Source organism: Falsiroseomonas sp. E2-1-a20 (assembly GCF_051433195.1).
Lineage (GTDB): Bacteria > Pseudomonadota > Alphaproteobacteria > Acetobacterales > Acetobacteraceae > Falsiroseomonas.
This window is the reverse complement of the sequence record NZ_JBHMFT010000010.1, coordinates 1-54766: the sequence shown is the minus strand read 5'-3', so window position 1 is coordinate 54766 and position 54766 is coordinate 1. Positions and strand designations below refer to the sequence as shown.

At 71.7% G+C, this 54766-nt stretch carries 54 protein-coding genes (1 of these 54 cut by a window edge); 21 read left to right on the top strand and 33 right to left on the bottom strand.

Features of this window, described 5'->3' with window-relative positions; translation table 11 throughout:
• Positions 1-994, bottom strand: the 5' portion of a protein-coding gene (locus tag ACFHPP_RS13905; protein WP_437163845.1) for a M20/M25/M40 family metallo-hydrolase. The gene continues 113 nt to the left of window position 1, outside the view; the window shows 994 of its 1107 coding nt (coding positions 1-994); it begins with the start codon at positions 992-994; the stop codon falls past the left edge of the window.
• A gap of 51 nt (positions 995-1045) precedes the next feature.
• Here ACFHPP_RS13905 and ACFHPP_RS13900 point away from each other — a divergent pair, with 51 nt between their 5' ends.
• Together ACFHPP_RS13900 and ACFHPP_RS13895 are read left to right on the top strand one after the other, a co-directional pair.
• Complete coding sequence (locus ACFHPP_RS13900; protein WP_437163844.1) at positions 1046-2164, top strand: pyridoxal-phosphate dependent enzyme; 1119 nt, start codon at positions 1046-1048, stop codon at positions 2162-2164.
• On the top strand, positions 2161-3261 hold the full coding sequence (locus tag ACFHPP_RS13895; protein WP_437163843.1) for an alanine racemase: 1101 nt from the start codon (positions 2161-2163) through the stop codon (positions 3259-3261). The genes ACFHPP_RS13900 and ACFHPP_RS13895 overlap by 4 nt, the downstream gene beginning before the upstream one ends.
• Before the next feature lie 54 nt (positions 3262-3315).
• Here ACFHPP_RS13895 and ACFHPP_RS13890 read toward each other — a convergent pair whose 3' ends face one another.
• The 9 genes from ACFHPP_RS13890 to ACFHPP_RS13850 form a co-directional block, all read right to left on the bottom strand.
• Entirely contained in the window at positions 3316-3963 is a 648-nt protein-coding gene (locus ACFHPP_RS13890) for a trimeric intracellular cation channel family protein (RefSeq protein ID WP_437163842.1), read from the bottom strand.
• Between the two features lies 1 nt (position 3964).
• Positions 3965-5206 (bottom strand): MFS transporter, encoded by a 1242-nt coding sequence (locus ACFHPP_RS13885; protein WP_437163841.1) that lies wholly within the window; start codon positions 5204-5206, stop codon positions 3965-3967.
• Between the two features lie 72 nt (positions 5207-5278).
• A complete protein-coding gene (locus tag ACFHPP_RS13880; protein ID WP_437163840.1) occupies positions 5279-6289 on the bottom strand; it encodes a calcium/sodium antiporter in 1011 nt (336 codons plus the stop codon).
• Between the two features lie 25 nt (positions 6290-6314).
• Positions 6315-7580 carry a UDP-N-acetyl-D-mannosamine dehydrogenase gene (gene wecC, locus ACFHPP_RS13875; protein WP_437163839.1) on the bottom strand — a complete coding sequence of 422 codons (1266 nt, stop codon included), beginning with the start codon at positions 7578-7580 and terminating at the stop codon, positions 6315-6317.
• Positions 7562-8683, bottom strand: coding sequence for a non-hydrolyzing UDP-N-acetylglucosamine 2-epimerase (wecB, locus tag ACFHPP_RS13870; RefSeq protein WP_437163838.1), 1122 nt, complete (start codon positions 8681-8683; stop codon positions 7562-7564). Before wecB ends, wecC begins: the two co-directional genes overlap by 19 nt.
• Complete coding sequence (locus ACFHPP_RS13865; RefSeq protein WP_437163837.1) at positions 8680-9534, bottom strand: LysR substrate-binding domain-containing protein; 855 nt, start codon at positions 9532-9534, stop codon at positions 8680-8682. Before ACFHPP_RS13865 ends, wecB begins: the two co-directional genes overlap by 4 nt.
• A 63-nt stretch (positions 9535-9597) precedes the next feature.
• Positions 9598-10326, bottom strand: coding sequence for a DUF2076 domain-containing protein (locus ACFHPP_RS13860; RefSeq protein ID WP_437163836.1), 729 nt, complete (start codon positions 10324-10326; stop codon positions 9598-9600).
• Between the two features lie 108 nt (positions 10327-10434).
• Entirely contained in the window at positions 10435-10872 is a 438-nt protein-coding gene (locus tag ACFHPP_RS13855) for a CoA-binding protein (protein WP_437163835.1), read from the bottom strand.
• On the bottom strand, positions 10873-11622 hold the full coding sequence (locus tag ACFHPP_RS13850) for a maleate cis-trans isomerase family protein (RefSeq protein ID WP_437163834.1): 750 nt from the start codon (positions 11620-11622) through the stop codon (positions 10873-10875).
• Positions 11623-11768: 146 nt separating this feature from the next.
• Between ACFHPP_RS13850 and ACFHPP_RS13845 the strand changes: the two genes are divergently transcribed.
• Positions 11769-12764 carry a Bug family tripartite tricarboxylate transporter substrate binding protein gene (locus ACFHPP_RS13845; RefSeq protein WP_437163833.1) on the top strand — a complete coding sequence of 332 codons (996 nt, stop codon included), beginning with the start codon at positions 11769-11771 and terminating at the stop codon, positions 12762-12764.
• Between the two features lie 50 nt (positions 12765-12814).
• Here the strand turns inward: ACFHPP_RS13845 and ACFHPP_RS13840 are convergent, their stop codons facing one another.
• The 6 genes from ACFHPP_RS13840 to ACFHPP_RS13815 form a co-directional block, all read right to left on the bottom strand.
• On the bottom strand, positions 12815-15892 hold the full coding sequence (locus ACFHPP_RS13840; RefSeq protein ID WP_437163832.1) for a nucleoside hydrolase-like domain-containing protein: 3078 nt from the start codon (positions 15890-15892) through the stop codon (positions 12815-12817).
• Positions 15893-16368: 476 nt separating this feature from the next.
• Positions 16369-17358, bottom strand: a complete 990-nt coding sequence (locus ACFHPP_RS13835; RefSeq protein WP_437163831.1) for a Bug family tripartite tricarboxylate transporter substrate binding protein — start codon at positions 17356-17358, stop codon at positions 16369-16371.
• Between the two features lie 47 nt (positions 17359-17405).
• Positions 17406-18794: an amidohydrolase family protein gene (locus ACFHPP_RS13830; protein ID WP_437163830.1), complete on the bottom strand. Its 1389-nt coding sequence runs from the start codon at positions 18792-18794 to the stop codon at positions 17406-17408.
• Complete coding sequence (locus tag ACFHPP_RS13825) at positions 18791-19723, bottom strand: AEC family transporter (protein WP_437163829.1); 933 nt, start codon at positions 19721-19723, stop codon at positions 18791-18793. The genes ACFHPP_RS13830 and ACFHPP_RS13825 overlap by 4 nt, the downstream gene beginning before the upstream one ends.
• A gap of 6 nt (positions 19724-19729) precedes the next feature.
• The gene (gene gmk, locus ACFHPP_RS13820; RefSeq protein ID WP_437163828.1) at positions 19730-20371 is read right to left on the bottom strand and encodes a guanylate kinase; all 642 of its coding nucleotides are present in this window, start codon (positions 20369-20371) and stop codon (positions 19730-19732) included.
• Positions 20361-21266, bottom strand: a complete 906-nt coding sequence (locus ACFHPP_RS13815) for a YicC/YloC family endoribonuclease (protein WP_437163827.1) — start codon at positions 21264-21266, stop codon at positions 20361-20363. Before ACFHPP_RS13815 ends, gmk begins: the two co-directional genes overlap by 11 nt.
• Before the next feature lie 38 nt (positions 21267-21304).
• Here ACFHPP_RS13815 and ACFHPP_RS13810 point away from each other — a divergent pair, with 38 nt between their 5' ends.
• On the top strand, positions 21305-22099 hold the full coding sequence (locus tag ACFHPP_RS13810) for an SDR family NAD(P)-dependent oxidoreductase (protein ID WP_437163826.1): 795 nt from the start codon (positions 21305-21307) through the stop codon (positions 22097-22099).
• 134 nt (positions 22100-22233) lie between these two features.
• On the opposite strand, the gene ACFHPP_RS13805 is transcribed toward ACFHPP_RS13810, so the two are convergent.
• From ACFHPP_RS13805 to fabD, 7 genes are all read right to left on the bottom strand, one after another.
• Complete coding sequence (locus tag ACFHPP_RS13805; protein WP_437163825.1) at positions 22234-23118, bottom strand: DMT family transporter; 885 nt, start codon at positions 23116-23118, stop codon at positions 22234-22236.
• Entirely contained in the window at positions 23115-24098 is a 984-nt protein-coding gene (gene mltG, locus ACFHPP_RS13800) for an endolytic transglycosylase MltG (protein ID WP_437163824.1), read from the bottom strand. Before mltG ends, ACFHPP_RS13805 begins: the two co-directional genes overlap by 4 nt.
• A gap of 40 nt (positions 24099-24138) precedes the next feature.
• Positions 24139-25428: a beta-ketoacyl-ACP synthase II gene (gene fabF / locus ACFHPP_RS13795; RefSeq protein ID WP_437163823.1), complete on the bottom strand. Its 1290-nt coding sequence runs from the start codon at positions 25426-25428 to the stop codon at positions 24139-24141.
• Between the two features lie 37 nt (positions 25429-25465).
• Positions 25466-25705, bottom strand: a complete 240-nt coding sequence (locus tag ACFHPP_RS13790) for an acyl carrier protein (RefSeq protein ID WP_092963667.1) — start codon at positions 25703-25705, stop codon at positions 25466-25468.
• A 228-nt stretch (positions 25706-25933) separates the two neighbouring features.
• Complete coding sequence (gene fabG / locus ACFHPP_RS13785; protein WP_437163822.1) at positions 25934-26671, bottom strand: 3-oxoacyl-[acyl-carrier-protein] reductase; 738 nt, start codon at positions 26669-26671, stop codon at positions 25934-25936.
• A complete protein-coding gene (locus tag ACFHPP_RS13780; protein ID WP_437163821.1) occupies positions 26671-27570 on the bottom strand; it encodes a GNAT family N-acetyltransferase in 900 nt (299 codons plus the stop codon). Before ACFHPP_RS13780 ends, fabG begins: the two co-directional genes overlap by 1 nt.
• A complete protein-coding gene (fabD, locus tag ACFHPP_RS13775) occupies positions 27567-28526 on the bottom strand; it encodes an ACP S-malonyltransferase (RefSeq protein ID WP_437163820.1) in 960 nt (319 codons plus the stop codon). Before fabD ends, ACFHPP_RS13780 begins: the two co-directional genes overlap by 4 nt.
• A gap of 221 nt (positions 28527-28747) precedes the next feature.
• On the opposite strand from fabD, the gene rpsF reads away from it, so the two are divergent.
• The 11 genes from rpsF to radA all read left to right on the top strand — a co-directional run bounded on the left by rpsF (position 28748) and on the right by radA (position 38551).
• Positions 28748-29239 carry a 30S ribosomal protein S6 gene (rpsF, locus tag ACFHPP_RS13770; RefSeq protein ID WP_437163819.1) on the top strand — a complete coding sequence of 164 codons (492 nt, stop codon included), beginning with the start codon at positions 28748-28750 and terminating at the stop codon, positions 29237-29239.
• A 6-nt stretch (positions 29240-29245) separates the two neighbouring features.
• Positions 29246-29533 carry a 30S ribosomal protein S18 gene (gene rpsR, locus ACFHPP_RS13765; RefSeq protein WP_430670408.1) on the top strand — a complete coding sequence of 96 codons (288 nt, stop codon included), beginning with the start codon at positions 29246-29248 and terminating at the stop codon, positions 29531-29533.
• A 10-nt stretch (positions 29534-29543) separates the two neighbouring features.
• Positions 29544-30479 (top strand): hypothetical protein, encoded by a 936-nt coding sequence (locus ACFHPP_RS13760; RefSeq protein WP_437163818.1) that lies wholly within the window; start codon positions 29544-29546, stop codon positions 30477-30479.
• Between the two features lie 11 nt (positions 30480-30490).
• Complete coding sequence (gene rplI / locus ACFHPP_RS13755) at positions 30491-31063, top strand: 50S ribosomal protein L9 (RefSeq protein WP_437163817.1); 573 nt, start codon at positions 30491-30493, stop codon at positions 31061-31063.
• Between the two features lie 114 nt (positions 31064-31177).
• A complete protein-coding gene (locus tag ACFHPP_RS13750; protein WP_437163816.1) occupies positions 31178-32413 on the top strand; it encodes a class I SAM-dependent methyltransferase in 1236 nt (411 codons plus the stop codon).
• Between the two features lie 77 nt (positions 32414-32490).
• A complete protein-coding gene (locus ACFHPP_RS13745) occupies positions 32491-34017 on the top strand; it encodes a replicative DNA helicase (protein ID WP_430670404.1) in 1527 nt (508 codons plus the stop codon).
• A complete protein-coding gene (gene alr / locus ACFHPP_RS13740; protein WP_437163815.1) occupies positions 34007-35077 on the top strand; it encodes an alanine racemase in 1071 nt (356 codons plus the stop codon). Before ACFHPP_RS13745 ends, alr begins: the two co-directional genes overlap by 11 nt.
• A 4-nt stretch (positions 35078-35081) precedes the next feature.
• Positions 35082-35867: an MlaE family ABC transporter permease gene (locus ACFHPP_RS13735; RefSeq protein WP_437163814.1), complete on the top strand. Its 786-nt coding sequence runs from the start codon at positions 35082-35084 to the stop codon at positions 35865-35867.
• Positions 35864-36637 carry an ABC transporter ATP-binding protein gene (locus ACFHPP_RS13730; protein WP_437163813.1) on the top strand — a complete coding sequence of 258 codons (774 nt, stop codon included), beginning with the start codon at positions 35864-35866 and terminating at the stop codon, positions 36635-36637. The genes ACFHPP_RS13735 and ACFHPP_RS13730 overlap by 4 nt, the downstream gene beginning before the upstream one ends.
• A gap of 53 nt (positions 36638-36690) precedes the next feature.
• Entirely contained in the window at positions 36691-37029 is a 339-nt protein-coding gene (locus ACFHPP_RS13725) for a four-helix bundle copper-binding protein (RefSeq protein ID WP_437163812.1), read from the top strand.
• A gap of 76 nt (positions 37030-37105) precedes the next feature.
• Entirely contained in the window at positions 37106-38551 is a 1446-nt protein-coding gene (radA, locus tag ACFHPP_RS13720) for a DNA repair protein RadA (protein ID WP_437163811.1), read from the top strand.
• On the opposite strand, the gene ACFHPP_RS13715 is transcribed toward radA, so the two are convergent.
• On the bottom strand, positions 38517-38855 hold the full coding sequence (locus ACFHPP_RS13715) for a BrnA antitoxin family protein (protein ID WP_437163810.1): 339 nt from the start codon (positions 38853-38855) through the stop codon (positions 38517-38519). The genes radA and ACFHPP_RS13715 overlap by 35 nt on opposite strands.
• 12 nt (positions 38856-38867) lie before the next feature.
• Positions 38868-39086, bottom strand: a complete 219-nt coding sequence (locus ACFHPP_RS13710) for a BrnT family toxin (RefSeq protein ID WP_437163809.1) — start codon at positions 39084-39086, stop codon at positions 38868-38870.
• Positions 39087-39258: 172 nt separating this feature from the next.
• On the opposite strand from ACFHPP_RS13710, the gene ACFHPP_RS13705 reads away from it, so the two are divergent.
• Genes ACFHPP_RS13705 through ACFHPP_RS13695 form a run of 3 tightly spaced genes read left to right on the top strand, consistent with a single transcriptional unit; the run spans position 39259 to position 42017 of the window.
• Positions 39259-39819 (top strand): CvpA family protein, encoded by a 561-nt coding sequence (locus ACFHPP_RS13705; RefSeq protein WP_437163808.1) that lies wholly within the window; start codon positions 39259-39261, stop codon positions 39817-39819.
• Between the two features lie 9 nt (positions 39820-39828).
• Complete coding sequence (gene purF, locus ACFHPP_RS13700) at positions 39829-41292, top strand: amidophosphoribosyltransferase (protein WP_437163807.1); 1464 nt, start codon at positions 39829-39831, stop codon at positions 41290-41292.
• A 2-nt stretch (positions 41293-41294) separates the two neighbouring features.
• Positions 41295-42017 carry an SDR family NAD(P)-dependent oxidoreductase gene (locus tag ACFHPP_RS13695; protein ID WP_437163973.1) on the top strand — a complete coding sequence of 241 codons (723 nt, stop codon included), beginning with the start codon at positions 41295-41297 and terminating at the stop codon, positions 42015-42017.
• On the opposite strand, the gene der is transcribed toward ACFHPP_RS13695, so the two are convergent.
• The 3 genes from der to ACFHPP_RS13680 form a co-directional block, all read right to left on the bottom strand.
• The gene (gene der, locus ACFHPP_RS13690; protein ID WP_437163806.1) at positions 41999-43333 is read right to left on the bottom strand and encodes a ribosome biogenesis GTPase Der; all 1335 of its coding nucleotides are present in this window, start codon (positions 43331-43333) and stop codon (positions 41999-42001) included. The genes ACFHPP_RS13695 and der overlap by 19 nt on opposite strands.
• 144 nt (positions 43334-43477) lie before the next feature.
• Positions 43478-44833 carry an outer membrane protein assembly factor BamB family protein gene (locus ACFHPP_RS13685; RefSeq protein WP_437163805.1) on the bottom strand — a complete coding sequence of 452 codons (1356 nt, stop codon included), beginning with the start codon at positions 44831-44833 and terminating at the stop codon, positions 43478-43480.
• Entirely contained in the window at positions 44830-45480 is a 651-nt protein-coding gene (locus ACFHPP_RS13680) for a tetratricopeptide repeat protein (protein ID WP_437163804.1), read from the bottom strand. Before ACFHPP_RS13680 ends, ACFHPP_RS13685 begins: the two co-directional genes overlap by 4 nt.
• A 164-nt stretch (positions 45481-45644) precedes the next feature.
• Here ACFHPP_RS13680 and ACFHPP_RS13675 point away from each other — a divergent pair, with 164 nt between their 5' ends.
• Positions 45645-45947, top strand: coding sequence for a hypothetical protein (locus ACFHPP_RS13675; RefSeq protein ID WP_437163803.1), 303 nt, complete (start codon positions 45645-45647; stop codon positions 45945-45947).
• Between the two features lie 31 nt (positions 45948-45978).
• Here the strand turns inward: ACFHPP_RS13675 and ACFHPP_RS13670 are convergent, their stop codons facing one another.
• From ACFHPP_RS13670 to ACFHPP_RS13650, 5 genes are all read right to left on the bottom strand, one after another.
• On the bottom strand, positions 45979-47535 hold the full coding sequence (locus ACFHPP_RS13670) for a hypothetical protein (protein ID WP_437163802.1): 1557 nt from the start codon (positions 47533-47535) through the stop codon (positions 45979-45981).
• A gap of 72 nt (positions 47536-47607) precedes the next feature.
• Positions 47608-48930: a dihydroorotase gene (locus ACFHPP_RS13665; RefSeq protein WP_437163801.1), complete on the bottom strand. Its 1323-nt coding sequence runs from the start codon at positions 48928-48930 to the stop codon at positions 47608-47610.
• A gap of 60 nt (positions 48931-48990) precedes the next feature.
• On the bottom strand, positions 48991-50754 hold the full coding sequence (gene asnB / locus ACFHPP_RS13660) for an asparagine synthase (glutamine-hydrolyzing) (RefSeq protein WP_437163800.1): 1764 nt from the start codon (positions 50752-50754) through the stop codon (positions 48991-48993).
• A complete protein-coding gene (locus ACFHPP_RS13655) occupies positions 50754-51788 on the bottom strand; it encodes a glycosyltransferase (RefSeq protein WP_437163972.1) in 1035 nt (344 codons plus the stop codon). The genes asnB and ACFHPP_RS13655 overlap by 1 nt, the downstream gene beginning before the upstream one ends.
• 14 nt (positions 51789-51802) lie before the next feature.
• The gene (locus ACFHPP_RS13650; protein ID WP_437163799.1) at positions 51803-52717 is read right to left on the bottom strand and encodes a glycosyltransferase family 9 protein; all 915 of its coding nucleotides are present in this window, start codon (positions 52715-52717) and stop codon (positions 51803-51805) included.
• 84 nt (positions 52718-52801) lie between these two features.
• Here ACFHPP_RS13650 and ygfZ point away from each other — a divergent pair, with 84 nt between their 5' ends.
• Together ygfZ and ACFHPP_RS13640 are read left to right on the top strand one after the other, a co-directional pair.
• Positions 52802-53647 (top strand): CAF17-like 4Fe-4S cluster assembly/insertion protein YgfZ, encoded by an 846-nt coding sequence (gene ygfZ, locus ACFHPP_RS13645; RefSeq protein WP_437163798.1) that lies wholly within the window; start codon positions 52802-52804, stop codon positions 53645-53647.
• 92 nt (positions 53648-53739) lie between these two features.
• Entirely contained in the window at positions 53740-54036 is a 297-nt protein-coding gene (locus tag ACFHPP_RS13640; protein WP_437163797.1) for a hypothetical protein, read from the top strand.
• The last annotated feature ends 730 nt before the right edge of the window (positions 54037-54766 follow it).

Sequence of the window (54766 nt, the reverse complement as noted above, 5' to 3'; positions counted from 1 at the left end):
GCACCACGCAGGGGGCCAGCGCCTGCAACTGGCTGGCATCCGTGCCGTAGGGCGCGGTCTTCGGCGCCCGGTTGGTCAACTGCACGGCCAGCCCGACCAAGGGGTGAGTCGCCGGCAGTTCGGGCGGAAACCCCTCCGTCTGCTCCGCCAGGTCGATGCCGGCGTCGCGGGCCGCCTGGCGCACGGCGTGCAGGATTGGCTGCGGGTCCACCTTGGCGCTGTAGCGGAACTTGATCTGGGCCGTGGCCTTGGCCACCGTGACGTTCACCGCGGTGCCGTGGTTGTCCAGGATCAGGTTGAAGTCGGAAAAGGGCGGGTCGTAATCCGCATCCTGCAGGGCGGGATTGGTCCGCAACTCGTCATGCACGGCGCGCATCGCGACCAGGAAGGGCAGCAGCTTCCAGTTCGCATTGGTGCCCTTGCCGGTCGAGGAATGCGCCTGCACCCCATGCGCCGTGGCGGTGAAGGCGATGTGGCTGCGATGCCCGCGCACCGGCACCAGCCCGGTCGGCTCGACCACGAAGATGCCTTGCAGGCCGAGCGATTTTGCCAAGGCGCTGTCGCGCGCGATGCGCAGCGCGCCCTGCTTGGTGGTCTCCTCATCCGTCGTGATCAGCAGCGTCACCGGCACATCGGCGGGGGCGTGCTGCGCGGCGACGATCGCCGCCGCGACCTGCCCCTTCATGTCGACGCTGCCCAACCCGTGCAGCATCCCCGCCGCATCGAGGCGCGGTGTCCAGGGCGCCGACTCCCACCCCGTCGCCGGCACCGTGTCCATGTGCCCGGACAGCGCGTATCCGCCCTTCGGCCCGCGATGCGCGACCAGCGCCCGCTTGGCGACGCCGTTCGCATCGACATAGTCGATCCGCTCCACCTCGAAGGCGGAAAGTTCCTGCTCGATCCGCTCCGCCACGGGCAGGTTGCTGAGCGTCGATCGGCTGTCGATCGCGATGAGGTCGGCTGCGAGGCGCAGCACGGGGTCCTGGGTGTTCATGCGCGGCAGGGTCGCTTGCCGCGATGCGTCGGGCAAGGGAGGATGCGCGCCATGCAAAGCTACCTCGACCCACGCAGCGGCCACACCTGGCCGCTCGACACGCCCCGCTGGTGCGGCGACGGCCAGGCGCCGCTGCTGCTGACGCCGCGCGACGGCCTCTCCCGCGCCGACATCGCCAGCGGCACCCGCAGCATCTGGCGCTACGCCGCCGCGCTGCCCTGGCAGCCGCGCGCGCCGATCACGATGGGGGAAGGCTGCACGCCCCTGGTGGAACGGCGGCTGCCGGGCGGCACCGCGCTGCTGAAATGCGAGTGGTTCATGCCCACCGGCAGCTTCAAGGATCGCGGTGCCTCCGTCATGCTGTCGCTGCTGGCGGACCAGGGCATTTCCGCCGTGCTGGAGGATTCATCCGGCAATGGCGGCGCCGCCGTTTCCGCTTATGCCGCCGCCGGCGGGATGGCGGCGACGATCTTCGTCCCCGACAGCACCAGCCCGGCCAAGACCGTGCAGTCGCGGGCGGCAGGCGCCAGCATCCGCCTGATCCCCGGCAGCCGCCAGGACTGCGCCGACGCGGCGCTGCGCGAATCCGCAAACCTGTTCTACGCCAGCCACAACTGGCAGCCCTTCTTCCTGGAGGGCACCAAGACCCTGGCCTATGAGCTGTGGGAGGATCTCGGCTTTCGGGCACCGGACAACGTCATCGTGCCCTGCGGCGCGGGCTCCAACGTGCTCGGCTGCTGGCTCGGATTCTCCGAGCTTCTCCGGGCCGGCCAGATTGGCAAGCTTCCGCGCATCTGGGCGGTGCAGCCGGCGAATTGCGGCCCCATCGCCCGCGCCGCGCTGGGCCTGCCGGCCGTGGAGGCGAAGCCCACCATCGCGGAGGGTACCGCCATCGCCCAGCCGATCCGGCTGCCGGAATGCCTGGCCGCGTTGCGCGAAACGCAGGGCGGCGCCGTGCTGGTGGAGGAAGCGGAGATCGCCGCCGCCGCGCTGGCCCTGGCCCGCACCGGCATCTATGTCGAGCCGACCTGCGCCCAGGCCGCCGCCGCCTACGACCTGCTGCGGACGCAGGGGCGCATCGCGGAACGCGAGACCACCGTCGTCGTCCTCACCGGCACCGGCCTGAAGGCCACGCCGCGCTATGCCGAGATGCTGGGAGTGGCGCTGTGATCGACCACCTGCCGACCCCCTGCCTGCTGCTCGACCTGCCCACGCTGAAGCGCAACATCGCGCGGATGGCCGACGCCGTGGCGCGCCACCCTGGCGTTGTGCTGCGGCCGCACATGAAGACGGCGAAATCCGCCGCCGTCGCCGAACTGGCCGCCCCCGGCGGCGGCCCGATCACCGTCAGCACCCTGGCCGAGGCGCGCTACTTCGCCGCGCACGGCTTCCGCGACCAGGTCTATGCCGTCGGCATCGTGCCCGCAAAGCTCGGCGCGGTGGCGGCGCTGAATGCCGAGGGCGGGCAGGTGAAGATCATCACCGATGGCCTGGACACGGCGAAGGCCATCGCCGCGCATCCCGGCCACCTGCCGACCCTGATCGAGGTCGATGTCGGCGAAGGCCGCGCCGGTGTTGCGCCAGACGACGACATGCTGGTCGAGATCGGCCGCGCGCTCGGCCCGAAGCTGGCCGGCGTGATGTCGCATTCCGGGCATTCCTATGCCGGGCGCTCCGACCAGGCGATGCGCGACCTGGCCGAGGTCGAGCGCGCCGGCATCGTCGCCGCCGCGACGCGGCTGCGCGACGCCGGGTGCACGGTGAAGATCGTCTCCGCCGGCGCCTCCCCCACCGCGCTGTTCGCCGCGCATCTGGAGGGCGTCACGGAGATGCGGGCCGGCGTCTACATGATGGGCGACCTGTTGCAGGCGCAGCTCGGCGTGCATCCGCTGGAGGATATTGCCGTCACCGTGCTGACCAGCGTGATTGGCCGCTACCCTGCCCGCGGCGCGGTGCTGGTCGATGCCGGGGCGCTGGCGCTGTCCAAGGATCGCAGCACGGAAGCGGCGCCGAAGGACTGGAAGTTCGGCCGCGTGCTGGACCGCGACGGCAGGGCGAGCCTGGGCGAAGCGATGGTGGTGCGGGTGCACCAGGAACATGGCGAGGTGCGCGGCGACGACCTGCCGCTGGATCGCCTGCCGGTCGGCACGCGGCTGCGCATCGCGCCCAACCATGTCTGCCTGACGGCGGCGGCGCATGCGCACTACCACGTGCTGGACGAGACGGGACGGGTGGTGGCGGTGTGGAACCGGGTCAACGGCTGGTAGCTTTTTGGCGCGTTTTCCGAGCCGTCAGGCGAAGTCGCCTGCGTTGAAAACGCGCTACCGCTGGTCCGGATAATCCCGCGCCGGTCGCGCCCGGTAGGTCGGCAGTGACCAGCCGCGCCAGATCGCGGCACCGCGCAGCCCGAAGCCCACCGCGATGCCGGCAACCAGGGAAACATCGCGCGGCAGCGGTGCCAGGCGCAGCGCGACATAAGCCAGCGCCGCCGCGGCCGCCGCGGTGATGTAGATCTCCCGCCGCAGGATCAGCGGCAACTCGTTGCAGACCACATCCCGGAGAATGCCGCCGGCGGTGGCCGTGATGGTGCCGAGCAGCACCGCCGCCCAGGGCTCCGCGCCCGCGATCAGCGCGATCTCCGCCCCGATCACCGCGAACAGGGCCAGCCCCAGCGCATCCGCCCACAGCAGCGCCTTGAACCGGCTCTCGATCAGATGCGCGAAGAAGAACACCAGCAGCGCGGCGGCGGCGGCAATGGCGGGAATTTCGGGCTGGTTCAGCCAGAAGATCGGGGTGCGCCCCAGCATCAGGTCGCGCACCGTGCCGCCGCCGATGCCGGTGATGACGCCGATCAGCACGAAGCCCACCGCGTCCAACTGCTTCCGGCTGGCCACCAGCGCGCCGGAGGCGGCGAACACCGCGATGCCCAGCAGGTCCAGGACCCGCAGCGCGCTGTCGAAGCCGCCCAAGCTACTCGGCCGGAACCGCGAGCGGCCGGGCCGCGCGCGCCGCCCCATTGGCGCCACCCATGCACAGCAGCGACCCCAGCAGCAGCGCCGCCGCGATCGGCAGCACCATCCAGGCCAGGCCCAGGTCGATCAGCCAGCCCAGCGGCACCGGGGTGATGGCGCCCCCCAGCGGCAGGCCGGAGGAGACGAAGCCGAACACCTTGCCCATCTGCCCGGGCGGGATGGCGTTCTTCAGCATCACGTCGCGGGGCGTGCGGGAGGATCCCATGGCCAGCCCCGCCGCACCCGCCAGCAGCGGCAGCAGCCATTCCGGCACCGGCACCGCGCCGATGAACACCAGGATCAGCGCGGCCAGCGTGGTCAGGATGATGACGAAGGGCATGTGCTTCTGGGAGCGATCGGCGAACCAGCCGCCCACCAGCGTGCCGCTGGTCGCGCCCACCATGTAGCCGGTGAGCGCGAAGGAGGCGACGGCCACCGGCGTGCCCCAAAGCTCCCCCAGCACGGTGATGGTGAAGGTCTGGATGACGGACCCCGCCATGGCGGACAGCAGGAAGAAGCCGAAGAACAGCAGGATGGGCCGGGACAGCAGCAATTCCCGGCCACTCGGCGCGGCCGCCTGGCCCGGCTTGGCCTTCGGCTTCGCCTGGTCCCGCAGGATGCGGCTCTGCCACAGGATCGCCAGCACCACCGGGATGCCGAGCAGCCCCAGGATCAGCAGGGTCGGCCTCCAGCCCATCACCAGCAGCATGGCGGCGACTGTCGGCGGCGCCGCCGCGAAGCCGAGGTTGCCCGTAAAAGTGTGCATGGCGAACGCGCGGCCGATGCGGCTCGGGTGGATCGACCCGCCGAGGATGGCGTAGTCCGCCGGGTGGATCACGGAATTGCCCACCCCCGACAGCACCGCCAGTAGCAGGATCGCCCAGTAGCCCGGCGCGACCGACATCGCGGCGATGGACAGCGCCATCAGCAGCACGCCGCCGACCAGGAAGGGCCGCGCGCCGTGCCGGTCCACCAGGAAGCCCACCGGCGTCTGCAACGCCGCCGTCGTCGCGCTCATCAACGCGAAGGCCAGGCCGAGCGCGGCGTAGGAGACATCGAATTCGGCGCGCCAGGCGATGAACAGCGGCGGCAGGCACAGCATGTAGAAATGGCTGAGGAAGTGGCCGGTGCCGATCAGCGCCAGGATGCGGGCGTCATGGCCGGCGGCGGGCGGCGCTTCGGCAGGGGCGGCGGCGGCCATGGCAGGCAGGCTCCGTGTCTTCGCCCTGAAATTGCGCCCGTGGCGCGGGGTGGTCAATCAGCCCGGCGTCCATCAGGTGGGCCAGGACCAGGCGATGTAGCCGACGTAGCACGTCACCAGCAGCGCCCCCTCCCGCCGCCCGATCCGCCAGCCGGTGCGCGCGAAGACCAGCAGCAGCAGCGCCACGGCGAGCATGACGTAGACGTCGAAGCCGGCGATGTCGGCCGGGATGGCGGTGGGCGCGATCAGCCCGGTGGCGCCGCCGATGCCCAGCACGTTGTAGATGTTGGACCCCAGCACGTTGCCCAGCGCCACATCCGCATGCCGCCGCAGCGCCGCGACCACGGAGGTGACCAGTTCCGGCATCGAGGTGCCGACCGCGACGATGGTCAGGCCGATGATGCTCTCCGCCACGCCCAGGCTGCGCGCCAGCGCCGTCGCACCTTCCACCAGCAGCCCGCCGCCGGCCACCACCAGCACCAGCCCCACCAGCACGAGGCCCACCGACAGCGGCGTGCCGCGCCAGCCCGGCGCGGCCGGGTCGGCCGGGTGCAGGCTGCCGGGGGGATGCACCCCCTCGAAGGCCTGCGCCTTCTCGTAGGCGGCGGTGTGGTCGGGTGCCGTGTGACCTGGGGCCGGCACGCTCTCCTGCCGCCAGGCATAGGCGATGTAGGCGACGAGGCCGGCCAGGAAGGCCGCGCCCACCCAGCGGTCCAGCGTCCAGACCAGCGCCACCGCCACCAGCGCGGCCGCCGCCGCGGCCCCCAGCATGCCATCCCGCCGCAGCGCCGCGGAGGGCACCGCGATCGGGAAGATCAGCGCGGAGATGCCCAGGATCAGCAGGATGTTGGCGATGTTGGAGCCGACGATGTTGCCCACCGCGATGCCCGGCGCGCCCGCCAGCGAGGCCTGCACGCTGGTCACCAGTTCCGGCATCGAGGTGCCGAAGCCGACCAGCGTCAGCCCGATCATCAGCGGCGAGACGCCGAACCGTTCGGCGATGCGGACGGCGCCGCGCACGAACAACTCGCCACCCACGACCAGCAGGACGAGACCGAGCAGGATCAGCAGCGGCGTGGGCATCGGTCTTTCGTCTCCTCGAATGGCGTCAGCGCTGCGCCAGCAGCCCCACCGCATCCACCACCGGCCGCCGCCGCAGCCGCGCCGGGTCGATCTCGCGGAAGGCCCGGTGCGGCACCAGGATCGCCAGGATATCGGCCCGCGCCAGCGCCGCCTCCACCCCGGCCAGCGCCACATTCGTCCGGCCCGCAAGGGGTGGCGGCAGGGCGGGCAGCAGCGGGTCGCAGCACAGCAGGCTTAACGTGCCGTCGCGCGACAGTTCCTCGGCGATGGCCAGCGCCGGGCTGCCGCGCAGATCCTCGACATCCGCCTTGTAGGTCAGGCCGAGGCAGGCCACGACCGGCTCGGCGACGCCGCGCGCCAGCGCCCGCACCTGCGCCGCCACCTGTCCCGGCCGCGCGTCGTTCACCGCGCGGGCGGTGCGGATCAGCCGGGCCTGGTCGGGTGCCGCATCGGCCAGGAACCAGGGGTCGACCGCGATGCAATGCCCGCCGACGCCGGCGCCGGGTTGCAGGATGGCGACGCGCGGATGCCGGTTGGCCAGCGCGATGGCCGCCCAGGGGTCCACCTCCAGCCCTTCGCAGACCGCGGCGAGTTCGTTGGCGAAGGCGATGTTCACGTCCCGGAAGGCGTTCTCGGCCAGCTTCGCCAGCTCCGCCGTGCGGCTGTCCGTCAGCCAGCAGCGCCCGGTGACGAAGCTGGCATAGATGGCGCGTGCGCGCTCCGCGCAGTCCGGCGTCAGGCCGCCGATGATGCGGTCATTCGCCACCAGCTCCCGCAGCATGGAGCCCGGCAGCACGCGTTCCGGGCAATGCGCCAGGTGGACGCAGCCCGCCGGTGCCGGAGCGCCGCGCCGGGGCAGCACCAGGTCCGGCCGGCCGGCGGCGATCTGGGCGGCCAGCGCCTCCGTCGTGCCGACCGGGCAGGTCGATTCCAGCAGCACCAGGTCGCCCGGCCGAAGCAGCGGCGCGATGGCGGCCACCGCCATGGTGACGCGGGACAGGTCCGGCCGGTTGCCCGGCCCGAGCGGCGTCGGCACCGCGATGACGAAGACCCCGGCCGGCGCCGGCACGCCCTGCGCCCGCAGCCGCCCGGTGGTCAGCGCCGCGGCCAGCAGCATGTCGAGGTCCGGTTCGCGGAAATGCGCCTGGCCGGCGGCGACGGCGGCGACCACGCGCGGGTCGGTGTCGCAGCCCACCACCCGGTGCCCGCGGCTGGCCAGCATCGCCGCCGCCGGCAGGCCGACATAGCCGAGCCCCATCACGCAGACATCCGTCACGCGGGCACCGGGCATGTGGCCGCCCACCACGCATCCACCGCCTCCGCGATCCGCCGGGCCGCCTGGCCGTCGCCATACGGAAACACCGGCCGGGCCATGGCGGCATACAGCGCCGGGTCATCCAGCAGGCGGCCGGCAGCCGCCAGGATGCTGCCGGTGGCGGTCCCGACCAGCAGCGCCGCGCCGGCCTCCACCACCTCCGGCCGTTCCGTCACCTCCCGCAGCACCAGCACGGGGCGGCCGAGTGCGGGCGCTTCCTCCTGCATCCCGCCGCTGTCGGTCAGCACCAGGTGCGCCGCGCGCATCAGAGAGACGTTGTCGCGGAAGGGCAGGGGGCCGAGCAGGTGGATGCCCGGCAGGCCGCCGAGCCGCGCCGTCACCGGCCCGCGCACCAACGGGTTGGGGTGCAGCGGCCAGGCGATCTCGACATCGCCGCGCCCGGCCAGCGTGGCGACGGCATCGGCGATACGGGCCATCGGCGCACCCCAGTTCTCCCGCCGATGCGCCGTCACCAGCAGCAGCCGGCGGCCCTCCGCCAGCGCGACCGGGACCACGCCGGTGCGGCGGGCGCGGAACAGCGCGTCGATGCCGGTGTTGCCGGTGACCAGCACGCGGCCGCTGCCGTACTCCGCGGCCAGGTTGGCCGCCGCCGCCGCGGTCGGCGCGAAGCGCAGCGCGGCCAGCGCATCGATCGCGACGCGGTGGAATTCCTCCGGCCAGGGGTTCGCCAGGTCGCCGGAGCGCAGGCCGGCCTCGACATGTCCGACCGGCACCCGCGCCTGGTGCGCCGCCAGCGCCGCGGCGAAGGCACTGAGCGTATCGCCCTGCACCAGCACCAGGTCCGGCGTGGCGGCGGCGATGGCGCCGGCCATGGCGGTCAGCAGGTAGCCGGTCAGCAGCGGCAAGCCGAGATTGGCGGGCAGGGCGCCGAGGTCGATATCCGCCCGCTCGTCGAATTCCGCCAGCACATCGGCCACCAGCGCGCCGTGCTGGCCGGTGGCGCAGGCCAGTGCCACCACGCCCTGCCGCGCCCGCAGCGCGGCCAGCACCGGCATCATCTTGATCGCCTCCGGCCGCGTGCCGAACACCACCAGGACGCGGCAGGGGCGGTCGCTCACGTGGTGCGCCCCAAGGTTTCGCGTATGAATCCTACCAGCGGCGCCACCACCTGGCTGCGGCCCTCGGCATCGCCGAACACCGCCATCTCCACCACGCCAAGCTCGGGCAGCCCCGCCACCTCCCGCAGCCCGTCCGGGAAGCCGCTGCGGCCGAGCACGGTGAGCGCGAAGCCGGCCTGCGCGGCGGCGGCGAGGCCGAGCAGGCTGTCGCAGGTGAACACTGGCTCGAAGGGCAGGCCGGCGCGGGCCAGGGCGCGAAGTGCGCGCTCGCGGAACATGCAGCCCTCCGGCAGCAGCGCCAGCGGCAGCGGGCGGCCTTCCGGCGCGACCCAGTCGGGGGAAGCGGCCCAGACCACCGGCTCGGTCCAGATCGGCACGCCGGCCGTCTCGCCGTCCCGTCGCTTGCCGAGCACCAGGTCCAGCGCGCCTGCCGCCTGCTTGGCGCGGAGTTCGTGGCTGCGGCCGACTTCCACCTCCAGCCGCGCCTCGGGGTAGGTGCGGGCGAAGCGGGCCAGGATGTGGGCCAGGCTGCGCGGCACGAAATGGTCGGCGACACCCAGCCGCAGGCGGCCGGCGACCGGCGGCGCCACCATCCGCCGCACCGCCTCGTCGTTCAGTGCCAGCATGCGGCGGGCATAGGCGAGCAGGGTCTCGCCTTCCGCCGTCAGCTCGACCTTGCGGCTGGTGCGCCGGAACACCGGCCGCCGCACCAGCTCCTCCAGCCGCTTCACCTTCAGGCTGACGGCGGATTGCGTCAGCCCGAGCGACAGGCCGGCTACCGTGAAGCCGCCTTCCTCGGCGACCATCACGAAGCAGCGCAGCAGGTCCAGGTCGAGGTCGGGGATCCTCATGGTCCGCCGATGATGGTTAATCAGCGTTCAACTAGCAACCCCGGGTTGAATTACAGGCCCGACTCAGATGTCCTCGTCGTAGCCGCCGCCATCGTCATAGGCGGAGGCATCGTCCTGGTAGCCCTGGGCGCCGTCCTCCGCCCCCGGCTCGGTCCAGGGCGAGGAGGTCGGCACCGCCTCTTCCCCGAAGCCGCCGGCGGCGTCGGCTGCCGGTGTCGCGGCCTCGGCGGTCCCGCCGCCGAGCGCGCCCATCAGCGCATTGCCGAGCATCATGCCGCCGGCGACGCCGACCGCCGTCATCATCGCCGTGCGCATGAAGCCGCCGCTCTGGCCCTGCTGCAGCGCCTGCGGGTTGTAGCCCGGCGGGTACTGCGGCTGCGGCTGCGGCCGGGTGCGCATCATCGGGCGTTGCGGCTGCTGCTGGCCGCCGCCGAACATGCCGCCGAACAGGCCGCCGCGCTGCGCCGGCTGCTGCTGGGCCTGCTGCGCCTGGCTCTGCGCCTGCTCCAGCTCCCACTCCAGCTGCTGGATGCGGTTCTGCATCTCCACCACCGCGTGCTCCTGCACGAAGGCGGTCTGGGTGATGCGGTAGCGTGCCTCCGGGTAGCGGGAGAACAGGTCGCCGATCAGCCGGTCGGCCTCCGGGTCCACCGGCGGCAGCGGCGCCTGCGCCTGCTGCTGGCCGCCGCCCATGGCGCCCCATGGCGAGGCCGGGCGCGGCGGGGCCGCACCTGCAGCGCCGCTCACCCGCTCCACATAGCCGGTGATGATCCGGCGTTCCTCGTCGGTCATGGTCCCTCGGTTCCTCTCAATAAGATCGATGTCACGGCGGATTTCATTACCGGCCTGTCATCCGCTGCCCTAGCTGGCCCGCAGCCTATGGCTTTTCAAGCGGCGCAATCATGGCGCCTGTTGCCCTATTCTGGGCGGCAGGCCGAGGCGCCGCCATTCGATCACCGGGCAGCGGTCCATCACCACCGTGACCCCCGCCGCCCGCGCCCGCGCCGCCGCGTCCTCGTCCGCCACGCCGAGCTGCAGCCAGACGGATTTCGCGCCCAGCCGCACCGCCTCGTCCATCACCGCGCCGGCCTCGCTGCTGCGGCGGAACACGTCCACCATGTCGAGCGGCACCGCCTGGGCGAGGCCTGCCAGCACCGGCTGGCCCTGCACGGTGCGGCCGGCGCGCACCGGGTTCACCGGCACCGCGTCGTAGCCGCGGGCCAGCAGGAAGCCGAAGACGCCGTGGCTCGGCCGGTCCGGGCGGTCCGAGGCGCCGACCACGGCGATGCGCCGCGTGCGCAGCAGCAGGTCCCGGATGGTGGCGTCCTCGTCGGTCATTCAGAACCTCTCCAGCAGTGCGCCACAGCCGGCGACCTTGTCCGTGATCCCACGCGCCCGCAGCGCGTGCCAGTAGGTCGCCGTGTTGATGGCGATCACCGGCTTGCCGAGCCACATCTCCGCCATCGCCGCCAGCTTCACCATGGACAGGTTGGTGCCGACCTGGACGATGGCGTCGACATCGTCGCCGTCGATCTCCTTGATGCCCTGAACGCAGCGCGCCGGCGTTGTTTCCGCAATCGCGGTCCAGGACGGGCATTGGAAGGCCGTGTCCCGCACCACGGAAAAGCCCATGTCGCCGAAATACCGCGCCACTTCCGTGTTCATCGCCGGCCAGTAGGGCGACATCACCGCCAGGCGCCTGACCCCGCCATGCGCATTCAGCGCCGCCGTGCAGGCGTGGCTGCCGACGCTGATCCTGAGGCCGGACAGGTCCTCGACCTCCCGCACGAAGCGGTCGGCGCCCTTTGCACCGTCGAAGAACGTCACCGCGGACATGCCCATCACCAGGTGGTCCGGCTTGCAGGTCATCACCGACCGCACCGCATCCAGCGTGTTGCGGCCGATGAGCTCGGCGCCCGCCCGGAAGGTCTCGTTGGAGACGGCATCGGCGTTCGGCGTGAAGATCCGGCTGTAGTGGTTGGTGACGCCGGCCGGCCGCATCATGTCGAAATCCGGCTGCACCACCGTGTTGGTGGAGGGTCCCATCACGCCGAACTTGCAGCGCCAGCCCAACACATCGCCCATCATCCATCCACCCATCCGTCGACAAGGGGGGCAGCCTGCCACAGCGCGCGGCAGGCGCCAGACCCGGGCCGGTGCGATCCGGCCGATTGCATCTTGCGCGAAGCCCCGCCGCAACGTCTCCTTCGTCCATATTCCGGAGACCTCAGGCCATGCCCCTTCCCATCCTGCCGCGTCGCACCGCGCTGCTCGGCCTGGCGGCCGCGGCGTTGCCTGTCGGCGCCCATGCGCAAACGGGCGCCGGGACGGGCGATTGGCCGAACCGGCCGATCCGCTGGGTGAACCCCGGCCCGGCCGGCGGCGCCGGGGATGTCATCTCCCGCTTCATCGCGGACCGGCTGCAGGGCCGGCTCGGCCAGCCGGTGGTGGTGGACAACCGTCCCGGCGCCGGCACCAACATCGGCATGACCCAGGTGGCCCGCGCGGCGCCGGATGGCTACACGGTGGGCCTGGCCACCATCGCCGCCAATGCCGCGAACAAGTGGCTGTACCGCAACATGCCCTTCGACCCGGAGAAGGATTTCGCCGCGGTCGGGCTGATCGCGCTGGTGCCCAATATCGTGGTGATCCCGCCCGCGGTGCCGGCGCAGACGCTGCAGGAATTCATCGCCTGGGCGCGGGCGCAGAACCGGCCGATCAACTTCGGCTCGGTCGGCGCGGGGTCCTCGCAGCACCTGGCGGGGTCGCAGTTCCAGGTCATCACCGGGCTGCGCCTGCAGCACCTGCCCTACACCAACAGCGGCCAGATGAACTCCGACCTGATGGAGGGCCGCATCGACATGCTGTTCCAGTCCATTTCCGCGGTGACGCAGATGGCGCAGGCCGGGCGGATGCGCCCGATCGCGGTCAGCGGCACCGGCCGCGTCGCCGCCTTCCCGGACCTGCCGACGATGCAGCAGCAGGGCATCGACATCACCTCCACCGGCTGGTTCGGCCTGTGCACCCCGGCCGGGGTGCCGGAGCCGATCCTGGCGCGGCTGGATGAGGAATTGCAGGGCATCGTGCGCGATGCCTCGCTGGCCGAGCGGCTTTCGGCCAGCGGTGCGATCCCGCGCCCGATGGGCCGCGCCGAATTCACGAAGTTCATGGCGGAGGAAAGCGCCAAGTGGCGCGTCGTCATCGAGGCGGTGGGCGCCTCGGTCGATTGAGCGCCTCTCCCCCCGCTTTGGGGGGAGAGGACTGGCTGGGGGCGGACCCCTCAGCCGATCAGCACGTCCGACACGCCGGCCGCCAGTCGGTTGGCGATGACGCCGTATTCGGCGTTGCTGTAGTGCACGTTGTCCGGGTGGTGCTGGTTCAGGTCGGTCGTCGTGGCGCCCATGTAGGTGTAGGGGTCCTCGGCGATGATCTGCGCCTGGCCGCCGCGGATCGCCTCGTAGCGGTCCGAAGGCGTGTCGTTCGGGAAATTGCCGAGCTGCTGGATGAAGATCGGCAGGTCCGGGTCGTCCAGCTGGTCCCGGATGTAGGCGAAGACGCTTTCGGTCGACTCCACCATCCGGTTCACCACGGCCGCCTTCTGCGAGCCATGGGCCTGGCGCGCATCATCCTCGCCCTGGGCCCAGATCAGGCCATCCAGCTCCCGACCGCCGGTCTCGGCGGCCTTCAGCTTCGCCACCGCATCGACCAGCAGCTTGGAGGGCGCATCCGCGTTGATGTCCCACCAGAACAGCTTGGCGTCGGCATACTGGTTGGACCCGCTGCCGGACACCGCGACGTTGATGGCCGTGACCGGGCCGCCACCCATCGCCTTGGACAGCGCCGCCTCGAACACGTCGTTGCCGAGCGGGCCGCCGGTCGGGTCGCCGGGCCGGGTGTAGAAATGCCCGGCGGCGTTGGACTGGCCGGCGAAGGCGAACAGGTCATAGTCGGCGCGTCCCAGCGGCGCCTCGACCACCGGCGGAGGGGTAGGTGCCGGGGTGGGAGAGGGCGCCGGCTCCGGCGCGCTGCCGGGGGCACCGATGCTGATGGTGTCGAAGCGGACATACTCGCCACCATCGGAGGTGCCGGCGACCGCGATGCTGTCGCCCGACTTCAGCGTGACGTTCACCGACTGGGTCCTGATCTGGTCGTCATCGACCGAGGCGACCCAGGACTTCACCACCTGCCCGTTCACCGAGATCGACATGGGCGAACGGCCATCCGATTCGTCCAGGTATCTGACGCTGACGGCGTAGGTGCCGTCGGCGCCGGCGAAGGCGCCGGTGGCGGTGCCTTCGCCGCGGGTGGCCAGCCAGGCGCCGCCGGAGGGCTTGCCGTGCTGTTCCACGGAGAAGCCGGACAATGCCAGCCGGTCCAGCTCCGTCGTGCCGAGGCCGATGGCTGCGGTGGCGGCAGGTGGGACCGGGGCCGGGACCGGGACCGGGATCGGGGCCGGCACCGGCGCTGCCTCGGGTGCAGGCTCCGGCACAGGGACGGGCGCCGGCGCCGGCGCATTGCCGGTGGGGCTGACGGTGATGGTGTCGAAGCGGACATACTCGCCCCAGTCGGAGGTGCCGCCGACGGCGATGCTGTCGCCCGCCTTCAGCGCGACGTTCACCGACTGGGTCCTGATCTGGTCGTCATCGACCGAGGCGACCCAGGACTTCACCACCTGCCCGTTCACCGAGATCGACATGGGCGACTGCCCGTCGAATTCGTCCAGGTAGGTGACGCTGACGGCGTAGGTGCCATCCGCGCCGGCGAAGGTGCCGGTGGCGGTGCCTTCGCCGCGGGTGGCCAGCCAGGCGCCGCCGGAGGGCTTGCCATGCTGTTCCACGGAGAAACCGGACAGCGACAGCCGGTCCAGCTCCGTCGTGCCGAGGCCGATCGTCGCGCCGGCCGAAGGCGGTGCCGGGACCGGCGCCGCTTCGGGTGCAGGCTCCCGCACCGGGGCCGGCGCCGGCGCATTGACGGTGGCGCTGACGCTGATGGTGTCGAGGCGAACATACTCGCCGCCGTCGGAGGTGCCGGAGATCGAAATGCTGTCGCCCGACTTCAGCGCGACATTCACCGACTGGGTCTTGATCTGCTCGTCATCGACCGATGCGATCCAGGACTTCACCACCTGCCCGTTCACCGAGATCGACATGGGCGAGCGCCCATCGAATTCGTCCAGGTAGCTGACGCTGACGGCGTAGGTGCCATCGGCGCCGGCAAAGGTGCCGGTGGCGGTGCCTTCGCCGCGCGTCGCCAGCCAGGCGCCGCCGGAGGGCTTGCCATGCTGTTCCACGGAGAAGCCGGACAGCGACAGCCGGTCCAGCTCCGTCGTGCCGAGGCCGATCGTCGCGCCGGTGGACGGCGGCGCGGGCTCCGAGGGGGCCGGACGGGCGGGCTCGGGCTGCGAGGGCTGGCTGGGGGCCGGTGCCGGGCCGTTGGCCGGGGCCTGGGCGCGGTCCATCCGCGCGACGAAGTCGGACAGGAAGGCCTGCCGGTCCTCCGCCACCGTGCGCGCGCCGGCATAGGGGCCCATGGCGAGGGAGGGGGCGGGGTTGTCGGTCCAGTAGTTCGCGCCCTGCTGCACGAAGTCGCCGCCCCAGCTGTCGGCGGTCGGGTCGTTGTTGTTGGCGCGGTCGATCAGGTAGAGCGTGGTCGGCGCGTCGCCCATCTTCAGGCCGTTGGCGCTGCTGGCGCCGTCACGGTCGCCGTACAGGTCGCGGCTCTGCGCCACGAAGTAGTCGCCCAGCGCACCGTGGCCGGACAGGTTCGCTTCCGGCCAGCCGGCGATCGGGGTGTTGCTGCCATCCTCCGGCACGTAGAGACCGCGGAAGCTGTCCTGGTTGTCGACCCACCAGACCTTCCCCTTCCAGTTGTCCATCAGGTACTGGCCGGCATTCGGGTCCTGCTGGTCCCGGCCGATCGAGATCAGGCGGATCTTGTTGGCGATGTCCGGCGCATCGTGCAGCGCCTGGGCCACGTCGCCGACGGCACCCCAGGTCAGCACATACAGCGGGTCGGAGGCGCTGCCGGCGCGGGCGGCGGCGATGATCGCCTTGGAGGCATCGGTGGGGCTGGCGATGCCGCCGGCCGGGGCCAGGCTGGTCGCGCCCTGATGCACCACGGCGCGCAGCGCATCCGGTGTCGGGTAGTCGGCGGAGTGGGTGCGGAGGTTCGCGAAATCGCGGGCGTAGACGTCGATGACCTGGTGGATGTCGGCGGCGCGGCCGGGGCCGGGGGCGGCGGAGCCCAGGCCGACGATGTCCAGCTTGTCGGCGTAGATCAGCAGATGGACCATGGACTGGTCGTCATCTTTGTCGAAGCCACCAATATCGGTGGTCACGAAGACGCGCGGATTGCTCATCAAGCGGCTCTTTCCTGAACAGGGCGAGCTCCTTGCAGCGTACGGCCGGGTCATGCCGGGCCGTCCAAGGACACAACCAGAAAGCGGTGGTCGTGCAGTCCATCCCGGTGGGACGTGACTGGCTCACCAGACGGTGACGGCCGCACCATCGTTGAAGCTTCCAGGTCCGGCAAGTACCTAATCAATAGTTCTGCGATTTTTCCTGGCATTTCCGCACCAGGTCTACGTTGCAGAGCTATAACAACGTGCCTTGATGATGCCGTATTCTGATCATGTCGAAGAGAGATGAGAGAATTACGATTTCTGACAGCGAAATGACTTCATTGCTCGGACATGGATTTATCAGCGTCTGGGTTGATGTTGCTTGCCGAAGCTTGGCCGGCTTGCATGACAAGTATCTCATCTTTCGCCCGAACGCGTTGCAGGCCGGCCCCTGGCGGGACCGGCCTCGGCAGGCTCGACGATGTGGGCAGGTACTACTGGCGCGCGGCGCCGGACACCTCGACCAGGCGGCGCCAGACCGGCGTCTCGGCGGCGATCTTCGCGGTCATCGCGGCCGGGCTGTCGCTGACCACGGCATCATAGCCGAAGGGACGCAGCGCCTGGCCGAAGGACGGGTCCTGTCCGACCCGGCGGATCGCCGCGAACAGCCGCTGCACCTCGGCCTCCGGCGTCGCCGCCGGCGCCAGGATGACGTTCCAGGACCGGATGTCGATGCCGGAGAGGCCCGGCGTCTCGGCCAGCGCCGGCACCTGCGGCATCAGGCCGAGCCGGGTGCCGGAGGTGACGCCCATCGCGCGCACGGCGCCGGACTGGATATGCGGCAGCAGCGCCGCCGGCAGGTCCACCGAACCCTCCAGCGTGCCGGCCAGCAGGTCCACCGCCTGCTGCGCGCCGCCACGATAGGGCACCGGGGTCAACTCCACCCCGGCGGCGCTGTTGATGGCTGACAGGGCCAGATGCGTCACCGTGCCGACGCCCGCATTGCCGACGCGGACGCCGCCCGGATTGGCCCGCGCCCAGGCCAGCAGCGCCGCCATGTCCGTCCAGCCGCGCTCCTGCGCCAGCTTGCCGCTGACCGCCAGCACCACGGCGCTGTCGGAAATCTGGCTGATCGCCCGGAAATCCTTGGTCACGTCGAAGGGCATGGTGGGCTGGATGAAGGGCGCCGCGCACAGCGTCGCGGCGCCGATGATGCCGAGGATGGTGCCGTCCGCCGGGCCCTTGGCCACCGCATCGGCGCCGATCAGGCCCCCGCCGCCGCTGCGATTCTCCACCAATACCTGCTGGCCCTCCAGCAGCGGCGCCAGCCGTTCCGCCAGCAGCCGGCCCAGGCTGTCCACGCCGCCGCCGGGCGGGAAGGGCACCACCAGCCGCAGTGGCCGGCGGGTCTGGCCATACGCCAGGGACGGCGCGGCAAGCGCGCCCAGCAGCACGGCGCGCCGGCCGGTGGTGAGGATGGCCATCGGTGAAGTCTCCCGTTCGTTGCGCGACGATAGGGAGGGATGGTGCCTCAGTGCAACGGGAACGCCGCCCGCGCCGCGATCGAATCCGGAATCGCGCCGCGCCGGGCGGCTTCCCGCCACACCCGTTCGATGGCCGCCCGGCCGCGGCGGGTGACGGCGGCGGCATCGGCGGTCAGCACCCGGCCATCCCGCAGCAGCACGCGGCCCTCCACCATGGCGAGGCTGAGGTCGGCCGCGCTGCCATTGGTGATCAGCGACTTCAGCGGGTCCCAGACCGGCTGGTAGCGGGAGGAGCCGAGGTCGAACATGATCAGGTCGGCCCGTGCGCCCTTCGCCACCAGGCCGAGGTCGTCCCGACCCAGCGCCAGCGCCGCATCCCGCGTCGCCGCCCGCAGGATGCGCGCCGCCGCCAGCCCATGCGGCGTGCCCGACTGGGCTTTGGCGAAGACGGAGGCCGTGCGGATCTCGTGCAGCATGTCGAGCGTCACGCCATCCGTGCCGATCCCCAGCCGCAGGCCGGCCGCCTCCATCCGCGCCAGCGGCACGAAGCGCCCGGACCGGGCAAAGGCGAGGGGGCAGGAGGCGAGCGCCGCGCCGGAGGCGGCGATGGCGGAAAACTCATCATCCGTGGCGAACATGCCATGCGCCAGCACCACCCCCGGCCGCAGCAGGCCCATCTCCCGGATGTGGTCGATGGAGCCGCGGCCATGGCCAGCGCGCACCTTCTCGATCTCGATCAGGTTCTGCGCGGCGTGGATCGAGACGATGGTCTCCAGCTCCCGCGCCTTGGCGTCGATGGCGCGCAGCAATTCGGGCGTGCAGCTATCCGGCCCATGCGGCCCGAAGCCGACCCGGGTGAGGCCGCGCGGGCCTTCGTCGAAGCGCTCGAACAGCCGCAGGATCGCCTCGAACCCGGTATCGGCGGTGGGGCTGTAGGTCGGCCTGCCATCCGGCGTCATGCCGACCGGCGCGGAGAACAGGTACGGGCAGGACCAGGACCGCAGGCCGAGCCGCTTCGCACGTTCGATGAACGGCCACTGCGCCACGCGGTACACGTCCAGCAGCGCGGTGGTGCCGCTGCGCAGGCCCTCCATCAGCGCCATCTCGGCGGCGTCGCCGATTTCCTCCTCCGTCATCACCTGCGCCGCCACGTCGCCGAGCGGCATCAGCAGCGAATAGACGATGTGGCCCGGCAGGTCGCCCGGCGCGATGTCGTCCGCCAGCCCGCGGAACAGCGGCGCGGACAAAGCGTGGTTGTGCAGGTTGATGAAGCCCGGCAGCAGCAGCGCATCGGGGGCGACGATACTTTCCGCGTCGAGCGTCGGCGCCTCGGCCACCACATCCGCCACCACCCCATCCCGCACGATGACGAAATGGCCGGTGCGGAGGCCGGCTTCGGCGTCCCAGACCCAGCCCGGCTGAATGACGAGAGTCACGGCAGAATCCCCCGGAAATGCCCGATCAGGGCGGACAGAGTGAGGATGGAGATGGCGGTGGAGACCACCACCGCGGCGCCGGACCGATCCGTGCCGGTGGCATAGCGCCGCGCCAGGATGAAGGCATTGGCCCCCGTCGGCAGCGCCGCCATGGTGACGGCGACCGCGGTCTCGATCGGCGTCGCGCCGACCAGCAGCGCCAGGCCCCAGGTCAGCGCCGGCAGCGCCAGCAGCTTCACGCCGACGATCGCCGTGGTTTCCTTCCACGCCGCCGCCGCCGAAATCCCGGCCAGCCCGCCGCCGAGGCAGAACAGCGCGACGCCCGGCGCCGCCGCGCCCACCAGCTCCAGCGTCCGCCGCACCACCCCCGGCACCGGCAGCCCGAACAGCATCCAGATGAAGGCCGCGATGACGGACAGCACCACCGGGTTCTTCAGGATGCCGGCCAGGCTGGCGCTCAGCACGCGCCGCCAGGGCGCGTTCGCGTGCAGCCCGACCTCCGTCACGATGGTCGCCAGGCCCAGCAGGATCATGGTCTGCAAGGCCAGGATGCCGAGCATCGGCGGCACCCCCGGCGGGCCGTAGGCCGCGAAGATGATCGGCACGCCCATCATCACCGAATTGCCGAAGACGCAGGCCAGCGCGAACAGCGCCGCCTCCGCCAGGTTCAGCCGGAACACCCGCCGCGCGCCCAGCAGGGACAGCGCGAACATCAGGATGGAGGCGCTGAGGATGGCCACTGCCGCCCCGCCGCCGCCCTCATGCGGCCGGGTGCCGCCGGCGAACAGCAGCGCCGGTGCCGCCAGGCCGAAGACGAACATGGTCAGCCCGCGAAAGCCTTCCTCGGAGACCAGCCTGCGCTTCGCCGCGCCGTAGCCGAGCGCGATCAGGGCGAAGACCGGGATCACCACCTCCACCACGCCGCCCATGAAGCGCTACCCCCGCATCAGCCCGGCGATAAACTCCGGCAGCCAGGGCTGCCGTGCGCGGGTGTTGCGGGCAGCGTGCAGGATGGCGCGCACCTCCGCCACCGTGCGGTCGAAGTCGCGGTTCACCAGCACATGGTCGAAATCCGCCCAATGCGCGATCTCGTCCCGCGCCGCGACCAGGCGGCGGGCGATCTCCGCCTCGCTGTCCTGGGCGCGGCCGCGCAGCCGGCGTTCCAGCTCGGCCATGCTCGGCGGCAGCAGGCAAATGCCCACCACGTCCCCGGGCAGCCTTTCGCGCAATTGCAGGTGGCCCTGCCACTCGATGTCGAACAGCACGTCGCGGCCCTCGGCCAGCGCCTGTTCCACCGCGGCGCGCGGCGTGCCGTAGGACCGGCCGATGAATTTCGCGAACTCCAGGAAGTCATCCTGGGCCACCATGGCGTCGAACTGGTCCTGGGTGCGGAAAAAGTAGTGCACCCCCTCCAGCTCCCCCGGCCGCGGCGCGCGGGTGGTGGCGCTGACCGACAGCGACAGCTCCGGCTCCATCTCGAGCAAAGCGCGGGAGACGCTGGTCTTGCCGACGCCGGGCGCCGAGGCCAGCACCAGGCAGACGCCGCGACGCGGGGCGTGGTGGGGATTATTCGACATTCGCCGCCTGTTCCCGCAGCCGCTCGATCGCCGCCTTCAGCTCCAGCCCCACCCGCGTCAGCGCCACGCTGGCGGATTTGCTGCACAGGGTGTTGGCCTCCCGCACGAATTCCTGGGTCAGGAATTCCAGCTTGCGGCCAATCGCCTCGCCGGAGGCCAGCAGCGTCCGCGCCTCGGTCACATGCGCGCCGAGCCGGTCCAGCTCCTCCCGCACGTCGGAGCGCTGCGCCAGCATCGCCACCTCCTGCGCCAGGCGTTCCTCCGGCACCCGGGCGCGGGCATCGCCCTCGCCGAGCAGGTTCGCCAGATTCTCCAGCAGGCGGGCGCGCTGGGCGGCCGGCTGATCCTTCGCCTCCACCGCGGCGGCGTCGCGCAGCGTCGCGATCTCCTCCAGCAGCGTGTCCAGGATTTTTGCGAGTTGCCCGCCCTCGCGGGCGCGGGATGCCACCAGGCCGTCGAGCGCGACGGCGAAGGACGCCGAGAGGGCGGCGCGGCGCGCGGTCTCGGCGGCCTCGTCCAGCACCTGTTCCTCGGCCCGCAGCACGCCAGGCAGGGACAGCACCGCCTCGGCGCTCGGCACCGGGGCGCCCGGCAGGCGGGCGGACACCGCCAGCACCAGGGCGATGGCGGATTCGAGGGCCACCGGGTCCGGCGTCAGCCGCGGCGCCCGGTCCTCCCGCTTCAGGGTCAGGGTGGCGGAGATGTTGCCGCGCTTCACGCGCTTGCCCACCGCCTCCCGCAGCCCGGCCTCCAGCGCATCCAGCCCCGGCGGCAGGCGCAGCCGCAGGTCGAGGCCGCGCCCGTTGACGCTGCGAAGCTCCCAGACGAAGGAAGACCCGTCCGGCAGCGTGCCGCTGTCGCGGGCGAAACCGGTCATCGAGGCGAGGATGCTCATGCGGGCCTTGTCCTCCGGCCCGTGCGGAAGGGCAAGGCATGCAAGATCATCCCTGGCATCCCTGGCAGGGCGTGCTGATCACCGGCGCCAGTTCCGGCCTCGGCCGGGCGCTGGCGGAAGCCTGCGCCGCGCCGGGCGTGACCCTGCACCTGTCCGGCCGCGATCCCGGCCGGCTGGCCGAGATCGAGGCGGCCTGCGCGGCGCGCGGCGCGACGGTGCGGGCGGCGGTGCTGGACGTGACGGATGCGGCGGCGATGGCGGGCTGGGTGGCGGCGGCCGGGCGGCTGGACCTGGTCATCGCCAATGCGGGCATCTCGGGCGGCACCGGCGGCGATGGCGAGCCTGCCGCACAGGTTTCACGCATCTTCGCAACGAACCTCGGCGGCGTGCTGAACACGGCGTTGCCGGCACTCGAAAAGATGGCGGGGCAGGCGCCGGGGGCGGATGGGCTGCGCGGGCGGGTGGCGGTGGTGGCGTCGCTGGCGGCCTTCGTCGCCGCGCCCAACGCGCCGGCCTATTGCGCCAGCAAGGCGGCGGTACAGCGCTGGGCGGAGGCGCTGGACGCCACCGAGCGCCGGCGCTGCATCCGCCTGCATGCGATCTGCCCGGGCTATGTCCGCACCCCGATGACGGCGGTGAACACCTTCCCCATGCCGCTGCTGATGGCGCCGGAGCAGGCCGCCGCGCGGACGCTGAAGGGCCTGGCCGCCGGCCACCTCCGCATCGTCTTTCCGCGCCGGCTCTATGCCATGTCGCGACTGGTCGGCGCCCTGCCGCCGGGGCTGCGCAACCGGCTGATGACGCTGTTCCCGGCCAAGCCGCAAAGCATGTGAAGCCCTCTCCACCCGGAGGGGGGAGAGGGTTTGGGTGAGGGGGGGCGCGCAGGGAAATGAGCCGGCTCACGCGCCTGCGCTTCCCCCTCACCCCACCCTCTCCCCCATGAGGGGGAGAGGGCCTTGGCGCCCCGCTACCGCCGCGACGTCCCCAGCCACACCCCCGCCAGCACCACCGCGCCGCCGGCCAGCACCAGCACGGAGGGCCATTCCCCCAGCAGCAGCGCCCCCATCCCTGCGGCGAAGGGCGGCTGGATGTAGCCGACCATGGCGGCATCGGTGACCCGCGCGCGGGCCACCAGGCGCAGGAACATGGTCAGCGGCAGCGCGGAGGTGGCGATGCCCAGCACCGCCAGCACCCCATAGACCCAGCCCGGCTGCACGTAGGATTCGGCGCCGCCGAAGGGCACCGACAGCATCCCGGCCACCAGCCCCGCCACCACCTGCTGCCCCAGCACGATCTGCGGCGCCGCGCCGATCCGCGCCTTGCGGGCATAGACGGTGCCGGTGGCGTAGGACACGCAGGACACCAGGATCAGCACGCCGCCGGTCAGCGAGGCGCCGCCTTCCAGCGCATCCGGCCCGATGATCACCGCGATGCCGCAGAAGCCGAGTGCCAGCCCGGCGACGCCGCGCCAGCCCGGCAGTTCGTCCCGCAATACCGGCACCGCGATCAGTGCCACCAGCAGGGGCGTGCTGGCATGGATCAGCGCCGCCGGCGCCGCCTCGATATGGCCGAGCGCGAAGGCGGTCAGCAGGTTCGGGATCCAGCCATTGCAGGTGCCCAGCACCAGCGCCGGGATCAGGTAGCGCCGATACCCGCCGCGCAACTGGCCGGACGCCGCCAGGAAGGCGACAACCGCCAGCGCCGCGAAGCCACCCCGGACCGTCGCCAGCGCGAAGGGCGACATCTCCGCCGCCACCAGCCGCAGCAGCGGGAAGGAACAGCCCCACAAGCCGCCGATCACCAGCAGCCGCCACCACAGCGCCGGCCCGGTCAGCAGGGGGCCTGGGTTCATCGGGTCGGCGCCGGAGCGCGGGACCTTTCGATCTGCCGCCAGCGGGCGACGGCGCGGTTGTGCTCCTCCAGCGTGCGGGAGAAGTCGTGCCCACCGGTGCCGTCCGCCACGAAATACAAATAGTCATGCGCCGCCGGCCGCGCCACGGCGCGCAGGCTGTCGCGCCCCGGGCTGGCGATGGGCGCGGGTGGCAGGCCGCGGATGCGGTAGGTGTTGAAGGGGTGGTCGCGTTCCAGGTCGGCCCGGGTCAGCGGCCGGTCCAGCACGCCGCCATCGGCCGCGGCATAGGCGGTGGTCGGGTCCGATTGCAGCATCATGCCGCGCCGCAGACGGTTGACGAAGACGCCGGCGACCTGCGCGCGTTCGTCGCCGCGCCCGGTCTCGCGCTCGACGATGGAGGCCAGGATCAGCGCCTCCCGCGCCGTCTCCATCGGCAGGTTCTGCGCGCGTTCGGCCCAGATTTCGGCCAGGGCGCGATCCATCGCCTGCTTGGCGCGGCGCACCACGGCGGCGCGGCTGTCGCCCCATTGGTAGGCATAGGTCTCGGGCAGGATCTCGCCCTCCGCCACCGGCGGAATCTCGCCGACCAGGCCCTCGGCCTGTTCCAGAAGCGTGGCGATCTGCCGGGCGGTGAGGCCCTCCGGGATGGTCAGGCGGCGCTGCACCGGGCGGCCCTCGCGCAGCACTTCCAGCACCTGGCGCAGGCTGGCGCGGGCGGGAAACTGGAATTCGGCGGCGCGGATCGGGCCCTCGCCACGGGTCAGCCAGGTGGCGGCGAGGAAGGCCATGGGCTGGTCGATGATGCCGCGTTCCGCCAGCGCATCGGCGATCGCCGCCGTGCCGCCGCGCGGCACCACCACCTGTGCGGGTTCGGCCAACGGCCCCGGCGCCTGCCATTCGCGAAGCGCGTACCACAAGGCGCCAGCGGCCCCGGCGCCGAGCAGCAGGACGAACAGCAGAAGGGCGATCAGGCGGCGCATGGGCTACCCTGGCCGTCGCCCGGCGCCACCGGCAGCGCCCTCAGGCCGCCTTCCGGAAGATGATGCTGGCATTGGTGCCGCCGAAGCCGAAGCTGTTGGACAGCACCGTGTCGATCTGCCGCGGCTGCGCCTCATGCGCCACCCGGTCGATGACACTCTCGCGGGAGGGATTGTCCAGGTTCAGCGTCGGCGGCGCCACGCCGTCCCGGATCGCCAGGATGGAGAAGATGCCCTCCACCGCCCCGGCCGCGCCGAGCAGGTGGCCGATGGCCGACTTGGTCGAGGACATGGCGAGGCCCCTGGCATCCTCCGCCCACAGCCGCTCCACCGCCTGCAGTTCCAGGTCGTCGCCCATCGGGGTCGAGGTGCCGTGCGCGTTGACGTACTGGATGTCGGTCGGCGCGATGCTGGCGCTTTTCAGCGCCGCCCGCATGGCGCGATAGGCGCCGTCGCCATCCTCGGTGGGGGAGGTGATGTGGTAGGCGTCACCGGACATGCCGTAGCCGATCACCTCGGCATAGATCTTGGCGCCGCGCGCCTTGGCGTGCTCCAGCTCCTCGAGCACCACCACGCCGGCCCCCTCGCCCATGACGAAGCCGTCGCGGTCGCGGTCCCAGGGGCGGCTGCCCTTGGTCGGCTGGTCGTTGAAGCCGGTGGACAGGGCGCGGGAGGCGCAGAAGCCGGCCATGCCGATTTCCGCCACCGCGGCCTCGGCGCCGCCGGCCACCATCACGTCGGCGTCGTTCAGCGCGATCAGCCGCGCCGCGTCGCCCAGCGCATGCACGCCGGTGGCGCAGGCCGTGACCACCGCGTGGTTCGGACCCTTGAAGCCGTATTTGATGGAGACGTGGCCGGAGGCCAGGTTGATCAGCGCGGAGGGGATGAAGAAGGGCGAGATGCGCCGCGTCTTGCCCTGGGCGATCAGCGTCGAGGCTTCGTAGATCGTCGGCAGGCCGCCGATGCCGGAGCCGATCATCACGCCGGTACGGCAGCGGTCATCCTCGGCATCCTCGCCGGGCATCCAGCCACTGTCCTCGACCGCCTCGGTGGCCGCCACCAGCGCGAGCTGGATGAAGCGGTCCATCTTCTTCTGGTCCTTGGTCGGGATCCACTCGTTGATGTCGAGCCTGCCCTCGGCCTTCGTGCCGACCGGAATCTGGCCGGCGATCTTGGCCGTCAGGGCGCTGACGTCGAAGTTCTGGATAGCCGCCAGCCCGCTTTCGCCGGCCAGCATGCGCTTCCAGACATTCTCGACCCCGAGGCCGAGGGGGCAGGCGATACCCATGCCCGTGACGACAACGCGCCGCGGCGCAACGAGATGACCGAACACCGCTGCTTCCCCTACCTGCCTACGCCAGCCCTTGAAGTCAGGCGGACTTCTGCTTCTCGATGTAGTCGATCGCGTCCTTGACGGTCGTGATCTTCTCGGCGGCGTCGTCCGGGATCTCGACCCCGAAGGCCTCCTCGAAGGCCATGACCAGCTCGACGGTGTCGAGGCTGTCCGCGCCCAGATCGTCGATGAACGACGCCTCGGTGGTCACCTTCGACTCCTCGACGCCGAGGTGTTCCACAACGATCTTCTTCACCTTGTCGGCGGTGTCGCTCATCCCGCAATGTCTCCTGCTGGTCGGTGCCGTGCCGCGCATCTCGCCGCCGGGGTCCAGTCCATGGATCGTCCATGGGTTCCGGGGGCGGCGCGGCTTAACATGGAAGCGTCACTTGGCCTAGGCGCCCCTGCGACGCAAGCGGGCCGGCGGATGGCTTGCCTGCTTTTTCGGCGCAACGGGGTGACAAATCATTCCCCTGGGTTTCCCCCCGGGTTGCCTCCTGGGGCCTCAGATCATCGCCATGCCGCCATTCACATGGATGGTCTGGCCGGTCACCCAGCCCGCCTCGGCGCTGGCCAGGTAGGCGACGGCGGCCGCCACATCCTCCGGCGCCCCCATCCGCTGGGTCGGGATCTTCGTCAGCAGGGCGGTACGGGCGGCCTCCGGCAGTGCATCCGTCATCGCCGTCTTCACGAAGCCCGGCGCCACCACGTTCACCGTGACGCCACGGGTCGCCACTTCCTGGGCGAGCGACTTGCTCATCCCGATCAGCCCGGCCTTGGCGGCGGCGTAGTTCGCTTGGCCGGCATTGCCGGTGACGCCGACGATGCTGGCGATGGAGACGATCCGCCCCGACCGCCGCTTCATCATCCCCCGCAGCGCGGCGCGGGCCAGGCGGAAGGGGGCCGTCAGGTCCACCTCGATCACCGCGTTCCAGTCGGCATCGCCCATGCGCAGCGCCAGCATGTCCCGCGTCATCCCGGCATTGTTCACCAGGATGTCGAGCGGCCCGAGCGCGGCTTCCACTGCCTCCACCAGCGCCGCCGGCGCGGCCGGGTCGGCGAGGTCGGCGGGCGCCACATGCACCCGGTCCCCCAGGATCGCGGCCAGCGAGGCCAGCTCCGCCTCCCGCCGCCCGGTGATCGCAACCTTCGCACCCTGGGCGTGCAGCGCGGTGGCGATGGCGGCGCCGATGCCGCCGGTGGCGCCGGTGACGAGGGCCACCTTGCCGGTCAAGTCGAACATCAGGCGTCTCCGTCCGTCAGGCGCTTCATCAGGTAGTGCCGGCTGTGGCCGGGCGGATAGTCCTCCAGCGTCGCGAACAGCCGGAAGCCGAGCGATTCGTAGAACGGCCGGGCCTGGAAGCTGAAGGTGTCCAGCCAGATGGCGGTGCAGCCACGCGCCCGCGCCGCCGCCTCAGCCCGTCGCATCAGCGCCTGCCCGAGGCCCTGGCCGCGCAGGTCTTCGGGCAGGTGCAACAGGTTGACGTACATCCAGCCATAGAAGATGCGCGCATGCAGCCCGCCGAGCGGCGCTGCCTCACGGGGGCGGCGGACCACCATGGTCAGGCTTTCCGCATTGGCCGGGCCGGCATGTGGCCTGGCATGGGCGGAGAGGCCGGCCAGCAGCACCGGGATCGCCGGATCGGCCTCCGCCGCGGATGCGGTGATGGTGACGCGCGGCGCGGCGGCATCGGGCCAGGGCTCGGCCGCGGAGGGCGCGGCATCCAGGCGCTTGGCCATGCTGAACCGGGTCTGGCCCGGCGGGCAGTCGTCAAGCTGGCCAACCAGGCGAAAACCCTGCCGCTCGTAGAAGCCGCGCGCCTGGAAGCTGTAGGTGTCCAGCCGCACGCCGATGCAGCCGCGCCGCAGCGCCTCGGCCTCCGCCGCCGCCAGCAGGCGGCGGCCCCAGCCGGCGCCGCGGAGCGCCGGCGGGATGGCCAGGTTCTCCACATACAGCCAGGACCACGCGGTGCGGCCGACCAGGCCGCCGATCACCTGTGCGGATTCGTCCCGCAGCAGCACCGCAAGCTTGCGGCCGTCATGCGGGAAGCCGGATTCGGTGTTGAAGGCGCGCAGCGCCTCCCGCGCCGCGGCTTCCTCGGCCTCGCTGGGTTGCGAGGTCAGGTCGTACCAGACCGTCACAGGAACTTCAGGAAGGCTTCGATCTCCGCCGGGCCGCCGATGGCACTGGCCTTCGCCTCCGGCGCCAGGCGCTTCATCAGGCCGGTCAACACCCGGCCGGTGCCGATCTCGACGAACTGGTCGCAGCCCATGGCGCCCATCGCCTGGATGCATTCGCGCCAGCGCACCGTGCCGGTCACCTGGCGCACCAGCAGGTCGCGGATCAGGGTGGGGTCGGTCGCCTTGGCGGCGGAGACGTTGGCGACCAGCGGCACCAGCGGCGCGCGCAGGTCGGCCCCGGCCAGCGCCTCGGCCATGGCATCGGCGGCGGGCGCCATCAGCGCGCAGTGGAAGGGGGCGGAGACCGGCAGCTTCATGGCGCGCTTCACGCCGGCCGCCTTGGCACCCTCGATGGCGCGGTCCACCGCGGCGGCGTGGCCCGAGATCACGATCTGGCCGCCGCCATTGTCGTTGGCGATCTCCACCACGTCCCGGATCTCGGTGAGCGGATCGAGCGCCGCCTCGGCGCAGATCGCGCGGGCCTGTTCGAGGTCGGCGCCGAGCAGCGCCGCCATGGCGCCCTCGCCGGCCGGCACCGCCTGCTGCATGGCATCGCCGCGCAGCCGCAGCAGCCGGGCGGCGGTGGCGAGGGAGAGGCTGCCGGCGGCGGCCAGCGCCGAATACTCGCCGAGCGAATGGCCGGCGACCAGCGCGACGCGGGACTTCAGGTCGAAGCCGCCCTCCGTCTCCAGCACCCGCAGCACCGCGATGGACATCGCCATCAGCGCCGGCTGGGCGTTGGCGGTCAGGGTCAGGTCCTCTGGCGGACCCTCGAACATCAGCCTGGACAGCTTCTGCTTCAGGGTCTCGTCGACCTCCTGGAACACTTCGCGGGCGGCCGGGAAGGCGGCGGCGAGGTCGCGGCCCATGCCGGGGGCCTGGCTGCCCTGGCCGGGAAAGGTGAAGGCGAGCGCCATTTTTGTGTACTTGACCCTGTCCTAGCCGTCCGCGCGGCCTAGGGCCGGCGCGGGGGGGCCGTCAACCCGGATAAATCCAATCCTGGACTCGCCGCCCCCGCCATGCTTTACGCCGCGCTCCCCTGCCGGGACCCGAGGCATCGGTCCCGGCTATGCCCATTCGTGCGCGTCCCAGGCATGGTGCCCGGGGCCGCGGGGCTGAGACAGCCGGAGGGAATCGGATGCCCTTGTATGAATGCGTGCTGATTGCACGCAACGATATCACGCAGGCCCAGGTCGAGGCGCTCGCCGACCAGGTGCAGGCAACCCTCACCGAACTCAACGGCGGCGAGATCAAGAAGCGGGAATACTGGGGCCTCCGTGGCCTGGCCTACCGCATCAAGAAGAACCGCAAGGCCCACTACATGCTGCTCGGCCTGGACGCCACGCCGTCCGCGCTGCTCGAGGTCGAGCGCCAGCTCGGCCTGAACGAGGACGTGCTGCGCAGCCTGACGCTGCGGATCGAGGCGATCGACGATGCGCCGTCCGCCATCCTGGCGCGCCGGTCCGACGACCGCGAGCGGGATCGCGGCTTCCGCGGCCCGCGCCCGGCCGGCCGCTTCGGCTCCGGCCGCACCGGCGGGCGTGAGCGCGACGACCGCGAGGAATACCGTGCGCGTCCGCGCGACGAACTGGACGGCGGCCCGATGGGCGGCCAGATGGGCGAGGAATAAGCAGCCATGTCCGACAGCAACGAAGAGATCTCCCTCAACCCGGCGATGCGGCGCCCGGCCGTCGGCGCCCGCCGGCCGTTCTACCGCCGCCGCAAGTCCTGCCCCTTCTCCGGCCCGAACGCGCCGAAGATCGACTACAAGGACGTGCGCCTGCTGTCCCGCTTCCTGAGCGAGCGCGGCAAGATCGTGCCGAGCCGCATCACGGCGGTCTCCGCCAAGAAGCAGCGCGAGTTGGCCAACGCCATCAAGCGCGCCCGCTTCCTGGCGCTGCTGCCCTACGTCATCAACGACTAGGCTTCGCGTGATGGCCGACGAGATGGACCGCGGGACGGGGCAGGGGGGACGCATCGCGTCCGACCCGCGCCTGCTCGCGGCCATCGCGGCCGGCCTGGTCTCCGCGACCCTGGCGCTGTGGGCCTTCCGGGGCCTGCCGGGCGGGGCCTTCGCGCTGTGGCTGGTCAGCCTGCCGTTGTTCCTGGCGGGCATCGGCTTCGGCGGCTTCGCGCTGCTGGTGGCGCTCGGCGTCGCCGGGCTGGCGCTGCTGTTGGCCGGCAGCGGGCTGGGCCTCGGCCTGTACCTGGCGCTGTTCGGCGTGCCGGTGGCGCTGCTGGTGCTGGCGGCGGGGCGTGACCACTCGCTCGGCCTGTCCTTCGCCCTGCTCGGCCTGATCCCGGCCGCCGGCGTGCTGCTGGCGGCGGTGCTGCTGGCGGATGCCGATGGCGGGCTGGAAGGCGCGATGCGGGAGGCGGCGGAGGTTGGTCTCGCCCGCATGGGCCTGCCGGTCTCCGACGGGCTGGTCGAGGAACTGGTGCGGGTGAAGGCGGCTGCCATCGGCTTCTGGGTCGTCATGGCCCTGCTGGTGAACGCCGCCGCCGCCGCGTCCGTGCTGGTGCGCACCGGGGTGATCCCGGCCGCGCCGGCCTGGCGCGAGGCGCGGCTGCCCGGCTGGTATCCGCTGCTGCCGGCGATCGCCTGCGGCTTCTGGCTGGCGGCGGAGGAAGGCGGCGATGCCGTGACCCTGTCGCTGGTGCTGGTGCTGCTGGTGCCGGTCTTCCTGCATGGGCTGGCCGGCCTCCACCGCGCCACCCAGGCCCTCCGGGGCCGTCAATTCGTGCTGGGCGGCGCCTACATGGCGCTGCTGCTGATTTCCGTGCCTGTGGCGCTCGGCGTCGCCGGCTACGGCTTCTACGATATTCTCAATGGAAACCGGGCCCGGCGCGCTGCGCCTCCCCGAAGCTGAACGGTGCAGCCATGATCGAAGTCATCCTGATGCAGCGGGTCGAGAAGCTCGGCCAGATGGGCGAGCTGGTGAAGGTCCGGCCCGGCTATGCGCGCAACTTCCTGCTCCCCGGCGGCAAGGCCATCCGGGCGAACAAGGACAACCTCGCGCGGTTCGAGCGTGAGCGCGCCCAGCTCGAGGCGCAGAACCTGAAGCGCCGCGGCGAGGCCGAGCGCGTGGCGGAGCGCGTGCACGGCCTGACCGTCACCCTGATCCGCTCCGCCGGCGAGAGCGGCGGCCTGTACGGCTCCGTCTCCGGCCGCGACATCGCCGACGCCTGCAAGGAGTCCGGCCTGACGCTGGAGCGCAGCCAGATCCTGCTGGAGCAGCCGATCAAGCAGCTCGGCCTGTCCCAGGTGCGCGTCGCGCTGCACCCGGAAGTGGTGATCGAGGTGGGCGTCAACATCGCCCGCTCCGTCGAGGAAGCCGAGAAGCAGGCCCGCGGCGAGGATCTGCGCGCCGCCGACCAGGCCGAGGAGGAGAGCCTGGAGGCCGAGCTGGCCGCCGAGCTTGCCGAACTCGGCGCCGCCGCCGACCGCGACTGATCCGCTGGCGGGTGGGCCGCTCGGCCCGCCCGCTGGATTTCACCCGGCGGAGTGCCAATATCGGCTCCGCCGGGGCCCGGCTGGATGCCATGCGTGGCCCCGAGAGGGGGTGCCATGCTTCAGGCCGTCCTCGATGCCATGCTGGCCCGCGCCATCCGCCACGGCCGACTGGCCGTCGAGTATCCGGATGGCCGCATCCGCCGCTACGGCGACGGCACCGGCCCTGAAGCCGGCTTCCGCATCGGCACGCGCCGCGCCGCCTGGCGCCTTGTCGCCAGTCCCGGCCTCTCCTTCGGCGAATCCTACATGTCCGGCGAGATCGAGCCGGCGGATGGCCACCTGATCGAGTTGCTCGACTTGCTGATGCGGAACATGCACCGCCGGGTGACGCACCCTGTGGAGGCCGCGCGGGATCTCGGCCGCTGGTCGCGCCGGCGGGTCGACCAGTTGAACCCGGCGGGTCGCGCCCGGCGCAACGTCGCGCATCACTACGACCTCAACGGCCGCCTCTACGCCCTGTTCCTGGACCGGGACCGCAACTACTCCTGCGCCTATTTCCGCACCGGGGCGGAGACGCTGGAGGAGGCCCAGGCCGCCAAGAAGCGCCACATCGCCGCCAAGCTGCGACTCGACCGCCCGCCGGGCGCGCCGCCGCTGGAGGTGCTGGACATCGGCTGCGGCTGGGGTGGGATGGCGCTGAACCTGGCCCGCGATTTCGGCGCCGATGTCACCGGTATCACCCTGTCGCGGGAACAACTGGCGGAATGCCGGCGGCGTGCGGCCGAGGCCGGCCTGTCCGACACCTGCCGCTTCGAGTTGATGGATTTTCGCGAGTGGACCCGGCCGGTGGACCGCATCGTGTCGATCGGCATGTTCGAGCATGTCGGCATCACCCACTATCGCCGCTTCTTCCGGATGATCCACCAGGCGCTGCGCCCGGATGGCGTCGCCCTGGTGCATGCCATCGGCCGCAGCGACGGGCCGGGCAGCACCAACCCGTGGCTCACGAAGTACATCTTCCCCGGCGGCTATTCCCCGGCGCTGTCCGAGGTGCTGCCGGCGGTGGAGCGCAGCGGGTTGTGGGTCACGGATATCGAGATCCTGCGCCTGCACTACGGCCTGACCCTGCGCGAATGGCGCCGCCGCTTCGCCGCGAACCGGGACGCCATCCAGTCCCTGTATGACGAGCGCTTCTGCCGCATGTTCGAATTCTACCTGGCCGCCAGCGAAGCCTCCTTCCGCCACGGCGGCCTGATCAACTGGCAATTGCAGCTGACCCGCGATATCGAGACCCTGCCGCTGACCCGCGACTACATGCAGGAGACGGAACGTTCCCGGACGCCTGCCTGAATTCCACCCCCGTTATCCACAGCCATCCACAGGCGCGGAGGGGCGCGCGCCGGGCGAAGCCGGGCTAGGATGGCGGCATGAACACTTTCGGTCCCGCGACCGCGTCCTTCGGTGCCGGCGACGGCCTTCTCGGCCTGTCGCAGCGCCTTCCGCCCGCCAATCTCGAAGCCGAGCAGGCGCTGCTCGGCGCGCTGCTGGCCAACAACAAGGCCTATGAACGGGTCTCGGAATTCCTCGCCGCCGAGCATTTCGCCGATGCGATTCACGGGCGTATCTTCTCTGCCATCCAAAGGCGGATCGAGGCCGGGCAGCTTGCCGATGCGGTGACGCTGCGCGCCGAGTTCGAACATTCCGGCCTGCTGGATGAGGTCGGCGGCTCGCCCTATCTCGGCCAACTGCTGACGGCGATGGTCGGCGTCATCAATGCCGGCGAGTATGGCCGCGTCATCCACGACGCCTGGCTGCGCCGGCAATTGGTGGACCTTGGCGAGGTGATGGTGAACCGCGCCTTCGGGGCGGAGCCGGAACTCGACGGCAAGCTGCAGATGGAAAGCGCCGAGCAGGCGCTGTTCGACCTGTCGAAGGCCGGCGAATCGGGCGGCGGCTTCGTCTCCTTCGAACGCGCGCTGGCCACCGCCGTGCAGCATGCGGAGAAGGCGTTCTCCAACCCCGGCGGCGTTGCGGGCCTGTCCACCGGGCTGCGCGACCTGGATGCCAAGCTCGGCGGCCTGCATCCCTCCGACCTCCTGATCATGGCCGGGCGCCCCGGCATGGGTAAGACGGCGCTGGCGGTGAAGGTGGCGTTCGGCGCGGCGCGGGCGACCTTGCGGGCGGCGCGGGAGAAGGACCCGAATGCGATCCCGCGCGGCGGCGTCGCGATCTTCTCGCTCGAAATGTCCTGCGACCAGCTGGCCACCCGCCTGCTGTCGGAGGAAAGCCGCATCTCCGGCGACCGCATCCGCCGCGGCGAGATCAGCCAGCGCGACTTCGACAAGTTCCTGGAGGTCAGCCGCGAATTGCAGGCGCTGCCGCTGTTCATCGACGACACGCCGGCCATCACCATCTCCGCGCTGCGCACGCGCTGCCGGCGGTTGCAGCGGACCAAGGGGCTGAACCTGATCATCGTCGACTACCTCCAGCTCATGCGCCCCGCGGCGGGCAGCAAGCCGGAGAACCGGGTGCAGGAGATCAGCCAGATCACCCAGGGGCTGAAGGCCATCGCGAAGGAGTTGTCCGTCCCGGTCATCGCCCTGTCGCAGCTTTCCCGCGCGGTGGAACAGCGCGAGGACAAGCGGCCTCAGCTTTCGGACCTGCGCGAATCGGGTTCGATCGAGCAGGACGCCGACGTGGTGATGTTCATCTACCGCGACGAATACTACCTGCAGCAGCGCCAGCCGAAGGAACTCACCTTCGACAATCCGCAGAAATTCTCGGAAGCCGTGGAGAAGTGGCAAAAGGACATGGAGGACGCCCACAACAAGGCGGAACTCATCGTCTCCAAGCAGCGCCACGGCCCGACCGGCACCATCCGCCTGTTCTTCGAGGCCGAGTTCACCCGGTTCGGCGACCTCGATACGCAGCATGACGGCGGCTATGGGGATTAGGCCCGGGCAGGGCGTCCTCACCATCGATCTCGGCGCGATCGTCGCCAACTGGCGCGACCTTTGCGCGCGGCACGGCGCGCCCGTCGCCGGGGTGGTGAAGGCGGATGCCTACGGGCTCGGCGCCGGGCCGGTGGCGCGGGCGCTGCGGGATGGCGGCTGCCAGCATTTCTTCGTGGCCCACCTGGCGGAGGGCATGGCGCTGCGCCAGGCGCTGGGCGCCGGGCCGGACATCATCGTGCTGAACGGCTTTCCGCCCGGGGCGGACGAGGATGCGGGCCTGCTGCCGGTGCTGAACAGCCTGGGCGACGTCGCCGCCCGGGCCGGGCACGGGCCGGCGTTGCTGCACCTGGATACCGGCATGTCCCGGCTCGGACTGGATGCCGCGGAACAGGCGGCGCTGGCGGCGGACCCTTCGCTGCTGGCCGGGCTCGACCTGCGCTTCGTCATGACCCACCTGGCCTGCGCCGATGAGCCGGACCACCCGTTGAACACGCTGCAGGCCGCCCGCTTCGCGGCCGCCGCGCGGATGGTCGCCCCCGGCGTGCCGACCAGCTTCGCCAATTCCTCCGGCCTGTTCCTTGGTCCGGCCTTCCGCTCCGACCTCGCCCGGCCCGGCTGCGCGCTCTATGGCATCAATCCGACGCCGGGCGCGCCGAACCCGATGCGCCAGGTGGTGACGCTGGAGGTGCCGGTGCTGCAGATCCGGGAAATCCAGGCCGGCGACACGGTGGGCTACGGCGCCAGTTACACTGCGGAGGTCACGTCACGGGTGGCGACCGTTGCGGCGGGCTATGCCGATGGCTACCTTCGCAGCCTGTCCGGCCGGTCCCTGGCGCTGTCCAAGGGTCGCGCCGTGCCGCTCATAGGCCGGGTCTCCATGGATTTGACGACGTTCGACGTGACGGATTTGCCCGAACTGCGCCCCGGCGACCGGCTGCTGCTGGTCGGCGGCGCGGCGAACACGCCGGATGACATCGCCGCCCGCTGCGGCACCATCGGCTACGAGGTGCTGACCAGCCTCGGCCAGCGCTACCACCGCGCGCATATCGGCGGCGCCTGAGGCCTTGGATCGCATCCTGGACTTCGTCGCGGCCCTCGGGCGGGCCGTCATCGGGCTGCTGCGTAGCACCGGCGCCATCGCGCTTTTCGCGGCGGAAGCGGTCAGCCACCTGTTCCGCCCGCCCTTCTACGGCCGCCTGTTCCTCAAGGCCTTCATCGAGATCGCCTGGTTCAGCCTGCCTGTGGTGGCGCTGACGGCGGTCTTCACCGGCATGGTGCTGGCGCTGCAATCCTATACCGGCTTCTCCCGCTTCAACGCGGAAGGCGCGGTGGCCAATGTGGTGGTGCTGTCCATCACCCGCGAACTCGGCCCGGTGCTGGCCGGGCTGATGGTCGCCGGCCGCATCGGCGCCGCCTTCGCGGCCGAGATCGGCACCATGCGGGTGACCGACCAGATCGACGCGCTGTCGACGCTGTCCACCAACCCGATGAAGTACCTGGTGGCGCCGCGGCTGCTGGCGGGCACGCTGGCGCTGCCGCTGCTGGTGATCGTGGCGGATACGCTCGGCGTGATGGGCGGCTGGCTGATCGGCACGCAGCAGCTCGGCTTCGGCTCGGGCGCCTACCTCAAGGCCACCTTCGACTTCCTGCAGGTGTCGGACGTGGTCTCCGGCCTGATCAAGGCGGCGGTGTTCGGCTTCATCATCACGCTGATGGGCTGCTGGTCCGGCTACACCTCGGGCGGCGGCGCGCAGGGCGTGGGGCGGGCCACGACCTCCGCCGTGGTCGCCTCCTCCATCCTGATCCTGGCGGTGGACTACATCCTGACCGCGATCCTGTTCAGCCGATGAGCACCGTTCCGAAGATCCGCCTGACCGGCCTGCGCAAGGCCTTCGGCGCGAAGCAGGTGCTGGACGGCGTCGACCTGGATATCCGGGCCGGGCATTCCATGGTGATCCTGGGCGGCTCGGGGTCCGGCAAGTCCGTGACGCTGAAATGCATCCTCGGCTTGATCACGCCCGACTCCGGCACCATCGAGATCGACGGCAGGAACGTCGCCAGCCTGTCGAGGCGGGAGCGGGAGGCCGTCAACGACAGGATCGGCATGCTGTTCCAGAACGGCGCGCTGTTCGACAGCCTGCCGGTCTGGGAGAATGTCTGCTTCAAGCTGCTGGCGCAGGGCCGCATCACCCGCGCCAAGGCCCGCGACAAGGCGGCGGAGATCCTGGCGCAGGTGGGGCTTGCCGCCAGCGTCGGCGACCTGTCGCCGAGCGAGCTTTCGGGCGGCATGCAGAAGCGCGTCGGCCTGGCGCGCGCCATCGCGGCGGAGCCGGACATCATCTTCTTCGACGAGCCGACCACCGGCCTCGACCCGATCATGGGCGCGGTGATCGATGGGCTGATCGTGGACGTGGTGAAGCGCCTCGGCGCCACGGCGGTGAGCATCACGCACGACATGGCCAGCGCGCGGCGCATCGGCGACGACGCGGCGATGATCCACAAGGGCCAGATCATCTGGCGCGGCCAGGCAGCCACGCTGGGGGAGACCGGCAACGCCATGGTGGACCAGTTCGCCCGCGGGGAGCGCGAGGGGCCTATCCAGATGGAATTGCGCAGGTAGGCGAGGGAACCCGCGCCCCGCCCGGGCGTGGAGAGGGGCGGGAGGATCCCGCCATGAATCTCGATTCCTGCATCGCCGCCTGCCTCGACTGCCACCGGACCTGCCTGGCGACCGTGGCGCATTGCATCGGCCTCGGTGGCCACCATGCCGAGCCCGGCCACATCCGCATCATGATGGACTGCGCGCAGATCTGCGCCGTCAGCGCGGACTTCATGATCCGCGGCTCGGCCCACCACCCGCATCTCTGCGCCGAATGCGCCGAGATCTGCCGCGAATGCGAGAAGAGCTGCGCCGGGCACCCGGATGCCGATGCGGCCATGCGCGCCTGTGCGGAGGCCTGCCGCCGCTGCGCCGAGGAATGCGGCAAGATGGCGCGGCCGCGCGGGCACTGAACGGGCGGGGAACCGCTTCTGTCCCGGGTGGATCCGCGCTATAGCCTGTTCACGTTTCGTGCAGGTGGAGATCCGCTTGGCCAAGCCCGCAACCCGCTACGTCTGCCAGGCCTGCGGCGCCCCCCACACCAAGTGGCAGGGGCGCTGCGATGCCTGTGGCGAGTGGAACACCCTGGCCGAGGAAGTCACCGAACAGCGCGGCCCCGGCCCGGCCGGCAAGGCGGCCGGCGGGCGGCGGGTGGAATTCGTCGGGCTCAAGGGCCGCACCGCGCCGCCGGCCCGCATCCTCACCGGGATCGCGGAGCTGGACCGCGTGCTCGGCGGTGGCATGGTGCCGGCCTCCGCCGTGCTGGTCGGTGGCGATCCCGGCATCGGCAAATCCACCATCCTGCTGCAGGCCGCGGCCCGCATCGCCAGCGCCGGGCGCCGCAGCCTGTACATCTCCGGCGAGGAGGCGGTGGAACAGGTGCGGCTGCGCGCCGCCCGGCTCGGCCTGACCGACAGCCCGATGGGTCTCGCCGCCGCCACCAGCCTGCGCGACATCGTGGCCAGCCTGGAGGGTGAGCCGGACATCGCCCTGGTCATCATCGATTCGATCCAGACCGTCTGGCTGGATGCGCTGGACAGCGCGCCGGGCACGGTGGGCCAGGTGCGCGCCTGCGCGGCGGAGCTGATCCGCCTCGCCAAGGCGCGGGGCTTCGCCATCGTGCTGGTCGGCCATGTCACCAAGGAAGGCACGCTGGCCGGGCCGCGGGTGCTGGAGCACATGGTGGATGCGACGCTGTATTTCGAAGGCGACCGCGGCCACCAGTTCCGCATCCTGCGGGCGGTGAAGAACCGCTACGGCGCCACCGACGAGATCGGTGTCTTCGAGATGACGGAGCGCGGGCTGATGGAGGTGGCCAACCCCTCCGCCCTGTTCCTGGCCGAACGCCGCGGCAATGTCTCCGGCAGCGCGGTCTTCGCCGGGATCGAGGGCACGCGGCCGGTTCTGGTCGAGGTGCAGTGCCTGCTCTCGCCCAGTTCGGGCGGCAGCCCGCGGCGGCAGGTGGTGGGCTGGGATTCCGGGCGGCTGGCGATGCTGCTGGCGGTGCTGGAGACGCGCTGCGGCCTCGGCGTCGGCATGAACGACGTCTACCTCAACGTCGCCGGCGGGCTGCGCATCGCCGAACCGGCGGCGGACCTCGCCGTGGCGGCGGCGCTGGTCTCGGCGGCGACGGACCGGCCGACCGACCCCGGCGCGGTGTATTTCGGCGAGGTGGGCCTTTCGGGCGAGGTGCGGCAGGTGAGCCAGGCGGAGGTGCGGCTGCGGGAGGCCCAGAAGCTGGGCTTCACCGCGGCCACGCTGCCCCGCCGCGTCGCGCGCGGCAGCGCGGCGCCGGCGCCCATCCCCGGGCTGAAGCTGACCGAGACCGGACACCTGGCCGACCTGGTCGCGATCTTCGCGGCGCAGACGGCGAAGCGGCGGCCGGGGGGCGACGCCGCGGCTAAGTCTCCGGCGGCGCCTTCTGACGCGCGGTGACATAGGCCCGCAGCACAGCGTTCATCCAGGTCTGGTAACCTGGGCCGTGGCTGCGGAAGTACTCGACGATGTCGGCATCGATGCGCAGCGACAGCAGCTTCTTGGGATTGGGCACCACCGGGAGGGCGTGCTCGTGCCAATCCGCGGGGATGTCCTTCCAATCCGGGTCCACGGCGATGGCCCGCTCCAGCTCCGCCTCGGACATCGCATCCACCCGCGCCCAGTCGCTGCGGCTTTCGCCGCGGGCGCGCATCGCGCGAAGCTCGTCAGCCGAATAGCTCTTGATGTTTTCGTCTTTCCTCATCGCGAGCCCTCCTCAGATGATCCGGATGGCGTCACCACGCGGTGTGTAGATGACGGCGCAGTATCGTCCATGGATGCTGCCGATGGCGATGAAGCGCGCTTGGTCGCTGCCGGGTGCAGCCTCCACAACGCAATGGTCGCCTTCAAAGATCAGGTCGCAGTCAATGAAGTCCAGCTTGTGTCGCAGCAGGTTGGTGTTGCGCTTGTTCTCGTCCCATTCGTAGGTCGCCATGAGTCTCTCCGGATCAGGCCGGTCGGTCCTGGGACCGGAGGCGGTGATGGAGCACTCCTGCGCTTCCGAAGAAGCTGGATGTAGCTACAATCGTAGCTGCGCGCAAGTGCTGTTTTTCATCAACGCCATCCCACCATGACACCCGCCCCCCCGCCCGCTATACGCATCCCCAATGACCTGGGTTGATGGCGTCGTCCTCGCGGTGCTCCTGCTCTCGGCGGGGCTCGCCTATTTCCGTGGCCTGGTGCGCGAGGTCCTGGGCGTCGGCGCCTGGGCGGGCGCGATCGTGCTCGGCATCGTGGCGGAACCCTCCGTCACGCCGATGGTCGCGCAGTATGTCGACCCGCCCTGGCTCGCCACCGGCGTCGCGGTCGGCGTGGTGTTCCTGGTGGTGCTGGTCATCCTCAAGCTGCTGATCGCCTGGCTCGCCGGCCATGTGCAGCGGTCGGCCCTGGGTGGCGTGGACCGCGTGCTCGGCCTGGTCTTCGGCCTGGCGCGGGGTGCTTTCGTGGTCGTGATCGCCTATATCGTCGGTGGACTGGTGCGGCCTGCCGTCGAAAGCTGGCCGGACCCGGTTCGCCAGGCGCGGTCCCTGCCGCTGGCCGCCGACGGGGCGGCCTGGGTGGTGGCGCATCTGCCCGAGGAATTCCGCCCGCGCCTGCCGGAAGGCACGGGCCGCCAGGACCCCAGCATGGACCAGCTGCTGCGCCCCCCCGCGCGGAGCCGGCTCTGAAGGACGCGCATGACCGAGCAGTGGGACATCGGCGATGACGACCATCCGCATGAGGAATGCGGCGTCGTCGGAGTCTGGGGCAGCGCCGACGCCGCGGCGCTGACCGCGCTCGGGCTGCATGCCTTGCAGCACCGGGGCCAGGAAGCGGCCGGCATCGTCTCGCTGGCCGGCCAGGGGCAGTTCCATGCCCACAAGGGCCGCGGCCTGGTCGGCGACAATTTCAGCAATGCGGCGGTGATCGCCGGCCTGCCCGGCCACGCCGCCCTCGGCCACAACCGCTACGCCACCACCGGCGAGACGGCGCTGCGCAACGTGCAGCCGCTGTACGCGGATTTCGAATTCGGTGGCTTCGCCGTGGCCCACAACGGCAACCTGACCAACGCGCATGTTCTCAAGCGCGCGCTGGTCCGTCGCGGCTGCCTGTTCCAGTCCACCACGGATTCCGAGGTGTTCATCCACCTCATCGCCATCAGCCTGTACTCCACCGTGATGGACCGGCTGATCGACGCGTTGAAGCAGGTGCAGGGCGCCTACAGCCTGGTCGCGCTGCACAACGGCGCGCTGATCGGGGCGCGGGACCCGCTCGGCGTCCGGCCGCTGGTGCTCGGCAAGCTGCCGGCCGGCGGGCATGTGCTGGCGTCCGAGACCTGCGGCCTCGACATCGTCGGCGCCGATTTCGTGCGCGACGTGGAGCCCGGCGAGATCGTCATGATCGACGATGCCGGCGTGCGCTCCATCCGCCCCTTCGTGCGGGAGAAGTCGCGCTTCTGCATCTTCGAATACATCTACTTCGCCCGCCCCGATTCCATCGTGGAGGGCACGCCCGTTTATGACACGCGCAAGCGCATCGGCGCCGAACTCGCGCGCGAATCCGGTGTGCCGGCGGATGTCATCGTCCCGGTGCCGGACAGCGGCGTGCCGGCGGCGATGGGCTATGCGGCGGAGGCCGGCATCCCGTTCGAGCTCGGCATCATCCGCAACCATTATGTCGGCCGCACCTTCATCGAGCCGACGGACCAGATCCGCAACCTCGGCGTGAAGCTGAAGCACAGCGCCAACCGGTCCATGCTGGAAGGCAAGCGCGTGGTGCTGGTGGACGATTCCATCGTCCGTGGCACCACCAGCCGGAAGATCGTGGAGATGGTGCGCCAGGCCGGGGCGACGGAGGTGCATATGCGCATCTCCTCCCCGCCCACCACGCATTCCTGCTTCTACGGCATCGACACGCCGGAACGGTCCAAGCTGCTGGCCGCCAACCACGACGTGGAGGAAATGGCGCGGATCATCGGCGCCGACAGCCTCGGCTTCATCTCGCTCGATGGGCTGTACCGCGCGCTCGGCCGCAGCGGGCGGGATGCGGCGGCGCCGGCCTATTGCGATGCCTGCTTCACCGGGGACTACGCCATCCCGCTGACCGACCTTGGCGACAACTCCGAACGCCCGCTGCCGCTGCTGCAGGTGGCGAACCGTTGACCATGCTGCCCTTGCAGGACCGCGTGGCGCTGGTCACCGGCGCCTCCCGCGGCATCGGCGCCGCGCTGGCCGTGGAGCTGGCCAGGCTGGGGGCGCAGCTCGTCCTCATCGCCCGCACCCAGGGCGGGCTGGAGGAGACGGATGACGCGATCCGCGCCGTCTCCGGCCGTGGCGCCACGCTGCTGCCGCTGGACCTGCACCGGGATGCGGAGAAGCAGCTCGACCTGGTCGGCCCTTCCATCCTGGAGCGGTTCGGGCGGCTGGACGTCCTGGTGCACAATGCCGGCGTGCTGAACAAGCTGACGCCGGTGGCGCATATCGAGCCGAAGGACTGGGCGCAGACGGTCGGCGTGAACCTGACCGCCGCCTGGCGCCTGATCCGGTCCTGCGACCCGCCGCTGCGCGCCTCCGACGCCGGCCGCGCCGTCTTCGTCACCACCGGGCGGGTGCTGCGGCCGAAATCCTATTGGGGGATGTACGGCGCCACCAAGGCCGGGATGGAGCACCTGGTGCTGACCTGGGCCGAGGAAGTGGCGAAGACCCCGCTGCGGGTGAACCTGTTCGACCCGGATGTGGTGGCCACAAAGCTGCGCGCGCAGGCGATGCCCGGCGAGGATGCCGCGAAGCTGACCCAGCCGGCTGAGGTCGCGCCGGCGCTGGCGGCGCTGTGCCTGCCGGGCGAGACCCGGCATGGCGAGAGGGTGGTCTATTCCTCCTCGCCGTAGGGGTTCTCCGTGCCGCGCAGATGCAGGCGGATCGGCACGCCCGGCATGTCGAACTTCTCGCGAAAACTGTTCACCAGGTAGCGGCGGTAGTCCTCCGGCAGCATCTCCGCCCTTGTGCCGAACACGGTGATGGTCGGCGGGCGGGCCTTCGGCATGGTGGCGTAGCGCAGCTTGATTCGCTTGCCCTCCACCAGCGGCGGCTGGTGGCGGTCCTTCATCGCCTCGAACCAGCGGTTCAACTCGCCGGTCGGCACGCGGCGGTTCCACAGCGCGTAGACCTCCCGCACCGTCGGCATCAGCTTGTCCAGGCCGCGCCCGTTCGCCGCCGAGATCGGCACCACGGCGATGCCCTTCATCTGCGCGAAGCTGCTGGTCAGCGTGTCCTCCAGCTTCTTCCGGCTCGCATTGCGGTCCTCCACCGCGTCCCACTTGTTGAAGGCGATGACCAGCGCGCGGCCCTCGCGTTCCGCCAGCCGGCCGATGCGCAGGTCCTGCTCGTCCATGCCCTGCAGCGCATCGACGACGAGGATCACCACCTCGGCCTCCTTCAGCGCGGCGATGCTGGCCTCGGTCGACATCTTCTCCAGCAGCTTCTCGATGCGCGCCTTCTTGCGCAGGCCGGCGGTATCGACCAGCCGGATCAGGCCCTCGGCGTCGCGGAACTCCACCGCGATGGAATCGCGCGTCAGGCCGGGCTCCGGCCCGGTGATCATGCGTTCCTCGCCGACCAGCGCGTTCAGCAGCGTGGATTTCCCGGCATTCGGGCGGCCGAGGATCGCCAGGCGCAGCGGCCTTTCCCGGTCCTCCTTGCCGCGGCGGGGGTCGGCGTGCAGGCGGTCGCGCACCTCGTCATGCAGGTTGCCGAAGCCGTCGCCATGCTCGGCGGACACTGCGATAGGGTCGCCGAGGCCGAGTTCGTAGGCCTCCATCGCCGCCTGCATGCCGAGCCGGCCCTCGGCCTTGTTGGCGACCAGCAGCACGGGGACGGGCGCCTTGCGAAGCCATTGCGCGAAGGCGCGGTCGGCGGCGGTCAGGCCGGTGCGAACATCGACCACGAACAGCACCAGGTCAGCCTGGCGCAGCGCGCCTTCGCTGCTGGCGGTCATCCGCCCGGCCAGCGTATCGGGCGCCGCTTCCTCCAGCCCCGCCGTGTCGATCAGCGTGACGGGCACGCCGCCGATCTCGGCCTCCACCTGCTTGCGGTCGCGGGTGACGCCGGGGGTGTCGTCCACCAGCGCGATCTTGCGGCCGGCGAGGCGGTTGAAGACGGAGGACTTGCCCACGTTGGGGCGGCCCATGATGGCAACGGTCTGCATGATATTCCGAGTTCCAGTCCGCACGCGGGGTGCGGCTGGCCCCTCCATAGCACCGCCCGCGCCATCTGGCGCGCGCGTGCTGTGAATACCCGAAACCCGGTAGGTTGCCGTCGCGGCAGCGCCGCGCCATTGGCGGTGGCGCCGTCAGCGCAGCGCCATCAGCGTCCCATCCTCGCCGAGCAGCGCCAGGGTGCCCTGGGCCAGCGCCCCCGGCAGGGTGACGCCGGAGGACAGGCCGGTGCGGCCGGCGATGGCGCCGGTCGCCGGGTCCAGCATCAGCAATTCGGCGCGGCTGGACGGCACCAGCACGAACCCGCCGGCCAGGATCGGCTGGCCGAACCGCGCCGCCTCGCCCCGCCGCCGGCCCTCCGGCGCGGGGTCCAGCTCGGACACCCAGCGGATGCGCCCATCCTCCCGCCCGAGCGCCACCGCCTCGCCGGCCCGGGTCAGCGCGAACACCCAGTCCCCGGCGGAGGCGACGCCGTTGCCGCTGCCGAAGCTGCGTTCCCACAGCCGCCGGCCGCTGCGCAGGTCCACCGCGATGGTGGTGTTGGCGAGGCCGGAGGCGAAGACACGTCCGCGATCGATCACCGGCAGCCCGGTGATGCCGACGATGTCGGCCAGGCTGGTCGCACCGATCAGGCCGAGGCCCTCCGACCACAGCACGCGGCCATCGGTGACGCGCAGCGCCGTCAACTCGCCGGTGCCGAAGCCGGCCACCACCGTCTCGCCCTCCACCGCCGGCGCGGGCAGGCCGAGCGGGATGGTGGACAGCGCGCCGGCGCGGTGGGTCCACAAGGTCCGGCCATCCTCGGTGGACAGCGCGACCAGGTGGTTCTCCAGCGTGACGACGAAGATGCGGCCGCCGGCGACGGTCGGCGCGCCGCGGCTGGGGGAGGCGGTGCGGACCCGCCAGCGCACCGCGCCATCCTCCGGCGACAGTGCCAGCACTTCCGCCATGCCGGTCGCCACATACAGCACGCCATCGGCGAAGGCGACGCCTCCACCGACCCGGCCGGCGCTTTCATCCGCCGGCGTCGTCTCGACGCGCCAGCGCCGGCCGCCATCGGCCAGGGCAAAGGCCGCGACTTCCCCGGTCGAATCAACCGTGTAGATGGTCTCGCCTGCGATCACCGGCCCGGCCGTGATCTGCTGGCGGTAGCCGGAGCCGCTGCCGGCGGAGGCGCGCCAGGCCTGGCGCGGCTCGGCGGAGAACAGCGCGTGGCCGGGCGCATGGCTCGGCGGCCCGCCGGCCTGCGGCCAATCCGCCAGGGCGACGGGCGCCGGCAACTGCACGGCGCGGGCCCCGAGGCCGGTATCGGCCGCCAGCGGCGGGTCCGCGGTCAGCACGCTGCGGCGCTCGCCGGGCAGCGGGGTCTTGGTGGAGCCGAACAGGCCATCGATGGCGCCGCAGCCGGACAGCAGGCCGGCGGCACCGAGCAGCGCGCCGCGGCGTGACAGGCGCAGCCCGCTGCGACGCGAAATCGTCTTCATCATCATGAGCCGAGCCCTGCCGCCAGACGCTGCGCGCGTTCGCGCAGCCCGGGTGTTGCCGCGGTGTCGGCGGCCAGCGCCTGCAATTGCTGCCGCGCCTCCGCCGTGTCGCCGCGCTTGATCGCCACCAGCGCCGCCACTTCGCGGGCCGGGGCCTGCCAGGCATTGCCGGGCTGGGTCAGCGGCGCGATGCGGGCGGCAAGTTGCGCCCCATCCCCGGTTTCCAGCGCATGCGCGACGTACAGCAGGTTGGCGAGGTCGCGGTACAGCGGCTCCGCCGCGCCATCGCCTGCAAGCTGGTCGTAGATCGCCAGCGCCGCGGCGGTGTCGCCGGTTTCCGCCTTCAGCGCCGCGGCGCGCAGGAGGGCGAGCGTGCGGTAGCCGTCGGGGGCTTCCGCGGCCAGGCGGGCGAAGCCCTCCGCGGCCGCGGCCAGGTCGGCGCCCTGCTGTTCCGTCGATCGGTGCAGCGCCAGGTAGCCATCGGCGGCGGCGGCGGCGTCGCGCGCCTGCATCCAGCGCCAGCCCTGGAAGCCCCCGGCCGCGGCCAGCACCAGCAGCACAACGCCGAGGCCAAGCCCGCCCCAGCGCCGCGCCATGCGGCGGGCGCGATCGGCGCGAAGGTCTTCTTCGATCTCGTCGAAGATGTCGGGCACGGGCCATCCTTTGATCTGCGGCCGCAAGGCGGGTGATCCGCCGGCCGGAAGCCGGGGCCGGACCATAGCCGCCCATACAGGTCACGTTAAGCCCGGGGGTCTAGCTTCGCCGCATGCGCCGCCCGCAACCGCTTCCCCCACCGCCGGTCCGAAGAAGCTTCTGGTTGATTCCGCTGCTGCTTTGCGGTTGCGAGGCGGCCATCGGCGCGGCGGCCGGTCCGGCGCTGGTGGCGGGCGGCGCCTCCCTGGTGCTGACAGGGCGGACCCCGGTCGACCATGTGGCGAGCCTGGCGACGGGGCGGGACTGTTCCGCGGTGCGGCTGGAACGCGGCCATGGCTGGTGCGCCCCACGCGCCGGGCCGCCGCCGGAGCCAAGCTATTGCACGCGGTCGCTGGGCGGCGTCGATTGCTGGACCGTGCCGCCGCTGGGCGCTGGCCGGCAGGTCGCCGACCCGCCGACGCCCTGAGCCGAGCCAGCCTTGGGCCTGGCCCGGGCGCTCAGTCCAGTGGGCCGCGCCACAACTGCCCGCCGGGCCGGGAGGCGACCGCGGGCGCCGCGGGGTTGAGCAGGGCCGGCCGCTCGGCGACCAGGCGCCAGCGCGCCCGCAGCAGGTGGCACAGCACCTCCGCCTCCTCCGCACGGCTGTTCGGCAGCAGCATCAGCCAGCGGACCTTCCGGGCCAGCAGCTTCATGTCGAGGCTGAGCAGGACACCCGCGGTCCCGGGCAGGCCGATCCGCAGCAGGTCCCAGCTTTCGGCCGCATCCAGCAGGTCCGCCACCAGCGTGCTGCGAGGTCCAAGCCTCGCCGGGTCCGCCTCGACCGGCGTTGCCACCAGCGTGGTCCCGTCGCCATCCATCCCGGCGAACTCCAGGGCAGACCGCAACCTGTCCATCCGCTCCGGATTCTGTTCCGTCACCAGCAGGACGGGCTTCAGGCCCCGGGCCTGCGCGGCCTGTGCGCCGCGCAGCGGCAACGCCGTGCTGGCCGCAGCACCCAGGAACATCGCCGACCAGACGGACCGTGCGGATCCAAGGCTATGCTGCAGCGCAACCCAACTCGGGCCGTCACCCGCCGCCTGCGCCGGGCCCGCAGCGCCCGCCGGTTGGGCAAGGGCAGCCTGGGCGGCGACCAGGGAGGCGTGGGCGAACCAATCTGTCGGCGGGTCCGGCTGCTGGCCCGCCGGCCCGGCGGCAGCGGTCTTCGCAGAATCCGGCTGCGGAGGCGGTTCGAATTCGCGGGGTGCGACGGGCTCCGGTTGCGCAGCCTGGTCAGCACGGGCCGGAGCGGCGCTCGCGGGGATGGCGGGTGAGGGCTCCGACGCGGCGGGATCTGGCTCGGCCGGCGCGGAGGGTGCTGGGTCCGCAGCCTCCGGCGCGGCATCTGCCAGGGCTTCGGGCGCGGCATCTGCCAGGGTCTCGGGCGCGGCATCTGCCAGGTCCTCGGGCGCGGCATCTGCCGCGACTTCGGGCGCGGGCACCGTTGCTTCGGGCGCTGCCTCCGCCTCCGGCATGGACGTCGTCGCAGCAGGCATCACGGCTTCGGGGGTAGCTTCCGCCGGGACGGGCTGCTCCGGCACAGGGCCGCTGGGCACCACGTCGACCTCGGCCACCGGCTTCCCGGCCTCCCGCGCCCGCATCGAGGCCAGGAGCGGCGAGGCCTCGACCAAGGCGGCGCCCCGATCCTCCGGCGGTGCCGGGACCGAGGCGAGCTTCGCGCCATCGAGGAATTCAAGCAGCGGGCTTTGCAGCGCCGCGGGGCGCGCCGGCGCGATCGCGGCGGCGCTCAGGGTCGACAGCAGGCCCGCGGGGTCGGCGGCAGGAGGCGCGGGCGCCGGTTCGGGTGAAACCGGATCGAGCAGAAGCAGCCCGGCAAGGTCGGGCTTCGCGGCGGCGGATGGCGTATCGGCCCCGTCCCCGCCCGAGTCTTCCTCAGCGGCCGGGTCCTCCGCAGCGGCCGGTGCTTCCGGGCGCGGCGCTGTCAGTTCGGCGTCCCGGCTGAGGGAGGCCATCAGCCTGGCAGCCCACTCCATGCCGACCGGGTCCTGTACCGCCATCGCCGCCTCCCCATGCCAGTCTGCGCCTCTACCAGCCGCACCCTGCCGCCTCAACCGCCGATATGCAGGCGCTCAGGGCGCGAAGCGCACCGGGGCGCCGGCCGGCGTGCCCAGAACCGCATCCTCCCGCATCGCAGGCCGGCCGCGCAGGATCGTCATCACCGGCCAGCCCTGGCAGCGGTGCCCGGCGAAGGGCGTCCAGCCGCAGGGCGAGGCGATCCAGCTTTCCTCGATGGTGCGCGCCTTCTTCATGTCGACCACGGTGAAGTCGGCGTCGTAGCCAGCCGCCAGCCGCCCCTTGCCGACCACGCCGAACACCCGCGCCGGGCCGGCCGACATCAGGTCCGCCAGCCGCGACAGCGAAAGCCGCCCGGCCGAGACATGGTCCAGCATCAGCGGCACCAGCGTCTGCACGCCGGTCAGCCCGGCGCCGCATTCGGGCCAGGGCTTCTCCTTGGAGGCACGGCTGTGCGGGGCGTGGTCGGACCCGATGCTGTCCACGGTGCCATCCGCGACGGCCGCCCAGGCGGCTGCCATGTGGCGCGCGTCGCGGATCGGCGGGTTCATCACGGCATAGCCACCGAGCCGGTCATAGGCCTCGTCGGTCTGCGTCAGGTGGTTCAGCAGCACCTCCACCGTGGCGACATCGCGGTAGTCGCGCAGGTAGCCGAGTTCCTCCGCCGTGCTGACGTGCAGGATATGCGCCGGCCGCCCGGTCTTGCGGGCCAGCGCCATCAGCCGGCGGGTGCCGAGGAAGGCACATTCCACGTCGCGCCATTCGGCGTGCATCCGGTGCGGCATGCCGGTGGTGTAGGCGGGCTTGCGCGACTGCAGGCGGTACTCGTCCTCCGAATGGTAGCTGATGCGGCGGCGGCCGCTGCGCATCACGGCTTCCAGGCTGGCATCGTCCTCGACCAGCAGGTCACCGGTGGAACTGCCGGCGAACACCTTCACGCCGCAGACATTCGGCTCCGCCTCCAGCGCGGCCAACTCGGCGATATTGGACTTCGCGGCGCCGACATAGAAGCCGATGTCGCACCAGGCGCGGCCGGCGACGAATTCCCGCTTCCAGTCCAGCTTCTCGCGCGTGGTGATGGAGGGGTTGGTGTTCGGCATGTCGAACACCGCCGTCAGCCCGCCGAGCACGGCGGCCTTCGTCCCGGTCTCGATGGTCTCCACCGTGGGGTCGCCGGGCTCGCGCAGGTGGACGTGGCTGTCGATCAGGCCGGGCAGCACGTGCAGGCCGGCGCAGTCGATCGTCTCCGCCGCCGTCGCGGTGCGCAAGTCGCCGATGGCGGCGATGCGGCCGGATCGCACGCCGACGTCCGAAACCTCGACGCCCCAGGGCAGCACCAGCGTACCGCCGCGCAGGATCAGGTCAAAGGCTTGGGACATGGGCGGCATCCTCCGTGGCGGGTGGAGGTTCTATAGACCATGCGGCGTGGCCGTCACGCCCTACCCGCCCAGCACCTGCCAGACATCGCCGCCGGTATCCCGGCGTTCGACATGCGCGCGGTGCCACAGCGCATAGAACAGCAGGTGCCAGGCGGCGAAGCCGCGGTGCTTGTCGCCGGCGGCAGCGCGGAACAGCGCCGCGACGCGGTCCGGCCGCGCCACCTCCGCCACGCCCGGCTGCGCGGCGACCAGCGGGCCGAGCCGTTCGCCGACGCCACCGATCCAGGCTGCCACCGGCACGGTGAAGCCCTGCTTCGGCGCGAAGGGTTTCGCGGCCGGCGCGTGCCGGGCCATCCAGGCGCGCAGAAGCCACTTGCCGGTGCGGCCGCGCACCTTGAGGGAATCCGGCAGGCGGAACGCCACGGCGGCCACCGCCGGGTCCAGGAACGGCGTGCGGCCTTCCAGCGCATGCGCCATCAGGCAGCGGTCCAGCTTCGCCAGCAGGTCGTTCGGCAGCCAATCGGCGATATCCGCCGCCTGGGCCGATTGCAGGCGGGACCGGCCGGGCAGGGCGGTGGCGGCCTCCGCCGCGGTGATGCCATCCCGCCAGGTGCGCGGCGGGTCGCGCAGGATGCCCTTCACATGGTCGAAGGCGCCGGTGGCGCGCGGCCGGCGGCCCCACAGCCACCAGGGCCGCATCGCGCTGCGGTAGCGGCCATAGCCGCCGAACAGCTCGTCCCCGCCTTCCCCGGACAGCACAACCTTGACCTGTTCGCGCGCGCGGCGGGCCAGGAACCAGGTCGGGATGATGGCGTAGTCCGCCGCCGGGTCGTCCATGCAGGCGACGATCCGTGGCAACTCGCGCCAGACCTCGGCCTCCGTCACCGTCACCAGCGTGTGCGTCGCGCCGTGTGCCTTGGCGGCGGCCGCGGCGGCCGCGCGCTCATCCGCGGCCCCCGCCACGTCGAAGCTGGCGGTGAAGGCGCGGACCGGCTGCTGGTTCAGGCGCGCCATCATGGCCAGCACGGCGCCGGAATCGATGCCGCCGGACAGGAACAGGCCATAGGGCACGTCGCTGCGCTGGTGCAGGCGGACGCTGTCCTCGAAGGCGGCGTCGAAGCGCGCCAGCGCGTCCTCCTCCGTCACCGGCAGCGGGCCGCCCTCCGGCAGCGCGGCGCGGCGGTGACGCTCGACGATGGCGCCGTCGGCGATCACCACCGTCTCGCCCGGCAGGATGCGCGTGATACCCGCGAAGATGGTCTCGGCGCCGGTGGTGAACTGCATCTGCAGCAGCTCGTCCCGCGCCTCCGCCCGGATGCGCGGCTGCACCAGCCCGGCGACCAGCAGCGCCTGCGGTTCGGAGGCGAAGGCGATGCCGCCCGAAACCTCCGCGACGTACATCGGCTTGATGCCGAAGGGATCGCGCGTGAGCACCACGCGGCGGGTCGCGCGGTCGTGCAGCGCCATGGCGTACATGCCGCGCATCGCCTCCGCCGTCGCCGCCGCGCCATCGCGCCGGTACAGGTGCAGCGGCGGTTCGCAGTCGGAGCCGGTGGTGCAGACCAGCGCATGCGCCTCGCGCAGCTCGATGTAGTTGTAGACCTCGCCATTCGCGACGAGGGTGGCGGGGCCGGAGAACAGCGGCTGGTCGCCGGTCGCCAGGTCGATGATCGCCAGGCGGTTATGCGCCAGGCCGACATTGTCGGCGATGTGCACGCCTTCCCCATCCGGGCCACGATGCGCCAGCGCGCGCAGCATGGCGTGCAGGATCTCCGGCTCCGGCGTCAGGCCGTGGCGCAGGGCGAGGCCGGCGATGCCGCACATCAGGCGGCACCCCGCTTGCGCGCGGCGGCTTCATCCAGGAAGCCGGACCAGGCGGCCAGCGCCGCCGGCTCCGCATGGTGGGACAGGAAGGCGGCGCGGCCGGCGGCGGCGAGCGCAGCCTCCCGCGCCGGGTCGGCCAGAACCGATGTGATGGCTGCGGCCAGCGCCCGGGCATCGCCGATCGGTACCAGCAGCCCGGTCCGGCCGGGCTCGATCACCTCCCGCGGTCCATCGGCGGCGGTGGCAACGACAGGGCGGGCGGCGGAAAACCCCTCCAGCACCACATTGCCCAAGGGCTCGATGCGGGACGGCACCAACAGCATGCGGGACGCGGCCAGCAGCGCGCCGACATCCTGCCGCCAGCCGAGGAAGGCGACTCGGGCGCCGAGGCCGAGCTCGCGCGCCAGGCCTTCGAGCGCCGCGCGCTCCGGGCCCTCCCCGGCGAGGGCCAGGTGTGTCTCGGCCGGCAGCAGCGCCATGGCACGGAGCAGCGTGGCAAAATCCTTGTTGGGATGCAGCCGGCCCATGGCCAGCAGCGGCACCGCGCCGGGCGGGAAGGGCAGCGCCGCCGGCGCCGCGCCCAGCAGGTCGGCGGCGAAGTTCGGCACGTGGCGGACGCGCTCGCGCGGCCAGCCCTGGCCGGCAATCCATTCGCAGAGGCCCCGCGTATTCGCCGCCAGCAGGTCGCAGCCGGCATAATGCCGCAGCGGGTAGGCGCCACCGAGCCGCCCGGCCAGCGCCCATTCGGCGCCGCGCCCGGTGGCCGCCCGCGAAAACCGCGCGGCGCGGTTCATCCAGGCGACCGTCACCTGCGGCCGGAAGCCGCGCAGCACGGCCCTGAGGCGCGGCGCCGTCAGCAGGTCCAGCGGCCCGCCGAAGCCGAGTTGCACCGGGGCGACGCCGCCCGCCGCCAGCCGCGCGGCGCGCCCGGCCTCCCGCCGGATCACCGCCAGCACGGACAGGCCGGCGCGATGCTGGGCCAGGACCAGGCGTTCGAAGAAGGCCTCGGCACCGCCCTGCGCGGCGCCGGCCATGACATGCGCGACCCTCACGCCGGCACCCGGCTTGCGAGCAGGCGCTCGGCGGCGGCCAGCACGCGGGAGGGGGGCAGGTCGGTCATCGGCGCATCCATCGGCGGGCCATCCGCTTCCACCGCCACGGCGCGTGGGCCGGAGGGGCCGTATTCGGCGGCGCTGCTGCGGCCGAACAGGCCGATGGTGGGGGCGCCGGCGGCGGCGGCCAGGTGCATCAGGCCGGAATCATTGCCGAGGAACAGCGCCGCCCGGCGCAGCACCGCCGCGACCTCCGGCAGCGTGAGGCTGCCGACCAGGTCCACCGCGTCGGGGAAGGCGGCCAGCACCGGCGCGGCCATGGTGCGTTCCTCCGCCCCCGGCCCGCCGAGCACCGCGATCCGGGCGCCGGCCAGCGCGCCATCCGGCGCCACCAGGGCGCGCGCCACCTGCACGAAGCGATCCGCCGGCCAGACCTTGCCGGCCCAGTTGGCGGTGGGGCCGACCACGAGCCACGGCCCGCCCGGCAGCAGCGCCGCGGCGCGTGCCTCGTCCGGCGGCGCGGTCCAAGCAACCGGCAGCGGCGGCGGCGAAAGCCCCATCAGCATGCCGAGATGCGCAAGCCGGTGGCCCGGCCGCCGGCCGCCCTTGCCGGTCAGCCGCCGGCGCGCCGGCACCATCCAGGCCAGCGCGGAGGCGCGGAGGTCCACCACCAGGTCCCAGCGGGTGAAGGCCACTCTGGCCCACAGGCCGAGCCAGTGCCGCGACAAGGGCTGCTTGGTGACGACGATCAGCCGTTCCAGCCCCGGCATCCGCGCGAAGATGCCGGCCGCCGCCGGGCCGCAGGCAACCGTGATCCGCGCGCCCGGATGGGTGCGGAGAAGGTGGTCCAGCAGCCCGGTGGACAGGACCGCATCGCCGATCCGGGTGGCGGTGACGAAAAGGATGCGCATGCAGGCGCGCCGCATAGCACACCCACCGGAATCGCCCCACCCGGGTCTGTTGCAACATGCGTCGCCGTGTCCCATGTCCGAAGGATGCCGATTGCCCTCCTGACCGGACGGGGCGTGGTGAAGGTGACCGGGGAAGACCGGGTCGGCTTCCTCCAGGGCCTCGTCTCCAACGATGTGTCCAAGGTGGCGCCCGGCGTCGCCGTCTGGGCGGCGCTGCTGACGCCGCAGGGCAAGTGGCTGGCCGACTTCTTCGTCATGGCGGAAGGCGAGCGCCTGCTGCTTGATGTGGAGGCCGCGCAGGCCGCCATGCTGGTGCAGCGCCTGTCGCGCTTCCGGCTGCGCGCCAGGGTGGCGCTGCGCGATGCCTCGGCCGAGTTCGCCGTCATGGCGGCGTGGGGTGGCAGCGAGGCGCCGGGCGGCCTGCCGCCGGGCACGCTGGCCGCGCCTGACCCACGGCTGCCGGAGGCCGGCTGGCGCATCCTGGCGGCGGTGCCACCGGTGGTCGATGCCTCCGAGGCCGATTGGGACCTGCACCGGCTACGACTCGGCCTGCCGGACGGGTCCCGCGACCTGGAGCCGGAGAAATCCGTGCTGCTCGAAGGCGGCTTCGATGAACTCGGTGGCGTGTCCTGGACCAAGGGCTGCTACATGGGCCAGGAGCTGACGGCCCGCACCAAGTACCGCGGCCTGCTGAAACGCCGCATCTTCCCGGTTTCCGTCGAGGGCGGACTTCCCCCGTCCGGCACCCCCGTGCTGCGGGACGGGGTCGAGGTCGGGGAGCTGCGATCCGCCCGGGACGGCTTCGGCCTGGCCCTGCTGCGGATCGACGCGGTGGCGGCGGGCGTGGTGCTTTCCGCCGGTGGCGCGCGGCTGACGCCGCGGGTCCCGGATTGGATGCGGCTGCCTGGCGCAAGTGCCGCGGTGTCCTGAGCCCGGTTTCGTCGAGTTTCAACATTGTTGCCCGCGGCACCGCCTTCATGCATGAGGGGGGCTATGGTCCGCGGGACCCTGGAGCAGGTCGCATGAACAACCCCTGGGACGGCGTGCCGGTCCGGGCCGAGGCCAGTGGCTGGCATTGGGTGGAGGATGCGGCCGGGCTGCGCCCGCTGCTCTGGCGCGGCGATGACTGGCCGGAGCCGCTCGACCGGCGCGAGTGGCAGGACGGCGTGGTGATCTGTGCGCCGACGGATATGCGTGGTGAGCGCTATTTCGGGCCGGTGGCGATGCCGGAGGATGTGGCGAAGCGGTTCCACGCCGTGCAGCGCGAAGCCGCAGCGCCCGTGAGGCCATCCTGGGCCAGCCGGTTCGGGCTGCGCTGAAGCTGGGCTGGCGTCTCCGGACAAGCTCCGCCGGTCGTGAAGAAGCCTCTTGAAGCCGGCCGGAAGCTAGGCTAGGTGGCGGCCCGCCGCGAGACGGGACGTTGGCCCTCGGTGCTGGCGCAAAGTCTGGGAAAGATATCGTTGATATTCGTCCTGGCCCTGCGCAGTCGCAACTGAGGTTGAAGGCCTGAAGTGCTGGCGGTGGGATGGTATCGCAAGGTGCCATTCTGGTTTGCCTGGAAGTGGTTGAAGTCTGGACTTCCGGATTTCAGCCATCGGTTGTCCATAGCCCTGTCGACCACTTCGGAAAGCAGGTTCGCTTCTCTAATTCGGCGATAGGGTCTTGCAACCGGCGCCTCCGGGTGTTATCTACTCGCTCCGCCGCAAGGTGGTCCCTTCGGGGAAGGTCTTCAGGGTTTGGAAGCCGGCACCTCCGGGTGCCTGGATGACGGATCGGGAAGGCGAGCAGGTCGGTTCGTCCGGCCAGGTGATCAAGCACGGTGTCCTTGGGCATCAGTGTTCTGGATCCGCAGCAATGTGGGTCCGGAGGACTTCGATCTTTGACAATTGCATCTGTCTTTTGGAAGCAGAGAAGCGCTTTCAGACGATCAAGCTGAAGTTCCCGTGAGGGCGCTGGGGTTTGCTCGGGCTGAAGTGCTGTAAGCATCGAGAGTGGTGAGCGGAGCCTGTTCGAAAGGCATCGCAGGGCAGGGCTTCGGCCGTGTCATGC

Excerpts from the sequence above, each read along its gene's own strand:
- ACFHPP_RS13670 (WP_437163802.1), bottom strand. The coding sequence starts at position 47,535 with ATGGCGGTACAGGACCCGGTCGGCATGGAGTGGGCTGCCAGGCTGATG.
- ACFHPP_RS13705 (WP_437163808.1), top strand. The coding sequence starts at position 39,259 with ATGACCTGGGTTGATGGCGTCGTCCTCGCGGTGCTCCTGCTCTCGGCG.
- fabD (WP_437163820.1), bottom strand. The coding sequence starts at position 28,526 with ATGGCGCTCGCCTTCACCTTTCCCGGCCAGGGCAGCCAGGCCCCCGGC.
- ygfZ (WP_437163798.1), top strand. The coding sequence starts at position 52,802 with ATGCCGATTGCCCTCCTGACCGGACGGGGCGTGGTGAAGGTGACCGGG.
- ACFHPP_RS13805 (WP_437163825.1), bottom strand. The coding sequence starts at position 23,118 with ATGAACCCAGGCCCCCTGCTGACCGGGCCGGCGCTGTGGTGGCGGCTG.
- der (WP_437163806.1), bottom strand. The coding sequence starts at position 43,333 with ATGCAGACCGTTGCCATCATGGGCCGCCCCAACGTGGGCAAGTCCTCC.
- asnB (WP_437163800.1), bottom strand. The coding sequence starts at position 50,754 with ATGTGCGGCATCGCCGGCCTCGCCCTGCGCCACGGCCTGACGCCGGAG.
- ACFHPP_RS13750 (WP_437163816.1), top strand. The coding sequence starts at position 31,178 with ATGCTTCAGGCCGTCCTCGATGCCATGCTGGCCCGCGCCATCCGCCAC.
- ACFHPP_RS13865 (WP_437163837.1), bottom strand. The coding sequence starts at position 9,534 with ATGAGGATCCCCGACCTCGACCTGGACCTGCTGCGCTGCTTCGTGATG.
- ACFHPP_RS13695 (WP_437163973.1), top strand. The coding sequence starts at position 41,295 with ATGCTGCCCTTGCAGGACCGCGTGGCGCTGGTCACCGGCGCCTCCCGC.
- ACFHPP_RS13790 (WP_092963667.1), bottom strand. The coding sequence starts at position 25,705 with ATGAGCGACACCGCCGACAAGGTGAAGAAGATCGTTGTGGAACACCTC.
- ACFHPP_RS13665 (WP_437163801.1), bottom strand. The coding sequence starts at position 48,930 with ATGTCCCAAGCCTTTGACCTGATCCTGCGCGGCGGTACGCTGGTGCTG.
- ACFHPP_RS13835 (WP_437163831.1), bottom strand. The coding sequence starts at position 17,358 with ATGGCCATCCTCACCACCGGCCGGCGCGCCGTGCTGCTGGGCGCGCTT.
- fabG (WP_437163822.1), bottom strand. The coding sequence starts at position 26,671 with ATGTTCGACTTGACCGGCAAGGTGGCCCTCGTCACCGGCGCCACCGGC.
- rpsF (WP_437163819.1), top strand. The coding sequence starts at position 28,748 with ATGCCCTTGTATGAATGCGTGCTGATTGCACGCAACGATATCACGCAG.
- ACFHPP_RS13650 (WP_437163799.1), bottom strand. The coding sequence starts at position 52,717 with ATGCGCATCCTTTTCGTCACCGCCACCCGGATCGGCGATGCGGTCCTG.
- ACFHPP_RS13860 (WP_437163836.1), bottom strand. The coding sequence starts at position 10,326 with ATGACCGACGAGGAACGCCGGATCATCACCGGCTATGTGGAGCGGGTG.
- ACFHPP_RS13745 (WP_430670404.1), top strand. The coding sequence starts at position 32,491 with ATGAACACTTTCGGTCCCGCGACCGCGTCCTTCGGTGCCGGCGACGGC.
- ACFHPP_RS13760 (WP_437163818.1), top strand. The coding sequence starts at position 29,544 with ATGGCCGACGAGATGGACCGCGGGACGGGGCAGGGGGGACGCATCGCG.
- ACFHPP_RS13810 (WP_437163826.1), top strand. The coding sequence starts at position 21,305 with ATGCAAGATCATCCCTGGCATCCCTGGCAGGGCGTGCTGATCACCGGC.
- purF (WP_437163807.1), top strand. The coding sequence starts at position 39,829 with ATGACCGAGCAGTGGGACATCGGCGATGACGACCATCCGCATGAGGAA.
- ACFHPP_RS13655 (WP_437163972.1), bottom strand. The coding sequence starts at position 51,788 with ATGGCCGGCGCCGCGCAGGGCGGTGCCGAGGCCTTCTTCGAACGCCTG.
- ACFHPP_RS13885 (WP_437163841.1), bottom strand. The coding sequence starts at position 5,206 with ATGGCCGCCGCCGCCCCTGCCGAAGCGCCGCCCGCCGCCGGCCATGAC.
- ACFHPP_RS13900 (WP_437163844.1), top strand. The coding sequence starts at position 1,046 with ATGCAAAGCTACCTCGACCCACGCAGCGGCCACACCTGGCCGCTCGAC.
- ACFHPP_RS13845 (WP_437163833.1), top strand. The coding sequence starts at position 11,769 with ATGCCCCTTCCCATCCTGCCGCGTCGCACCGCGCTGCTCGGCCTGGCG.
- gmk (WP_437163828.1), bottom strand. The coding sequence starts at position 20,371 with ATGTCGAATAATCCCCACCACGCCCCGCGTCGCGGCGTCTGCCTGGTG.
- ACFHPP_RS13685 (WP_437163805.1), bottom strand. The coding sequence starts at position 44,833 with ATGATGATGAAGACGATTTCGCGTCGCAGCGGGCTGCGCCTGTCACGC.
- ACFHPP_RS13825 (WP_437163829.1), bottom strand. The coding sequence starts at position 19,723 with ATGGGCGGCGTGGTGGAGGTGGTGATCCCGGTCTTCGCCCTGATCGCG.
- alr (WP_437163815.1), top strand. The coding sequence starts at position 34,007 with ATGGGGATTAGGCCCGGGCAGGGCGTCCTCACCATCGATCTCGGCGCG.
- ACFHPP_RS13640 (WP_437163797.1), top strand. The coding sequence starts at position 53,740 with ATGAACAACCCCTGGGACGGCGTGCCGGTCCGGGCCGAGGCCAGTGGC.
- ACFHPP_RS13725 (WP_437163812.1), top strand. The coding sequence starts at position 36,691 with ATGAATCTCGATTCCTGCATCGCCGCCTGCCTCGACTGCCACCGGACC.
- rplI (WP_437163817.1), top strand. The coding sequence starts at position 30,491 with ATGATCGAAGTCATCCTGATGCAGCGGGTCGAGAAGCTCGGCCAGATG.
- ACFHPP_RS13855 (WP_437163835.1), bottom strand. The coding sequence starts at position 10,872 with ATGACCGACGAGGACGCCACCATCCGGGACCTGCTGCTGCGCACGCGG.
- ACFHPP_RS13850 (WP_437163834.1), bottom strand. The coding sequence starts at position 11,622 with ATGATGGGCGATGTGTTGGGCTGGCGCTGCAAGTTCGGCGTGATGGGA.
- wecC (WP_437163839.1), bottom strand. The coding sequence starts at position 7,580 with ATGCCCGGTGCCCGCGTGACGGATGTCTGCGTGATGGGGCTCGGCTAT.
- ACFHPP_RS13715 (WP_437163810.1), bottom strand. The coding sequence starts at position 38,855 with ATGAGGAAAGACGAAAACATCAAGAGCTATTCGGCTGACGAGCTTCGC.
- ACFHPP_RS13730 (WP_437163813.1), top strand. The coding sequence starts at position 35,864 with ATGAGCACCGTTCCGAAGATCCGCCTGACCGGCCTGCGCAAGGCCTTC.
- rpsR (WP_430670408.1), top strand. The coding sequence starts at position 29,246 with ATGTCCGACAGCAACGAAGAGATCTCCCTCAACCCGGCGATGCGGCGC.
- ACFHPP_RS13840 (WP_437163832.1), bottom strand. The coding sequence starts at position 15,892 with ATGAGCAATCCGCGCGTCTTCGTGACCACCGATATTGGTGGCTTCGAC.
- ACFHPP_RS13710 (WP_437163809.1), bottom strand. The coding sequence starts at position 39,086 with ATGGCGACCTACGAATGGGACGAGAACAAGCGCAACACCAACCTGCTG.
- ACFHPP_RS13880 (WP_437163840.1), bottom strand. The coding sequence starts at position 6,289 with ATGCCCACGCCGCTGCTGATCCTGCTCGGTCTCGTCCTGCTGGTCGTG.
- mltG (WP_437163824.1), bottom strand. The coding sequence starts at position 24,098 with ATGCGCCGCCTGATCGCCCTTCTGCTGTTCGTCCTGCTGCTCGGCGCC.
- ACFHPP_RS13815 (WP_437163827.1), bottom strand. The coding sequence starts at position 21,266 with ATGAGCATCCTCGCCTCGATGACCGGTTTCGCCCGCGACAGCGGCACG.